General features: G+C 71.1%; 42 protein-coding genes and 2 pseudogenes. 25 read left to right on the forward strand and 19 right to left on the reverse strand.

The features are described 5' to 3' along the window. Both OO54_RS46870 and OO54_RS31890 read left to right on the forward strand, forming a co-directional pair. Positions 1-415: pseudogene (locus OO54_RS46870) on the forward strand (serine/threonine protein kinase); the annotation flags it as partial. Beyond that, on the forward strand, positions 412-1,023 hold the full coding sequence (locus OO54_RS31890) for a hypothetical protein (RefSeq protein WP_078905446.1): 612 nt from the start codon (positions 412-414) through the stop codon (positions 1,021-1,023). The pseudogene OO54_RS46870 and the gene OO54_RS31890, both read left to right, overlap by 4 nt. A 30-nt stretch (positions 1,024-1,053) precedes the next feature. Here OO54_RS31890 and OO54_RS31895 read toward each other — a convergent pair whose 3' ends face one another. After that, positions 1,054-1,581, reverse strand: a complete 528-nt coding sequence (locus tag OO54_RS31895; protein ID WP_033209358.1) for an NUDIX hydrolase family protein — start codon at positions 1,579-1,581, stop codon at positions 1,054-1,056. A gap of 177 nt (positions 1,582-1,758) precedes the next feature. On the opposite strand from OO54_RS31895, the gene OO54_RS31900 reads away from it, so the two are divergent. Beyond that, positions 1,759-2,199 carry a hypothetical protein gene (locus OO54_RS31900; protein WP_033209288.1) on the forward strand — a complete coding sequence of 147 codons (441 nt, stop codon included), beginning with the start codon at positions 1,759-1,761 and terminating at the stop codon, positions 2,197-2,199. Between the two features lie 70 nt (positions 2,200-2,269). Here the strand turns inward: OO54_RS31900 and OO54_RS31905 are convergent, their stop codons facing one another. Next, entirely contained in the window at positions 2,270-3,121 is an 852-nt protein-coding gene (locus tag OO54_RS31905) for a TioE family transcriptional regulator (protein ID WP_033209290.1), read from the reverse strand. A gap of 58 nt (positions 3,122-3,179) precedes the next feature. On the opposite strand from OO54_RS31905, the gene OO54_RS31910 reads away from it, so the two are divergent. After that, complete coding sequence (locus tag OO54_RS31910) at positions 3,180-4,382, forward strand: erythromycin esterase family protein (RefSeq protein WP_033209293.1); 1,203 nt, start codon at positions 3,180-3,182, stop codon at positions 4,380-4,382. A gap of 67 nt (positions 4,383-4,449) precedes the next feature. On the opposite strand, the gene OO54_RS31915 is transcribed toward OO54_RS31910, so the two are convergent. From OO54_RS31915 to OO54_RS31925, 3 genes are all read right to left on the reverse strand, one after another. Continuing rightward, complete coding sequence (locus OO54_RS31915; protein WP_033209296.1) at positions 4,450-4,833, reverse strand: hypothetical protein; 384 nt, start codon at positions 4,831-4,833, stop codon at positions 4,450-4,452. A gap of 194 nt (positions 4,834-5,027) precedes the next feature. After that, positions 5,028-6,086: a vWA domain-containing protein gene (locus tag OO54_RS31920; protein WP_033209299.1), complete on the reverse strand. Its 1,059-nt coding sequence runs from the start codon at positions 6,084-6,086 to the stop codon at positions 5,028-5,030. 145 nt (positions 6,087-6,231) lie between these two features. Further along, a complete protein-coding gene (locus OO54_RS31925) occupies positions 6,232-7,236 on the reverse strand; it encodes a GlxA family transcriptional regulator (RefSeq protein ID WP_051787357.1) in 1,005 nt (334 codons plus the stop codon). A gap of 73 nt (positions 7,237-7,309) precedes the next feature. On the opposite strand from OO54_RS31925, the gene OO54_RS31930 reads away from it, so the two are divergent. Further along, on the forward strand, positions 7,310-8,677 hold the full coding sequence (locus OO54_RS31930) for an MFS transporter (RefSeq protein WP_234439244.1): 1,368 nt from the start codon (positions 7,310-7,312) through the stop codon (positions 8,675-8,677). A gap of 97 nt (positions 8,678-8,774) precedes the next feature. On the opposite strand, the gene OO54_RS31935 is transcribed toward OO54_RS31930, so the two are convergent. Continuing rightward, positions 8,775-12,350 carry a hypothetical protein gene (locus OO54_RS31935; RefSeq protein ID WP_033209363.1) on the reverse strand — a complete coding sequence of 1,192 codons (3,576 nt, stop codon included), beginning with the start codon at positions 12,348-12,350 and terminating at the stop codon, positions 8,775-8,777. 392 nt (positions 12,351-12,742) lie between these two features. Here OO54_RS31935 and OO54_RS31940 point away from each other — a divergent pair, with 392 nt between their 5' ends. From OO54_RS31940 to OO54_RS44150, 3 genes and pseudogenes are all read left to right on the forward strand, one after another. Further along, entirely contained in the window at positions 12,743-13,675 is a 933-nt protein-coding gene (locus OO54_RS31940) for an aminoglycoside phosphotransferase family protein (protein ID WP_033209306.1), read from the forward strand. Between the two features lie 174 nt (positions 13,676-13,849). After that, entirely contained in the window at positions 13,850-14,503 is a 654-nt protein-coding gene (locus OO54_RS31945) for a DUF4232 domain-containing protein (protein ID WP_033209309.1), read from the forward strand. 139 nt (positions 14,504-14,642) lie between these two features. Further along, positions 14,643-15,185: pseudogene (locus OO54_RS44150) on the forward strand (maleylpyruvate isomerase N-terminal domain-containing protein); the annotation flags it as partial. A 48-nt stretch (positions 15,186-15,233) separates the two neighbouring features. On the opposite strand, the gene OO54_RS31950 reads toward OO54_RS44150, so the two are convergent. The 7 genes from OO54_RS31950 to OO54_RS31975 form a co-directional block, all read right to left on the reverse strand. Then, positions 15,234-16,958 (reverse strand): acyl-CoA dehydrogenase family protein, encoded by a 1,725-nt coding sequence (locus tag OO54_RS31950; RefSeq protein ID WP_033209312.1) that lies wholly within the window; start codon positions 16,956-16,958, stop codon positions 15,234-15,236. 172 nt (positions 16,959-17,130) lie between these two features. Then, entirely contained in the window at positions 17,131-17,688 is a 558-nt protein-coding gene (locus OO54_RS31955; RefSeq protein ID WP_033209315.1) for a PadR family transcriptional regulator, read from the reverse strand. A 426-nt stretch (positions 17,689-18,114) separates the two neighbouring features. Beyond that, the gene (locus OO54_RS46060) at positions 18,115-18,285 is read right to left on the reverse strand and encodes a hypothetical protein (RefSeq protein WP_157856544.1); all 171 of its coding nucleotides are present in this window, start codon (positions 18,283-18,285) and stop codon (positions 18,115-18,117) included. A 140-nt stretch (positions 18,286-18,425) separates the two neighbouring features. After that, positions 18,426-18,668, reverse strand: a complete 243-nt coding sequence (locus OO54_RS31960; RefSeq protein WP_078905453.1) for a metal-sensitive transcriptional regulator — start codon at positions 18,666-18,668, stop codon at positions 18,426-18,428. A 90-nt stretch (positions 18,669-18,758) separates the two neighbouring features. Next, positions 18,759-19,682 carry a sulfite exporter TauE/SafE family protein gene (locus OO54_RS31965; protein WP_051787361.1) on the reverse strand — a complete coding sequence of 308 codons (924 nt, stop codon included), beginning with the start codon at positions 19,680-19,682 and terminating at the stop codon, positions 18,759-18,761. Further along, a complete protein-coding gene (locus OO54_RS31970; RefSeq protein WP_051787363.1) occupies positions 19,679-20,260 on the reverse strand; it encodes a rhodanese-like domain-containing protein in 582 nt (193 codons plus the stop codon). The genes OO54_RS31965 and OO54_RS31970 overlap by 4 nt, the downstream gene beginning before the upstream one ends. Before the next feature lie 114 nt (positions 20,261-20,374). Next, positions 20,375-21,802 carry an MBL fold metallo-hydrolase gene (locus OO54_RS31975; RefSeq protein WP_051787365.1) on the reverse strand — a complete coding sequence of 476 codons (1,428 nt, stop codon included), beginning with the start codon at positions 21,800-21,802 and terminating at the stop codon, positions 20,375-20,377. A 446-nt stretch (positions 21,803-22,248) separates the two neighbouring features. Here OO54_RS31975 and OO54_RS31980 point away from each other — a divergent pair, with 446 nt between their 5' ends. The 8 genes from OO54_RS31980 (at position 22,249) to OO54_RS32015 (ending at position 29,226) form a co-directional block, all read left to right on the forward strand. Then, positions 22,249-23,628: an MFS transporter gene (locus OO54_RS31980; RefSeq protein WP_078905448.1), complete on the forward strand. Its 1,380-nt coding sequence runs from the start codon at positions 22,249-22,251 to the stop codon at positions 23,626-23,628. A 95-nt stretch (positions 23,629-23,723) separates the two neighbouring features. Further along, complete coding sequence (locus OO54_RS31985; RefSeq protein WP_033209377.1) at positions 23,724-24,137, forward strand: cytidine/deoxycytidylate deaminase family protein; 414 nt, start codon at positions 23,724-23,726, stop codon at positions 24,135-24,137. Between the two features lie 72 nt (positions 24,138-24,209). Next, positions 24,210-24,593: a VOC family protein gene (locus OO54_RS31990; protein WP_033209320.1), complete on the forward strand. Its 384-nt coding sequence runs from the start codon at positions 24,210-24,212 to the stop codon at positions 24,591-24,593. 124 nt (positions 24,594-24,717) lie between these two features. Then, positions 24,718-25,149, forward strand: coding sequence for a VOC family protein (locus OO54_RS31995; protein WP_033209323.1), 432 nt, complete (start codon positions 24,718-24,720; stop codon positions 25,147-25,149). 167 nt (positions 25,150-25,316) lie between these two features. Continuing rightward, entirely contained in the window at positions 25,317-26,018 is a 702-nt protein-coding gene (locus OO54_RS32000) for a 2-phosphosulfolactate phosphatase (RefSeq protein WP_033209380.1), read from the forward strand. Positions 26,019-26,069: 51 nt separating this feature from the next. Further along, positions 26,070-26,609, forward strand: coding sequence for a hypothetical protein (locus tag OO54_RS32005; RefSeq protein WP_033209326.1), 540 nt, complete (start codon positions 26,070-26,072; stop codon positions 26,607-26,609). A gap of 404 nt (positions 26,610-27,013) precedes the next feature. Beyond that, positions 27,014-27,610 carry a DUF485 domain-containing protein gene (locus OO54_RS46875; RefSeq protein ID WP_051787367.1) on the forward strand — a complete coding sequence of 199 codons (597 nt, stop codon included), beginning with the start codon at positions 27,014-27,016 and terminating at the stop codon, positions 27,608-27,610. Next, a complete protein-coding gene (locus tag OO54_RS32015) occupies positions 27,607-29,226 on the forward strand; it encodes a sodium/solute symporter (RefSeq protein ID WP_033209329.1) in 1,620 nt (539 codons plus the stop codon). The genes OO54_RS46875 and OO54_RS32015 overlap by 4 nt, the downstream gene beginning before the upstream one ends. 207 nt (positions 29,227-29,433) lie before the next feature. Here the strand turns inward: OO54_RS32015 and OO54_RS32020 are convergent, their stop codons facing one another. Next, the gene (locus OO54_RS32020) at positions 29,434-31,251 is read right to left on the reverse strand and encodes a glycoside hydrolase family 15 protein (protein ID WP_033209330.1); all 1,818 of its coding nucleotides are present in this window, start codon (positions 31,249-31,251) and stop codon (positions 29,434-29,436) included. A 264-nt stretch (positions 31,252-31,515) separates the two neighbouring features. On the opposite strand from OO54_RS32020, the gene OO54_RS32025 reads away from it, so the two are divergent. Further along, positions 31,516-32,661, forward strand: coding sequence for a hypothetical protein (locus tag OO54_RS32025; protein WP_033209334.1), 1,146 nt, complete (start codon positions 31,516-31,518; stop codon positions 32,659-32,661). A 95-nt stretch (positions 32,662-32,756) separates the two neighbouring features. Here the strand turns inward: OO54_RS32025 and OO54_RS32030 are convergent, their stop codons facing one another. Next, positions 32,757-33,878, reverse strand: coding sequence for an IPT/TIG domain-containing protein (locus OO54_RS32030; RefSeq protein WP_033209337.1), 1,122 nt, complete (start codon positions 33,876-33,878; stop codon positions 32,757-32,759). Between the two features lie 323 nt (positions 33,879-34,201). Further along, complete coding sequence (locus OO54_RS32035) at positions 34,202-34,675, reverse strand: AbfB domain-containing protein (protein ID WP_051787370.1); 474 nt, start codon at positions 34,673-34,675, stop codon at positions 34,202-34,204. A gap of 600 nt (positions 34,676-35,275) precedes the next feature. On the opposite strand from OO54_RS32035, the gene OO54_RS32040 reads away from it, so the two are divergent. The 3 genes from OO54_RS32040 (at position 35,276) to OO54_RS32050 (ending at position 39,900) form a co-directional block, all read left to right on the forward strand. Next, positions 35,276-36,607 (forward strand): MFS transporter, encoded by a 1,332-nt coding sequence (locus tag OO54_RS32040; RefSeq protein ID WP_234439245.1) that lies wholly within the window; start codon positions 35,276-35,278, stop codon positions 36,605-36,607. A gap of 161 nt (positions 36,608-36,768) precedes the next feature. Next, entirely contained in the window at positions 36,769-38,196 is a 1,428-nt protein-coding gene (locus OO54_RS32045) for a cytochrome P450 (protein ID WP_234439246.1), read from the forward strand. A 237-nt stretch (positions 38,197-38,433) separates the two neighbouring features. Further along, on the forward strand, positions 38,434-39,900 hold the full coding sequence (locus OO54_RS32050; RefSeq protein WP_033209340.1) for an extracellular catalytic domain type 2 short-chain-length polyhydroxyalkanoate depolymerase: 1,467 nt from the start codon (positions 38,434-38,436) through the stop codon (positions 39,898-39,900). Positions 39,901-40,125: 225 nt separating this feature from the next. On the opposite strand, the gene OO54_RS32055 is transcribed toward OO54_RS32050, so the two are convergent. Further along, positions 40,126-40,653 (reverse strand): PadR family transcriptional regulator, encoded by a 528-nt coding sequence (locus OO54_RS32055; protein ID WP_033209343.1) that lies wholly within the window; start codon positions 40,651-40,653, stop codon positions 40,126-40,128. Between the two features lie 101 nt (positions 40,654-40,754). Here OO54_RS32055 and OO54_RS32060 point away from each other — a divergent pair, with 101 nt between their 5' ends. The 5 genes from OO54_RS32060 (at position 40,755) to OO54_RS32080 (ending at position 45,874) form a co-directional block, all read left to right on the forward strand. Beyond that, positions 40,755-41,525 (forward strand): alpha/beta fold hydrolase, encoded by a 771-nt coding sequence (locus OO54_RS32060; protein WP_033209345.1) that lies wholly within the window; start codon positions 40,755-40,757, stop codon positions 41,523-41,525. Continuing rightward, a complete protein-coding gene (locus tag OO54_RS32065) occupies positions 41,522-42,559 on the forward strand; it encodes a phosphotransferase family protein (protein ID WP_106970132.1) in 1,038 nt (345 codons plus the stop codon). Before OO54_RS32060 ends, OO54_RS32065 begins: the two co-directional genes overlap by 4 nt. Before the next feature lie 147 nt (positions 42,560-42,706). Further along, positions 42,707-43,351, forward strand: a complete 645-nt coding sequence (locus tag OO54_RS32070) for a hypothetical protein (RefSeq protein ID WP_033209347.1) — start codon at positions 42,707-42,709, stop codon at positions 43,349-43,351. Positions 43,352-43,510: 159 nt separating this feature from the next. Further along, positions 43,511-45,025 carry a DHA2 family efflux MFS transporter permease subunit gene (locus OO54_RS32075; RefSeq protein ID WP_234439247.1) on the forward strand — a complete coding sequence of 505 codons (1,515 nt, stop codon included), beginning with the start codon at positions 43,511-43,513 and terminating at the stop codon, positions 45,023-45,025. Positions 45,026-45,190: 165 nt separating this feature from the next. Then, the gene (locus OO54_RS32080; RefSeq protein WP_234439248.1) at positions 45,191-45,874 is read left to right on the forward strand and encodes a hypothetical protein; all 684 of its coding nucleotides are present in this window, start codon (positions 45,191-45,193) and stop codon (positions 45,872-45,874) included. Positions 45,875-45,970: 96 nt separating this feature from the next. Here OO54_RS32080 and OO54_RS32085 read toward each other — a convergent pair whose 3' ends face one another. Together OO54_RS32085 and OO54_RS32090 are read right to left on the reverse strand one after the other, a co-directional pair. Beyond that, positions 45,971-47,098, reverse strand: a complete 1,128-nt coding sequence (locus tag OO54_RS32085; protein WP_033209350.1) for an AI-2E family transporter — start codon at positions 47,096-47,098, stop codon at positions 45,971-45,973. A gap of 48 nt (positions 47,099-47,146) precedes the next feature. Then, positions 47,147-48,898 carry a glycoside hydrolase family 35 protein gene (locus tag OO54_RS32090; protein WP_033209352.1) on the reverse strand — a complete coding sequence of 584 codons (1,752 nt, stop codon included), beginning with the start codon at positions 48,896-48,898 and terminating at the stop codon, positions 47,147-47,149. Positions 48,899-49,190: the final 292 nt, after the last annotated feature.

A 49,190-nucleotide genomic window follows, 5' to 3' on the forward strand; every position in this document is an offset into this window, starting at 1 on the left:
CCCGTCGACGCCGCCGCCCACCCCCACCACGACCCCGCCCACCACCCCGCCCACGACGCCGCCGACCACACCCCCGACCACGCGACCGCCCGTCTCCGTCACGGCGGTCTCGGTCACCGGCCTGCGCCAGATCGGGCCGACGACCGCCGAGGCCACCGTCGAGATCACGACGGACGGCACCGGACCGGTGACGCTCCTCGTCGAGTGGTTCACCGGCGACCAACAGGGCTCCCCGGGCGCCCCGGACGGCTCCGACACCCTCCGGCGCCAGGGTTCCACCCACTACACCCTCACGCTCTCCCACAGCGTCCGCGGCGCCGGCTGCTACTGGGGAGCGCGCGCGACCACCAACCCGGCCGCCGCGAGCGGCGGTTCCCTCCAGCAGGTCTTCATCCGACGGTGTGTGATCACATGAACGACGACGACTACAGCGCCACCGAACTCGGCAGCCACTGGTTCGAAGGCCCGCTGCCGGAACCCACCCCCGACCGCGTCGAAGGCGAGGTCCTGCGGTTCGGGCCGGGCGTGACCGCGATCGCCGCCCGCCGCGCCGAGAACACCCCGACCGCGGCCCAGATCTGGCAGGGCACCCTGCCCGGCGCCCCGCCGCCGCCCCCGCCCCGGCCCCGCTCGCGGTGGCCGTGGCGGTACGTGCCCGCCGCCCTGGTCCTCGTCGCCGTCCTCGCCTTCCTCGCCTGGCGCGAGTACGGCCCCCGGGCCGCCGTGCGGTCCGTCGCGGTCACCGCACCCGGCCCGTCGCTCGGCTGCGACGGCACGGCGAACGTCGTCGGCGTCGTCCGCACCGACGGTCGCCCCGGCACCCTCACCTACCACTGGGAACGCAGCGACGGGACCCGCTCCGCGCCGCTGCGCGAGACCCTGGCCCGCGGCCAGGAGGAGGCTCGACTCCACCTCCTCTGGACCTTCCACGGGCCGGGCTCCCACCAGGCCGTCGCCCGCCTCGTCATCACGTCCCCCACCCCTCACACCGCCGAGGGCGCCTTCACGTACCGCTGCGGCTGAGCCCGACCCGGTACGGGCGGGGGCGAGGACTCAGTACACGTGCCCCACATGGGCCAGCGCCTGCTTCAACAAGGCCCCCTGCCCGCCCGGCATCTCACCCTGCACGGCCGGCGACGCCGCCTCCTGCGGGCTGAACCACACCAGGTCCAGCGCGTCCTGCCGCGGGCGGCAGTCGCCGGTCACCGGCACCACGTACGCCAGCGACACCGCATGCTGCCGCGGGTCGTGATACTGCGTCACGCCCGCCGTCGGGAAGTACTCCGCCACGGTGAACGGCTGCAACGAAGCCGGCACCCGGGGCAGCGCCACGGGCCCCAGATCCTTCTCCAGATGGCGCAGCAGCGCGTCACGAACGCGCTCGTGGTGCATCACCCGCCCCGACACCAGGGTTCTGCTGATCGTTCCGTCCGCCCCGATTCTCAGCAACAACCCGATACTCGTGACTTCCCCGCTGTCGTCCACCCGCACGGGCACGGCTTCGACGTACAGGATCGGCATCCGGGCCCTGGCCAATTCCAGTTCATCCGTGGTCAGCCAGCCGGGCGTGGTCTCAGTCATGTCGGACATCGCCTGATCATACTTTCCGGCCCGCATCCCGGCCCAGGGCGCGTGTCTGCCAGCCGGGTGGGAATGCACGCCGCTCGAAGGGACGCCCGACACCGCCCGGCTCCCGCGAAGCGAGCCCGTCCCCTAATCGGCTTGCTTCTCATGCCCTCTCCACGGTCACATGCGGGCATGAGCAGAATGGCGCAGATCGTCGTACTGGCCCGCTACGAGGACGAGGTGATGGAGCCGCTGACCCGAGATGACGAAGCCCGCACGTGGCGCGGGCGCTTCGAGCAGATCCCCGGCTGGTTCGTCGGCGGCTGGCACATCGAGTTCTTCCGCTCGTACCAGCGGGCCGGCGTGCTGAAGGACCTGGAATCGCTCCCCTGGAACAACCCGGAGTGCGTACAGGTCCTGCTCCACGACGAGGACGACGACTGCTTCGGCCTCTGGATGTTCCACGACGGCGTCCTCACCGAAGTCCCCCTCGCCGGCACCCGCCGCATCCACGACGTCCGATCGGCACCGTCCGACAACCCGGACCCCGGCGTACTCTGCCGCACGGACCAGGGCCGGGAACTCCCCACGCATTCCCCCGAACACGCACAGGACCCCCGGCTCTCCTGGTAGCCGGACGGCGTTCGGGAGGCGCCGGCACGGCGTGCGAGCGCGGCGGCGGGTCCGCCCCGCCCCGTGAGGACTACGAGCTCGACCGCCGGTCCACCTGGCCGAGGTACGTGTCCAGCTCCGCGGCCCCGGTCAGCATCGCCCGTCCGCGGGCGGACAGTCGGCCGTGCCAGTCGCGCAGCGTCGCCTTCAGCGGCTCCAGGCCGCCGGCGGCCCGGACTTGGGCGATCAGGGGCGCGATCCTCTCCAGGGGATAGCCGCCGCGCCTGAGCTGGTGGGCCAGGCGGGCGTCGCGTACGGCGGCGTGGTCGTAGACGCGGTAGCCGGTCCGCGGGTCACGGTCGGGCCGCACCAGTCCGGCACCCTCCCACGCGCGCAGTGTCGCGGGCCGGATTCCCAGCTGCGCCGCGAGCGGACCGATGAACGTGTGGCCGGACTCGGACGCGGACCGGGACTCGTACCTGGACGCGGGCCCGGACTCGTACCCGGAGGCGGGCCCGGCAGAGGGCCCGGACGCTTCGACGGAGCCGCGCCGTCCGGAGGCCGAGGCTCGCCCGGACGCGGGCGCGGCAGGCGGCTCCAGGTCGCGCAGGGCGCTTTCCACGGCCTGGAGTGTGCGCCGGTCGTCGAGGAGTCGGGCGTGGCTGTCGTCGACGAGGTGCAACGCCTCCTCGATCGCGCCCTGGTTCACGGCCTGCATGATCGAGGTCGCCGTCTGGTGGCCGTGGCCGGGGAGGAGGGCGAGAAACGTACGAAGGGCCTGCGCGTGCAGCGAGGTGTAGGTGCGGTAGCCGTGGGGTGTGCGAGGTGCGGCGGGGAGGATGCCGGACTCCTCGTAGTTCCGGATCGCCTGCGTGGACAGGCCGTGCTCACGCGCCAGATCCACCGGCCTGAGCCGCTCGCCGCTTTGAAGGTTTCGACCCATGAAGGCCAGGATATCGCGGCAAAGTCTCAATCGAGGCTTCAACGATACCGTTGAAGGCATGGCGACTGACATCAAGGACATCACCGATGCGGTAGAGGCTGCCGCTGTCATGAAGCTGCTCCCGACGCGGCCCAGGCTGCTCGCCCTGGGCGAGCCCACGCACGGCGAGGAGAGCCTGCTGGAGACGCGCAACGAGTTGTTCCGCGGACTCGTCGAGCAGGAGGGCTACCGGACGATCGCGATCGAGAGCGACTGCCTGAGGGGACTGGCCGTGGACGCCTACGTGACCGCCGGCACGGGCACCCTCGACGAGGTCATGGAGCACGGGTTCAGCCACGGTTGGGGCAGCTCGGCGGCGAACCGCGAGCTCGTACGGTGGATGCGCGCCCACAACGAGGAACGGCCCGCGTCCGAGCGGCTCGGCTTCGCCGGCATCGACGGCCCGCTGGAGATCGCCGCCGCCGAGAGCCCCCGGCAGGCGCTCACCGCACTCCACGGATACCTCGCCGCCCACGTGGACCCGGACCTGCTCGCCTGCACCCCGGAGACGCTCGACGCCCTGCTCGGCACCGATGACCGGTGGACCGAACCCGCCGCGATGATGGACCCCTCCCGGTCCTTCGGGCAGTCCGCGGAGGCCGGTCGGCTCCGTCTCCTCGCGGACGATCTGGTGGCGCTGCTCGACGCCTACGAGCCCCGACTGCTCGCGGCGACCTCGCGCGACGACTTCGACCGGGCGAGCCTCTACGGCCGCACCGCCCTCGGCCTGCTGCGCTACCACCACTGGATGGCCGATGCCTCACCGGCGCGTCTGCCCCGTCTGGTGGGCCTGCGGGACCGGATGATGGCCGAGAACCTCCTCGCCGTCGCCGCCAGGGGCCCGGCCTTCGTCCACGCCCACAACTCGCACCTCCAGCGGCACGAGAGCTCGATGCGCATGGGCGGTACGGCGCTGCGATGGTGGAGCGCCGGCGCACTCGTCAGTGCCCGACTGGGCACGGAATACGCCTTCGTGGCCACCGCCCTCGGCACGATCCGGCACCAGGGAGTGGACACTCCGCGACCGGACACCGTCGAGGGACTCCTGTACGCCCTTCCGCGGGACCGCTGTCTCGTCGACGCCCCCCGCCTGGCCGCCGCCCTCCACGACGCGCCGCCCGCACCCCGGGTCTCGCCGTGGTTCGGGTACGCGCCCCTGGACCCCGCCCACCTCGCGGACAGCGACGGCATCGTCTTCCTCAAGGACCTCCCGCAGCGCTGACACCGCCCGGTGGCCCCCGCCCCGCCCTGCCCCGTACGGGCGCTCGGCGGCCTGAACGCCCTGCTCGTCAGGCGCCGATCACGCCGTAGAACAGGACGCCGGCCGCCACCGGAACACCCAGCGCGGCGATGACGCCGAGCGCGCCCGGCCGGGTGCGGGGGTCGACGAACGCGGCCGTCGTCAGGAGGACCGCCGCGGGGATGAAGAAGAACATCCCGATGAGCAGGCCCACCACCGCCCAGGCCAGCAGGCCTGTCCCGATGATGAGCGACGCCCAGGCGAAGGACTGTGGCTCGCGTCTGAGGAAGAGCGGGATGGCGACGGGCATCGCGGTCAGAAGGAACATCCCCCCGAGCATAGTGGGCAGCGCGAAGGCCAGGACCGGGATCACGGACAGGACGGCGGATACCGCGAGCACGGTCTGACCTGTGCGTACGAGCTGGTTCTCCATGGCCACCCCTGATGTTGAACGTGTTCAGTTTGAACGCGTTCAAGATAGCTTTCCGTGTCGGCCGTTGCCAAGTCCGCCTTTCGGGTGGCCGCGTGGACGGCACGGCGAGAGGCGGAACGCCCCGAAGCCCGGACGGCGGCGGGCCCCGGACGCCGAAGCGTCCGGGGCCCGCCGGGGGTGCGCGAGGCGTCGGTTCAGGAGGAGGCGTCAGTTCGGTTCATGAGGAGGAGCTGGGTGTGGGCGACGAGCTTGCGGTTCACACTGGTGCTCTGCACGAAGATGGTGAAGTCGTCGTTGTGGTCCGGCTTGACACGTACCTCCACATCGGGAAGGCCGAGCAGGGCACGGGCCTCGGGCCCCGAGTAGACCCGGTTCGTCTTCTTCTCCAGGACGGCGATCTTCTTCCGCGCCTGGACCTTCTCCGACTTGCTCAGCTGATAGAACGCGCACCCCGTGCTGTAGGTGTGCCCACTCTCGGTGACCCACTCCCTGATCGCCGCGTCACGAGCGACCGGGATCAGCTGGTACTTCGACGCATCGACCGGCGTGAGGCCGGCCGCCTTGATGGTGTCCTTGTTGACCGCCTCCGCACCCGTGGAGAACACCGCACGGGACCCCCGGATGCCCTTCGTGCGGCCCACCATGAACTTCTCGGTGGCCTCCTGGATAACCTGCCCCGCCTCTTCGAGACCCCGGGTGCTCGTCGCATCCCAAATGGCGACGTTCTCCTTCGGGAAACCACACTGCACGGCCTCGCGCTTGCCCATCTGGTCCGGTACGAGAACGGCCAGCGTCCAATTGTCCTGCTGGTTCTCGATCATCTCGGCGACGGCCCCGACCAATGCGCGCGCATTCCTCGCGGGAGAATCCGGGCAACGGTGGCTCGCGTTCTCCTGACCATCGGTCAGCACGAACGTGAGGAAGCTGTGGTCGCCGTACAGCTGCGCCGTCTGAGCCAGCTCACGCTGCGACTTCAGCGCCGCCGCCAGCAGCGCCGTCATCCCCCCGACCCGGTACAACTGCTTCAGGGACGGCATTCGCAGCACGTCCTTGTCGTAGATGACGCATTCCACCGTGTCCGCGAAGACGTACACCGTGACACGCGTTTCCTGGTCCAATTCCCTCGACCGGCGCGCCAGGTAGGCGATCTGCTCGTCGGCGACGTCGACGACCTTCCGGCTCAGGTGCGACATCGACGAACTCGCGTCCAGCACAAGAGCGACGTGATTGATGTAGTTCTGGTTTCCGGACATGGCGGATCCCCCTGCTCCCGTTCCCGACTTGATACTCCTACCGTCTCATCCACCACTGACAATCGACCTCGGCTCCCGGCCCGCGGACCGTGAGCGCCACGCACCGCGCGCGGCACGCCCCGGCCGCGACCGGGGGCGGCGGCCATCAGCCGCCGGGGGGCCGGCCCGCCGCGCCCGTGCGGAAGGTGCGCCGGTAGGCGGCGGGCGTGGTGCGGAGGGCCTCGTGGAAGCGGCGGCGGAGGTTGACGGCCGAGGAGAGGCCGACGCGGCGGGCGATGGTCTCCACGGGGAGGTCGGTCTCCTCGAGGAGCGCGCGGGTGGCGGCGAGGCGCCGGTCGAGGAGCCAGCGTCCCGGGCTGATGCCCAGTTGCTCGGTGAAGCGCCGGGTGAGCGTGCGGGGCGAGACCTGGGAACGGAGCGCCATGTCGGCGACGCTGACCGGCTGGTCGAGCCGCCCGGCCAGCCACTCCAGGAGAGGAGCCAGTGAGTCGGTGACCGGCCCGGACGTGGGCAGCTCGGCGTACTGCAGCTGGCAGCCCTCGCGATGTGGAGGCGTCACCATCTGCCGGGCGACGCGCATCGCGTACGCGGCACCGTGGTCGGTCCGCACCAGGTGAAGGCAGAGGTCCACGCCCGCCGCCGACCCCGCGCTGGTGGCCACGTCGCCGTGGTCGACGTAGAGCACCCCGGGGTCGACCCGGACCCGCGGGTACAAGGCGGCCAACTCGGCGGCCTGGGCCCAGTGCGTGGCGGCCCGCCGGCCGTCGAGGAGTCCGGCCGCGGCGAGCACGAACGCGCCCGACGAGATGCCGACGATCCGCGCGCCGCGCCGGTGCGCCCGTCGCACCGCCGCGACCACCGCAGGCGGCACGGCGGCGCCGGCCGGATGCCGACGCCCGGGAACCACCACCGTGTCCGCACGCTCCAGCGCGTCCAGGCCCGCCGTGACCAGCATGTCGTAACCGGCCTGAGTGCGCACCGGGCCGGGATGCTCGGCGCAGACCTCGAACGCGTAGCGCGCCGGGATCGCCGGGCTGTGGTCACCGAACACCTCTGCCGCGCAGGCCAGCGGAAAGGCCGACTGCGGGGACTGCAGCAGGGCCACCACCCGGTGCCGGCCCGGGGACTTCGGCAGCGGACGAGGCGTCATGGCGCGAAAGTACCCCATCGTGTCGTTCAGGACACTGGGGACGGCCGATTGGTGCAGACCAGTATGGCGAGCTGTGACCACCACGCACGATCAGACCCCACCGCCCCCGCCCCACGGCGACCCGCCCCGCGACCGACCCGCCGGCCCCGAGGCCCTCGCCCCTCCGCACGCTGACGGCCCACCCGCCAGGCCCCCGTTGTGGGACCGGCGCTTCACCCTCTACTTCACCGCCCGCACGGTCTCGCTCGTGGGCGACGCGATGATGCCGGTGGCCGCCGCCCTCGCCGTCGGCGCCCTCTACGGGATCTCCGGCGTCGGCTTGGTCCTCGGCGTCTGGACGGGGACGTTCGTCCTCCTGGTCCTGTTCGGCGGAGTGTTCGCCGACCGGTTCGGCGCGCGCCGGATGATGGTGGGCGCGGACCTCGTACGGGTGCTCACCCAGGGCGTGCTGGCCGCGGCGTTCTTCACCGGCCCACCGCCGTTCTGGCTGCTCGTGACCACGGCGGCCGTGGCCGGTGCGGCCGTCGCGATGTTCCTGCCGGGGGTCAACGGGATGGTCCCGCTGGTCGCCCGCGACCCGCAGCGGGCCAACGCCACGCTCAAGGTGGCCGACGCCCTCGCCCACCTCCTCGGCCCGGCCTCGGCCGGACTCCTGATCGCGCTGACCAGCGCCGGAACCGTGTACGCCATCGACGCCGGCACCTTCCTGCTCAGCGCCCTGTGCCTGGCGCTCATCCGCCTCGCCCCCGGAGGGGCGTCCGCCGACGGCACGACCGGAGCCGACACGACGGTTCCCAGGTCGAGTTCACTCCGCCGCGACCTGCGCCAGGGCTGGCACGAGTTCCGCTCCCGCACCTGGATGTGGGCGGTCATCCTCATCTGGGTGGTCTACGGCGTGCTGATCTTCGGACCTCTCGTCCCCCTGAGCTCGGCGCTGATCGGCGACCGTCTCGGGCCGGACGCCTACGGCCTGGCCGTCTCCTTCCTCGGCGTCGGCACGGTGCTCGGCGGGCTCCTCGCCCTGCGGGCACGCCCGGCCAGGCCGCTGGCCGCCGGCGCAGTGGCGATGGCGCTGTACACCGCGCTGCCGCTCTGCGTGGCCCTGGACGCCGGACTGCCCGGACTGCTCGCGGGCCACGCGCTCGGCGGCGGAGCCTTGGCGTTCTGGTCGGTCATGTGGGCCACCAGCGTGCAGACCCACACCCCGCCCGCGGTGCTCAACCGCGTCACCGCTTACGAGTTGGCCGGCTCTGTCTCCGGAATCGCCCTCGGCCAGATACTCGCGGGACCGGCCACCACCCTGTTCCCGCCGGGCGGGCTCCTCCTCGTCTCCGCGGGCACCTGCCTGGCCGGCAGCGTGGCGCTGCTCGCGACCCCGGCCATCCGCGGACTGCGCCGTGCGGGTCCCCCGCACGATGCCGCGCCCCCGGTGGGCGACTGAGCCGGGCTTCACCGACGCCGACGCCGACGGGGTCCTGGGGAACGGGAGAAGGGGGAGGCGCAGAGGACCGCGCGCGCCGGATCGGGGCGCGGCGGGCTCACCGTCCGCCCAGGTCCGTGACGTACGCCGCCTCCCTGACCTCCAGTTCCGGATGGCGGCGCAGTTCGACGACGGCCGCACGGCAGGAGTCCGGCCAGTCCTTCCGGACCCCGAGCGCGGTGACGAGGCCGACGGCGAGAAGGCCCTCGACGAGACGGCCCTCGGAGGCCAGGACGCGGACCGCCGCGAGGGCGGGGGAGAGGTCGTGGAGCGGATCGCCGTACTGGTGCGCCTCTTCCAGGTCCTCGGCCACCCGCACGGCGAGGACGGGACGGCCTTCGGTCGCCGCCGCCAACTCCCGCAGCGAGAAGATCAGTTCGGCCTCGGTGGAGGTCAGGTCGACGGCCCGGACGAGGAGGGCGGTGCGGGCGGCGGTGACCGCCGGCTCGGTCGCGAGCCGACGCGCCAGGACGGCGCACATGCGGGGGTCCCGGATCGACGAGCCGAGGAGCGAGTCCAGACGACGACGTGCGGGCAGGTCCCCGCCCCGCCCGCCGCCCTCCGGCTCGCCGGCCGCGACGACCGCCAGGAGCCGGTCCACGACGTCGCCGAGGAGGCTGCCGGGTGCCACGCCACCGATGGGGTGGGGAAGTCCGGACTGCGCCAGTTCCACCAGCCCGTGGCACGCCCGCCACCCGGCCAGAGGGGAGGCCGGGTCGGTGTAGACGTCGGCCAGCGCCGCGCCTGCCCCCGGCGCGTACCGCGCCCAGTCGCGGAGGCCGTAGAGGGCTTGCTCCGCCGTCTGCTCCTCGGCCACGAAGGGCAACCGGGCGACGAGCTCCCCGTAGCGCGACCGGTGGGCCGGGAGCAGATCCGCAGGCCCCACTTCGAGGAGCATGCGGCGGGACGCGTCCGGCCCGTCGGCGACGGCGGATTCGAGCAGTGCCCACATCTCCTCGGCGGGCAGCAGCGTCGAGGCCAGACCGACGACGGTGGCGTGCACGTCGGGGTGGACACCAGGAGCGCGGCCCACCGCGTACAGGAGCTCGATCGCGGCTCCCGGAGGCAGGTGCCGGGCGGCGAGCCGGGCGGCCGCCTTCCTGACGGTCACCTTCACGCCGTTCTCGCGGGTCAGGACGTCACGGAGCAGGGCCGCGACCCTGCTGGGCCGGGCGTGGGCGGCGGCACGGGCGGCGGCGGACCATGCGGCCGCGGCCCGGTCGTCACCGAGGTGGCCGAGCAGGGCGGGGAGAGCCGAGGCCGGGTCGTCCGTGTCGGCGGCCGCGTCGAGAGCCGCTGCCGCCAGGGCCGCCGCCGTCAGGTCCGCCTCGGCACGGCCGACGGGGGAACCCACCGTGCCCTCGGTGCCCACCGCGCCACTCTCGCCCGCCGCACCCGTCACGTCGTCGGCCTCCGCCGCGGCCGGTACGAAGTCGGCGTACCGGCCGAGCAGGGCGCGCCCGTGCTCCGGCACCGAAGCCACCGAACGGAGCAGCCCGGCACGTTCGTCGAGGCCCCGACCGGGATCGGCGACGACGGCCGAGGCCAGCCGGACCGCCGCCTCCTGCTGCCGGGGCAGCCACCGGTCGGCGTACCGGAAAGGAGGCAGCGGCCGGACAGTCCCCGCCACCGGGAACCGGCCGTCCGAAGGCGGGAGTCCGACCAGCGCGCGATCCAGCAGGTCGGAGCGCTCCGAGGCCACGACAGCGAGCACCTCGGGCAGGAAGACGGCGGAAGGTTCCCACGCGAGCAGCTCCGCCACGCGACCGCCTCGGGTCGCCGGGTCGCCCAGCCAGGCCGCGGCGACCTTGCCGAAGACAGCGTCGGGGCAGGTGCGCAAGGCCTGTTCGAGGCGGTCCTGGAGTTCGGGAATCCGGTAGGCGTGGCGTCCGCACGACGTGACCAGCGAGAGCAGGGGAGAGACGTCGCCGCGCGAGGCGGCCCGGTCCAGCCACGGGCCCAGGGCGTCGAGCACGGCCCGCGTCCCGCCGTCGCGCAGCACGCCGCCGATACGGCCGAGATCCACCCTTCCGGTGTGCGCGGTCAGCGCCTCCAGGACGCGTACGGCCGTCCGGAGGGCGGCGCCACCAGAGGCGCCCGCGGGTGCGTCCGGGCCGGCGGCGGCGACGCTGCCGACCGCGGCCGCTTCCCCGGCGGCGGCGAGCAAGTTCACGGCCAGGGTCCCGATGGTCCTCCGCGTCGCCGACGAGCTGTCCCGTGCCCTCAGGGCATCCAGGCACAGCTTCTCCAGGGACACGGCCCCGATGACGCCCCCGGTGGGCGTGCCGGACTCGGTGGCCGCCACGAGCAGCGGTGCCGGGAGGTCGGCGACGGCGGACAGCGCCTCCTCGCGCACGGGGTCACGGTCGTTGGCCACTCGGCCCGCGGCCAGCGCGAGGACCTCCGCCACCTGTTCCGGATCACGCGTGAGGTCCGCGTTGACCATCAGCCGGTCCCAGAGCGTCCCGCGCTCCTCGGCGTCACCGGTGCCGAGGGCGCGCAGCAGCTCGGGACGCGCCTCGGCGGGCGGCAGCAGGGCGAGCAGGCCCCACAGGTCCCAGCCCGAGTGGGGTTCCGCGCGCATCTCCTCGACCGCCGCACGGACACGGACGTGCCGCTCGGCGGCCGGCAGCGGGACGAGCACCCGTTCATGCGCGTGGCGAGCGAGGCGCGGACCACCCGCGGCGATGACGGCGTCCACGAACCCCGCCCGACGCGCCGGCGGCACCGACCGCACCAGCACGGCGAAGGCCTCCCGGTGGAACCACCGGGCCCCCACCGCGGGCAGGGACGGCGGATCCGCCGCCACCAGCTTCCGTATCACGGCACGGCCGGGCGTCCGCTCCCACCGAGCGGCCGCCCGACGCGGGTCGGCGAGCCAGCGCGCGACCCGCTCGGCGTCCACCGACACGAGGGCGCCGAGACAGTCGTTCACCGGCCCCGGCAGGTTGTCGGGGCCGTACCGCTCCAGCAGCTCCAGCACGCGCGCCGGCGCGGCGGGCACAGCGGCCGCGATCGCGGAGGCGTGGCGTGCCCACCAGCGTTCGCGCGACCGCAGCGGCAGGTCGCGCAGTTCCCGCTCCACGTGGTCGAGAACGACGACGGGATGCCGGACGGCCAGCGTGCTCCAGTCCTCGAACGCCAGCGCCCCGGCCAGTTCGGGCAGCAGCCGCGCGGCGAACTCGGTCGAGCACCCCGGCAGCAGGCGTGCCGCGTCCCGGTCGCCGTACGCCGTACGCACCCGCAGCGCCAGCCGCTCGGCGAGTCCAGGCCGCCGACCGTCGCGCAGCAGACGAGCGAGGTCGGCGCGGACCACGGCGGGTGCGTCGTCGTACGCGGCCTCGATCGCGGCCTCCGGGACGGGCAGTCGCCTGGCGCCGCGGAGCGCGTACCGGCGCACCACCGGGTCGGGGTCCCCGAGCCGCGCCGCCAGATGATGCGACTCCCCGGCGGTCAGGGCCGCGAGCGCGGCGAGCCGGCGTTCGTACGAACCGCGCCCGTCCAAGGCCGCGAGCAGCGGCCGCAGTTCACCTCGGGCGGCGAGCCGATGCGCCGTGACGGCGGTGTACCGGAGCCGGCCGGTGTGGGACAGGGAGTCGAGGGCGGCGAGAAACTCGTCTGCGCAAGAGATCATCGCGGGCATTGTGCCTCACCGCCCCGAAACCGCCCCACCGAATATCGACGACCTCCCAGACCATGACGGCGGCCCTCCAGCGGCCCCGTCCGCCGCCTGCGCCGCGCGCCCGAAGTCCGCGGTGCCGGCGACGCCCAGCCAGTGGTCCCGTACGTACGCGCGCAGCAGTGCCTCCATCGCCGGGCCGCCCAGGGCGCGCTCCAGATCGTGCAGGGCGCGGGCGCCGCGCAGCGCTCCCGTGCTGCGCCATGTGCTCCCCCTGTGACGGTCACGCGAGTACGGCGGCCGCGGCCTGGCGGCTGCCGAAACTCCCGGATCGTACCCGCCGGATCAGAGGCGGGCGGCGGCTCGGGCTCGCCGGGCGATGCGGGCCGGTGCGTAGGGTTGCCGGAATGATCGCCATGCCAGAGGAGTTCGCCCGGTGCACCGTCGACCGGGAGGGGGAGCCGGGGGCGGCCTGGCTCGCCGGGCTGCCCGGGATCGTGGAGGAGCTGCTGGAACGGTGGGAGTGCGAGCCGGACGGCGAGGTGATGCACGGAGGCGTCGGCGTCGTCGTCCCGGTACGGCGGCGGGCACGGGAGAGCGCCGTCCTGAAGGTGTCGTTCCCGCATCCCGGCAACATCCACGAGCCGGACGCGTTCGAGGCCTGGGGCGGCCGCGGCGCCGTCCGGCTGCACGAGCGTGACGACGCGCGTTTCGCGATGCTCCTCGAGCGGGTCCGGTCGTCGACCCTCGCGGACGTCGAGGACGGCGACGAGGTGGTGACGGTCGCCGGACGTCTCAACCGCCGCCTGGCCGTCCCCGCACCGCCCGGCCTGCCCCGGCTGCGCGAACGGGCCGACGCCTGGGAGGAGGAGCTGCGCAGGGACGCCGAGGAGCTGCCCCACGCGCTGCCGCGCGAGGTACTGGACGCCGCCCTGGCGACCGTACGCGAGTTGGGCCGCGGCCGGCCCGACACCCTCGTCCACGGCGACCTCCACGCCCGGAACATCCTGCGCGCCGACCGGGAACCGTGGCTGGCCGTCGACCCCAAGGGGTACGCGGGAGACCCCGCCTACGACGGCGGCACCCTGCTGAAGTCCCGGGCCCTGACGCTCCTCGACGCGCATGACCTGACCAAGGCCGTCCACCGCGTCCTGGACGTGTTCGCCGAGGCCGCGGAGCTCGACCGTGAACGCGTCCGGCGGTGGGCCCAGTTCCACGCCGTCCAAGCCGCGTTCTGGGGCCGCCGCCACGGCTTCCGCATCGCCCGCGACGGATCAAGCCTGCACCGGCTGACACGGTTCGCCGACCGCCTGGCGGAGCTGCTCGCCGCACACTCCTGACCACAGCGGCGGAAGCCGCCCCGAGCGCCGCCGCCCGGACGGGATTCCTTTGGGATTCCCGGGGCGAACCGTGGTGAATTCGGTAAGGCGCCGTCACAGAACCGTGAAGCACGCGCGCGAACCTGGAGTCCACCACAGCGCGGATCGCGCGCTGACATCGGGGGGAGCACCGCCATGAGCACCGTTCGCAGAGCAGCCGTCGTCCTCGTCGCCGCCTCCGCACTGGCCCTGACCGCCTGCGGGCCCTCCGAGGACGGCGCCGCCGGCGGCACCGAAGTGCCGACCGCGGCACCCACCGCCTCGGGCGCCCCGTCCACGCCGGCGGAGCCGACGCCGTCCTCGCCCGCCAAGACGTCGAAGCCCGCCAAGCCGACGACGCCCTCCGAGCCGGGCACGCCGTCGACCGACCCGGACTACGACGTCTTCCCCTGCAGCACCTACGACGTGACGTTCACCGCGAGCCTGGCCGAGCCCACGACCAGCAGCTACCTGCTGAAGATCACCAACAAGTCCGGAAAGCCGTGCCGGGTCCTCGGCCACCCCGTCGTCACCTTCGGCGACCTCGACGGACAGGCCACGGAGCGCGGCGCCGCCCCCGGCATCGAGGACGCGATCCGCCTCGCACCGGGCCAGTCCGCCTACGCCGGCCTCATGGGCGGCCTGAAGACCTCCAAGAGCAAGACGGTCTCCTCGATCGCGATGACCATGAACACCGAATCCGACCTGACGCAGGTGCCGCTCAAGGCCTCGACGCCCGGTCTGAACGTCTCCGACGACAACTCCGTCACCCCGTGGGTGGACAACGCCGAGGACGCGCTCAGCCTGTAGGCGGGACTTCCACTTCGTCGGTGCTGCCTCTGTGCAGCGGGTGTCGGCGCGCGCCCACACCCGCCGGCACCCGCCGACACACATGTGGGCATGCCTAAATCGCTGCCACCGTACCGGTGTTGAGCGGTAGACAGCCGAAGTGGAAAAGACTCTCGCATTCACGGATCTGCTGCGGCTGATCGACGGACGGTCGACCGCCTTCCGCGCCGCGGTGGCCGCCGCGCCCAGCCTCGACGTACCAGTGCCGACCTGCCCCGAGTGGACGCTGCTCGACCGGTTGGCCGCGTCCACGCGGGAGCTGCTGGACGCACTGGAGGAGGCCGGGCCGGATCGCGGCTGCTGGACGTGGTGGGAGACGCCGCAGTCGCCCCGGACCTGTGGCGCCGTCGCCCGGCACCAGCTCCAGGAGACAGCGGTGCACACCTACGACGCCCAGATCACCGTGGGTGCCCGGCAGCCGCTGCCGGAGGACGTGGCACTCGACGGTGTCGACGAGTTCCTGTCCACCTGCTGCGCGACCACGACCCCCTGGCCTCACAAGCCCGGTCCCATCGACTTCCACGCCACCGAGGGACACTCATGGCGCCTGTCGCTCGACGCCGACGGCGCCCCACCTGGTACGGCCCCGGGCCGGACTCCCCGTCCGGACCGCCCCCGGGGGAAGGGGGCGACCCGTGTCAGCGGAGAAGGAGGCCCTCAGGAGCCCTGGGCGAGACGAACCCGGACGGACTCAGGGCGCCATCTCGTACGTACCCGACAGCGCCTCGACGCGCTGCCACACGCGCTCCGACCGTGCCTCGTCGACGACGGGGCGCCGGACGGCGCCGAGCGCCCAGAGCTGCTGCTGCTCGGTCGCGGAGTCCTTGCCGTGGAGTTCGACCGCGTGCGCGGAGAAGTCGCGGACGAGGACGGCGAACAGCTCGTCGAGCACGTCCTCGTCCAGGCCGGTCAGGGCGGCCTGCTCCAGGACCAGCTGTCCGTGGACGACGAGCGCGAAGAGCTGGCCGACGGCGAGGAGGAGGTCGAGGTCGCGGCTCTGCTTCTCGTCGGGTGCCGCCTTGAGGACGAACTCGCAGAGCGCGTCGGCCTGTTCGCGGAAGCGGGCGACGTTGGGCAGGTGGGCGTACGCGTCGTAGGCCGCGCGCCAGTCGTGGAAGCGCACCGAGCCGAGCCCGCGGGCCGGACCTTGGCGGAAGAGGAACGTGTCGTCGGCCGCGTCCAGACGCGTCGGAACGGGCTCGTACGCGACCGGGTCGAGAAGGTGGTTGCGCATGAACTTCAGGATCAGCGCCAGGTTGACGTGGACCGTGCCCTCCAGCTTGGGCAGACCGCGGATCTCCACGGCGGCCTGGGCGAAGTAGTTGTCCTTCTCGAAGCCCTTGGCGGCGATGACGTCCCACATCAGGTCGATGACCTTCTCGCCCTCGGTCGTCACCTTCATCTTCGTCATCGGGTTGAAGAGGAGGTAACGGCGGTCCTCGGGGCCCGCGGTCCGGAAGTAGTCGACGGCACGGTCGCTGAACAGCTTCATGCCGACGAGCCGCACGTACGCGTCCGTCAACTCGCGCCGCACGTGCGGGAAGGCGGTGACCGGCCGGCCGTACAGGATGCGGTTCTGCGCGTGGGTGACGGCCTCGTACATCGCGTGCTCGCAGATGCCGATCGAGGCGGTGCACAGGTTGAACTTGCCCACGTTGACCGTGTTGAGGGCGGCGTCGAACGCCGCGCGGCCGGTGTGCAGGACGTCCTCGGCGGCGACCGGGTACTCCTCCAGGCGGAACTCGCTGACGTACTTCGAGGAGTCCACCACGTTCTTCACGAGGTGGTACGCCGGGTGGCGGCTGTCGGCGGCGAAGAAGACGTATCCCTCCGGCCCCTCGACGTCCGTCCGGCGGCCGAACACGGACACGAGCCCGGCCGCGTTGCCGTTGCCGATGTAGTACTTGGAGCCGGTCGCGCGGAAACCGCCCTCGCCGTCGGGCTCCAGGAGCATGTCCGTCGAGTAGATGTCGGCGCCGTGGGACTTCTCGGAGAGGCCGAACGCGAACACCTCGCCCTGGCCGAGGAGTTCGGCGGCACGAGCGCGCGCTTCGGCGTTGTCGCTCTGCCACACCGGCCCGAGACCCAGGATGGTGACCTGCCACGCGTACCAGTAGTCGAGCCCGTAGAACCCGAGGATCTCGTTCAGCGCCGCGATGCGCGCCGTGTCCCACCGCTTGTCGCCCTCGCCCTCGCCCGCGTCGGACGACGGGGTCAGGAACGTCGCGAACAACCCCTCCTCCGCCGCGAACGCGAGGAAGTCCCCGAGCCACGCCCGGGTCCGGTAGTCCTCGATGATCCGGCGCTTCCCCCGCGCCTCGAACCAGTCGACGGTCGCACGCAGCAGCCGACGGGTCTCCGGGTCGAAGTGCGCGGGGTCGTAGGTGTGCGGGTTGAACAGCAGCTGGTCGGCCATCGGGTCCGCCTTTCCGGCTAGGGATGAGGGATGAGGGTGGTGGTGCTGTGCTGGATCGGGTCGTACGGAGGAGTCCGTACGGAGTCGGCTGCGAGAGCGGTGGTCGTACGGAGGGCGTCGGGCTCGGCAGCCGTACGCGCGCGGTCGTCCCGGGACGCACGTACGGCTCGGTTCACGGCCCCGCGCGGAACCGGTCGAGCGTGGCGAGGACGTCGTCGAGCCAGGCGATCATCATCCGCTCGTACGCGATGCCACCGCGCAACACGACGTGCTGGAGCTCCCGCTCGGCGTCGAGCGTGCCGTCCTCCGGTGGCTCGCCGAAGTCCCGGGCCTCGCCGGCGAGGTAGTGGCCGAGACGCCCCGTGTGCGCCTCCCTGTGCCGTTCGACCTCGCTGATCAGGCCGGCCGGATCGTCGAAGGCGGCCCCCCGGATCTTCACGGCCAGGTCGTGCCGCACGCTCTCGGGCTCGATCGGCTCCCGCAGCCACGCGGACAGCGCGTCCCTTCCGCGCTCGGCGACGGAGTACTCCTTCTTGTCCGGCCGGCCCTGCTGCGGCACCTCCCGGACGTCGATCCAGCCGTCCTGCTCCATGCGCTTGAGCACGCGGTAGATCTGCTGGTGGGTAGCGGTCCAGAAGTATCCGATGGACCGCTCGAAGCGCCGAGCCAGCTCGTAGCCGGACCCGGGCTTCTCGAGAAGGGACACGAGGATCGCGTGGTCGAGCGCCATACGCCGGATCTTGCTATGCAACGAGGTGCATAGCAAGCGCGGTCACCCCGGTGAGACACGGCTCACCCCGAGGGTCCATCGGCCATCCTGAACCGCGCCCGATCCCGTTCCCCACCGCTCACCGGAGAGGCCCGCACGAACCGCCTACCGAGGCTGAGGGGGCCTGACGCACTGAGGCTCATGACGGCATCGCGCGTCCATACCCTCCCCACATGACACCCCAGCCCCCGGGTCTTCGCCTCCAGGCCCACCGCCCGCCAGGAGGTCCTGTACGCCCTCCGGGAGGCAGCCCGACTCCTGAGCGCCGGCTGACGCGACGCCGACAGCCGCGCCGTAACGCACAGCCGGACCTCGCGGCGCTGTGCGGACTCCTGGCCCGCCCCGGTGACGAGGGCCGCGGCCCCGCGGACCCCTCCCGGCCGCGTGTCAGCCGGAGCAGGACTTGATGATCACGTAGACGATCACAGCCAGAACGATCAGGCCGCAGCAGCCGCCTCCGTCATCGTCGCCGTCAGCCGCGCGCCGCATTCGGCGCCGCTCGTCCCGGCGGCCCTGGTCGTATGCCTCCTGCTTTTCCCAATCGCCGTAGTAGCTCATGACTTCCCCCAAGTCACCGCAAGAGTGTGCGAGTTAGATTCCCTCGGTGAGAGGGGTCATGCGCACGGTGAGGCGTCGGATCCAGCGGATCGCGGCGAGCGCGCGGCGCGGGGCAGAGGCAGGGCCGGGGGCGGGGAGCGTCAGGCGAGGGTGAGGAAGAGTTTCTCGAGCTCTTCCTGGGTCATGGGAGGGGTGTCGGAGTCGTCGGCAAGGCATTGGCGCATGCCGCTGGCCACGATCTTGAAGCCGGCTCGGTCCAGGGCTTTGGACACGGCGGCGAGCTGGGTGACGACGTCTTTGCAGTCGCGGCCGGACTCGACCATCGCGATCACGGCGGCCAGCTGTCCTTGTGCCCGCCTGAGGCGGTTCAGGACCGGTTTCATCGACTCTTCTTCCACCTGCACGGAATTCCTCCTCCTCAACCCCCTTCGCTTCCTCCCGATTATACCCCTAGGGGTATAATCGGGAGTGGATCACTCGGATGCTCTGCTCTCCCGGCGCCCGCCCTCGGGAAGCGGGCGCGCCCGGACGACGCTTTCCGAGGCCCGGTTCGGCGACTTCGAGTGCTGCCGTGACCGGAAGACGACCACGGCCGTCGCCGCGGCTCCGAGTGCCGTCCAAGTGGCGGGATGGGTCCACACGGCTGTGTCGAGCTGTTGCGCGAGGACGAAGACGCCCATGGCGACGACGAACCAGCCGAAGGCCTTGCGGAGTGCGTCCTGGGGGATGCGTCCCGCGACCCGTGCGCCGATCAGACTGCCGATCACGGCGGCCGCGGTGACGGTCAGGGCCAGGCCCCAGTCGATGGAGACGCCGGAGAGGTGGCCCGCGAGTCCGGCGAAGGACTTCATCGCGATGACCAGGAGCGAGGTGCCGACGGCGATGCCCATCGGGAGTCCGCCGAGGAGGGCCAGGGCCGGTACGACGAGGAACCCGCCGCCCGATCCGACGAGACCGGTCACCGCGCCGACGGCGAGGCCCTCGACGGCGATGTGCTTCAGGGGGAGGTCCGTGTGCGCGGGCCGGGCGCGCTCGCGGCCGGGCCGGGGCCTGCGCAGCATGGCCGCGGCGGTGGCGAGCATCATCAGGGCGAACGCGAGGAGCAGGACCGTGCCGGGGACGTACTCGGCAACGCGCCCGCCGCCATAGGCGCCGGCCATGCTGAAGGCGCCGAAGAGCAGGCCGGTCCGCCAGCGGACCCGGTGGGCGCGGGCGTGCGGGACCAACGCGGCGATGCTGGTGACGCCGACCACGAACAGCGAGGTGGCGATGGCTTCCTTGGTCTCCTGCCCGGCCAGGTACACCAGGATGGGGACGGTCAGGATCGAGCCGCCGCCGCCGAGGATGCCGAGGCTGACCCCGATCAGCAGCGAGACCGCGACGACGAGCGCGGTCACCGCCCGCTCCGCAGCTCCGCGATCACCGAGCCGATGTCGACGCGGGGTCCGCGGTTGTACGGGAGCTTGGACAGCAGGACCCCCATCATGCAGGAGTTGCTGAGTGCCGCGTAGGTGAGCCCCGCGCCCACCGCCGTACCGACGAGGTGGACGCCCGGCACCAGGACGCCGACGAGCCCGGTTGCCAGCACGATCGATCCGGCGACAAGCCGGACCTGGCGCTCCATGTCCCAGCGCTCGGGCCCCCGCATCACGGGCGCGTCGGCTGCCTCCCAGGCGTTCATGCCCCCCTCCAGCACACGAAGGTTCGGCAGGCCGACCTCCGCGAGTGCCTGCTCGGCCTGCGATGCGCGCGCCCCCGAACGACACACGAGCACGACCTCCTCGTCGAGGTGGGAGCGCAGCTCCGCACGGTGCTCGCGCAGGGTGTGCAGCGGCACGTTGTACGAGCCCGGGATGTGGGCCGTGCGGAACTCGGCGGGGGTGCGCACGTCGAGCAGGCGCGGCGCGCGCCCCTCGTCGGTGAGTCTGCGCAGTACGGCGGGGGTGATGGCCTGGACGGTGCGCTTGACGCTCATGTTCGTCTCCGTGGAGCTAAATACCGGTGGGGGTATGTGTGAGAGTGTGCGTTGGGGTGTGTGTGCTGGGCTGTGCGAGGCCCTGAGACGGGCGATTGCGGGGGAGGAGGGGGGTCAGGTGGGGGTCGTGGGCGGCAGGCCTGCGGGCGGTCGGACGGTGGCGGCGGATTCCGTGGAGAGAGCCCAGGCCGCGTAGCCGCCGAGGACGTCGGAGACGTCCTCGATGCCGCGGTGGCGCAGCAGGCTGGCCGCGATGGAGGAGCGGTGGCCGCCGGCGCAGTGCAGGACGAGCGGCCGGTCCGTGGGGAGTTCGCCCGCTCGCGTGGGGAGCTCGCTCAGAGGGACGTGCAGGGCTTCCGGAACGAAGCCGTTGGCCTCGCGCTCGCCGCAGGTGCGGACGTCCACGACCAGCGGCGGGTTGTCGCCGGCGAGGGAGGCCTTCAGCTGCGCCGCGGTGAGGCGGCTGGCGGGGGTGACGTCGTCGTCCATGACCCTGAGGGCGTCCTCGGGGTTGCGCAGGTAGCCCACGACCCGGTCGAAGCCGATGCGGGCGAGACGGGTGACGACCTCCTCCTCGCGGTTCTGCGGCGCCATGACGACCAGCTCGTCGGCCGGGTCGAGGACGGTGCCGGCCTGTTCGGCGAACCTGCCGTCGGCGGGCACGTTGACCGCCCCGCGCAGGTGTCCGGCGGCGAACTCCTGCGGGTCGCGGGTGTCGACGACGACCGCCCCGCCGACGCGCAGCCCGGCGAACTCGCCCAGCGTCAGCGGCCGGGCCGCGGCCGTCGCGTCGTAGCGGACACGGTCCTTGCGGTTGAGCTCCGCGTCGTACGCGAAGTAGCCCGGCGCGGCGGACTGGCCGGCGGTGACCAGCGCGACGAACCGCTCGGTGCTCATCGGGGCGCACGCGTAGTTGGTGGCGCGCTGCTCGCCGATGGTGGACTGCCTCTCGGTCGACAGGTTCTTCCCGCAGGCCGATCCGGCGCCGTGCGCGGGAAAGACGCGGACCGCGTCCGGCAGGCCCATCAACTTGTTCTGCACGCTGTCGTGGAGCATCGCGCCGAGCTCCTCGGCGGTCACGCCCACGGAGGCGAGCAGGTCGGGGCGACCGACATCGCCGATGAACAGGGCGTCGCCGGTGAGTACACCGTACGGAACCTCGTCACCGGCCCGCTCGTACACCAGCACGCTGATCGACTCGGGCGTGTGCCCCGGGGTCTCCAACACCTCCAGGACGACATCGCCGAGCGCGATGCGCTCGCCTTCCGCGAGCTTGCGGATCGGGTACTCGGTCTCGGCCCGTGAGCCGTAACCGATCCAGGCGCCGGTCTCGTCCGCCATCTCCAGGTGCCCGGCGACGAAGTCCGCGTGGAAGTGCGTGTTGATCACGCCGACCACCGTGAATCCGCGCGCCCGGGCATCGGCGAGGTACTCGGAGACGTCCCGACGGGGGTCGACGACCACGGCCTGGCCGGTCGTCTCGTCGGCGATCATGTACGACGCCTGGGAGAGGCAGTCGAGGTAGTACTGGCTGAAGAACACGGCGGATCCCTTCCGAAGAAGCGCGCACTCGCGTCGGGTGCGACGGCTGAGTGCCGGGGTGGTGGCGCACCCGGCGGGGCGGGAGCGTCGGGGGCGGGGCGAGAGCCCGGCGCGGCAAGAGGCGCAGTCCGTGGGAGACCGTGGAGTGGTCCCAGGTACCCCCGGGGGTATTGATGTGCTCGACCGTAAGTGCACTCCGTGCGAGAAGTCAAATACCCCCCTAGGTATTCACGTGGATCGAGTGCCGGACGTCGCGACGTCGACGAAAAATACGGGTGGGGGTATGCTCACCTGTGTGTATGCGGGCCGTACCTGCTTCGGGTAGTCCGCCGCACAGGCCGCCACAGCCTTCCCCGCCCGTGCGGGCCGACCGCGTCGTGCGCGGCGTGACCGCTGTGCCGCCCAGCGGCCGCGTACCCCGCTTCGAGGTCCAAGGACACCCGCCGATGAGCACGCCTACACCTACGCCTACGCCCGCGACCGCGCCCGCGACCGCGCCCGCGACCTCGGCCGCGCCCACGACCGCGACCTCGGCCGCGCCCACGACCGAGTCCTCGGCCACGGCCACGGCGCCCGGTCGCCGTTCCGACCGCCCCGTACGACTGGGCCTGCGGGAGAACCGGCTCCAGTTCTCCCTGCTGGTCGTGGTCAACGTGGCCGTGGGCGGGCTGGTGGGTCTGGAGCGCACCACCGTGCCGCTCATCGGCTCCGAGGCCTTCGGCCTCACCAGCGACCTGGCAGTCTTCTCCTTCATCGTCGCCTTCGGCCTCACGAAGGCCGTGACCAATCTCGCCGCCGGAGCGCTCACCGCCTGCTTCCGCCGCAAGCGGCTGCTCGTCGCGGGCTGGCTGATCGGCGTCCCGGTCCCCTTCGCCCTCGCGTACGCACCCTCATGGGGCTGGATCGTCGCCGCGAACGTCCTGCTCGGCCTCAACCAGGGCCTGACGTGGTCGATGACGGTCAACATGAAGATCGACCTCGTCGGTCCGGCCCGACGGGGCCTCGCCATCGGTCTCAACGAGGCGGCCGGCTACACAGCCGTCGGCGCGACCGCCCTGCTCACCGGCTACCTCGCCACCGCCTACGGCCTGCGCCCGGTCCCGGAACTCATCGGCGCCGTCTTCGTCGTCGCCGGTCTTGGCCTCGCCCTCGTCGTCCGCGACACCGCCGCCCACGTCGCCCTCGAACTGGCAGAGCACCCCAAGCCCCTGCCCGAACACGAGGCGACGGGCCTCCGGACCGCCTTCGCCCGCACCTCCTGGCACGACCGCTCGCTGCGCGGCGCCAGCCAGGCAGGCCTGGTCAACAACCTCAACGACGGCCTGACCTGGGGGGTCTTCCCCCTCCTCTTCACCGACCACGGTCTCGGCCTGGCCGCTGTCGGCCTCATCAAGGGCCTCTACCCGATCCTCTGGGGCATCGGCCAGATCCCCACAGGCCACCTCGCCGACCGCCTCGGCCGCAAACCCCTCATCGTCACCGGCATGCTCGTCCAGTCCGCAGGCCTCGTCCTCGCCCTCGCACTCCTCGATCACCCGCTCCTTGCGGGACTCCTCTCCGCCGTAGCACTCGGCCTCGGCACCGCCCTCGTCTACCCCGCCCTCATCGCCGCCGTCTCCGACCGCGCCCACCCCGCCTGGCGCACCCACGCCCTCGGCACCTACCGCTTCTGGCGCGACATCGGCTACGCCGCCGGAGCCCTGATGGCCGGTGCCCTCGCCGACGCCTTCGGCTTCCACGCCACGGTCCTCGCCGCCGCGACCCTCACAGCCGCCTCCGGCCTCCTCGCCGCCCGCTGGATCACGGACGTACGGCATCCCGCATGACCACGGCGGACGTCGCCAAGGCCGCCGATAATCGCTTGCGCGTCCCCGCCGCACAGGTGAACGTCACCCTCGACACACGACGAAGGCAGAAGGACATGACCACGCAGACCCACCCCGTCGACCACGAACTCATCCAGGCCGCAGCGGACATCGCCCGGACCCGCTGCCGGGGCGACAACCACACCATGGCAGCCGCCGGCCGCGCTCAGGACGGCCGGATCATCACCGCCGTGAACGCCTACCACTTCACCGGTGGCCCCTGCGCCGAACTCGTCCTCATCGGCACGGCCGCCGCCCAGGGCGCGTACGAGCTGAAGACGATCGTCGCGGTGGGCGACAACGACCGAGGCGTGGTTCCCCCGTGCGGCCGGTGCCGTCAGGCCCTCCTCGACTACTTCCCGTCCCTCGACGTCATCGTGGGCGCGGGCGACCGCCTCCGAGCCGTCCCCATCCGCGACCTGCTGCCGGAGAGCTACGTCTGGGCCGATCATCAGCTCGACACCGAGTGACGTTCTCGCCGTGCGGCAAGCTCAGGAGCATCCCAGCGGCGTCTGGGGCGGAAACGAGAAAGGCTCACGCTCATGTTTTCGGTAGTGCAGAACGTGGCGATCGACTGTGCGGACCCCTACGAACTGGCCCGGTTCTGGAGTGAAGTGACCGGCCGTCCACTGCACCCGGAGGACAAACCCGGTGATCGGGAGACTCAGGTGCTGCCGGCGGAGGGTCCGGTGCTCCACTTCAACCAGGTGCCCGAGCCCAAGAAGATCAAAAACAGGATCCACCTGTGCCTGCGCCCCGAGACATCGCGTGAGCAGGAAGTGGAACGGCTCCTCGGCCTCGGCGCCACCTTCGTCACCGACCACCGGAATCCTGACGGCTCCGGCTGGGCAGTCCTCGCCGACCCCGAAGGCAACGAGTTCTGCGTCCTTCGCAGCGAGTCCGACCGAGCCGTGACGGATTCCTGACACCGCGCGCCCCACCCTTGCCCCGCCCGGCACCTGGGCCAGGCCTACAGGCACCCTCAACCCGCAAGTTCCCTCCTGGAAAACCCGGATGAGAGTCCCCGACGCCCGCTGCTACGGTGGCCCGATGACAACGATCAAGGAAGTCCAAGTCACCTTCGACTGCGCCGAACCCGACCGCGTCGCCCGCTTCTGGAGCGAGGTACTGGGTTACGTCTCACGGCCGCCGGAGGGTTTCGCCACTTGGGAGGAATTCGATCGCACGCGCCCGGACGGGCACGAGGTGTCCTGGTCCGCATGTTCCGACCCCTCAGGCGCGGGCCCGCGGCTGTACTTCCAGCGGGTTCCCGAAGGCAAGGTCGTCAAGAACCGCGTTCACCTCGACGTACGCGTCGGCACCGGCCTCGTGGGGGAGGAACGACTCGCCACGCTCGAGGCCGAATGCGCCCGGCTGGTCGCACTCGGCGCCGTACGCGTGGAACTGCTGCCCGCCGACGGCATCAACGAGTCGATCATCGTGATGCAGGACGTCGAGGGCAACGAGTTCTGCCTCGACTGAGGATTCTCTCGAACGGCGCGCGGTCGATTCGCCTCCGTGGCGAGCTGTCGGACAGGATTCGCGGCGCGGAGGGCAGCCGTAACAGTCGAATGCGGATCGCCAACGGCGATGCGTGCCGTTTTCGCGGAGGTGGGGCGCTGATGTCGGGTATGCGTGATCAGAAGCGGATGGAAGCGAGCTTCCTCGGCATCCCTGAGCTGGTCGAAACCCCGTCCGTGGCAGTCGTGGTCGACGTCATGCGTGCCTTCACCGTGGCGGCGTGGGCCTTCGCCCAAGGGGCGGAAAAGATCGTTCTCGCCGAGTCTCTCGACGATGCCCTGGCGCTCAAGGCCCGCCACCCGGATTGGGTGGCACTGAAAGACGGGCCACCGGCGCCCGGGTTCGACGCTGTGAACTCCCCAGGAATGCTACGGTCCGTCGACCTCGCTGACCGGACCGTCGTCCAGAAGACCACAGCGGGAACCGTCGGCGCCCTCGCGGTCAAAGAAGCGTCACTGGTCCTGTGCGCCGGCTTCGTCGTGGCCGAGGCCACGGCTCGACTCCTTCGGACCCGGGCATGCGACAACGTCACCTTCGTGGTCACCGGCGAGGACGGCCGTGCCGACGAGGACCTGGCCTGCGCTCAATACATCGCCCACAGGGCCACCGAACGGGACGCCGACGCCTCCGCGTTCCTCCGTCGCGCCGCCCAGTCCCGCGCCGCCGCCGAACTGAGCAACGGCGTACGCCGAGGAGTCCACCCCGACGACGTCGCCCTCTGCCTCGAACTCGACCGGTTCCCCTTTGCCATGGTGGCCGCTGCGGAAGACTCGCTCATGGTGCTCCGCCCATGCGCCGTCTCATCGTCGGCCGACGCCCCGTCCGTCTGACACGCGGCTGCGCCGCCTCACCGACGCCGCCGATGCCGAGCGGAGGAAATCGTGAAGCGACCACTCCTGTTTCTCGATGTGGACGGACCTCTCAATCCGTACGCGGCCCAGCCCGAGAGGCGTCCCGACGGCTACACCACAATCAGGGTGCCCAGGGACGGCGGGACCGACGTGGAACGCGTAGGGCTTTCGGTGCGGCGGCCTCTACGGGTCTGGCTCAACCCTGAGCACGGGCGAGCCCTGCAACGGCTCGACTACGAACTGTGCTGGGCCACCACGTGGATGGACGACGCCAACCGATGGATCGCCCCGGTGCTGGGACTTCCCGAACTCCCCTACGTCGACTTCGGCGATGCCTTGCTCCGGGATCGCCCTGACGGGGTGCACTGGAAGACCGCGCCGCTGTTGGAGTACGCCGACGGGCGCCCCTTCGCCTGGGTGGACGACGAGCAGAGCGAGCTCGACGAGGTGTACGTGACCGCGCATCATCGGGCTCCAGGGCTTCTCCACCACGTCAACCCGCGCGTCGGCCTGCGCGAGGGCGACTTCCAAGCCCTCGCTGACTTCCGACGGTCACCGCACACGGCGTAGATCTGGCGTCACTCCTGTTCGAGTAGCGTCAGCCACTCCTGGAGCTCGTCCAGGTCTCCCTCCGGGCCATCGGGCAGGCGACTCGCATCCGGTCTCCCGTCAAGGCGCAGGCGGACGGAGACCTGGGTGGAGGCGTTCCCGCCATCGGCGGCAGGCCAGGCCGATCCGGGGGCGGCCGAGGGCATCCACCCGACCACATCGTCGGCCCGAGACTCACCCGTGACCTGCGGAAAGATCCACGACGGGGGTTACCGCCGGTTTCGTCGCCACGCGCACAGGATCGTCACCGAACCGACATACCGAGCGGTCGGGAACCCCCTTACGCAAGGGCTATACCCATGAGTAACGTACGCGGACCACCAGCGCCACCCGCCCGTTCCCCGGGGCGGCAAGGAGCAAGATCGATGTCGTACCACCAGCCTTTTCCCGGCCCACCGCCCGTACCCCAGCCCCGGAACGCCGGGCGGCACCGCCAAGAGGCGGCGTCGCAGTCCTGGGAGGGCGGATCGCCGTCCTGGGGCGCCGATCCACAGGCAGCCCGGGACTCGTCCCCGCGAGCGTGGGACTCCTCGCCGCAGGGGTGGGAATCCGCGCAGCAGCCCTGGGGCACGTCCCCGCAACCGCCCGCCGCCACCGACGATCGTGATGACCTGCACCGGCTCGGGTCGGCTTACCGCAGGCTCCGCCGCGTCGCCACCTTCACCGCGCTCGGCTACTTCGTCGTCTTCCTTTTCCTGTCCGGCTACGCCCCCTCGATGATGACCGGCAACATCACCGGTGGTCTCACCATCGGTCTGGTCCTGGGGCTCCTCCAGCTGCCCGTGGCGCTGGCTGCGATCGCGCTGTACGAGCGGATCGCGCGCAACCGCGTCGACCCGCTCGCCGCGGCGATCCGCGAGCGCGCCGAGCAGGCGGCCGCGGCAGCCGCGCCCCGGCCAGAACGCCAGGGCCGCTCCGGACGTCCCGTGTGGCAGCAGCCCACCGGAGGTGCGCGCGGATGACCAGCTTCAGCTCCGAGGCCCAGACCATGTCGCTGATGGCGTTCATCGCGGTCATCACCGTCACGCTGCTGCTGTGCGTGATGACCGGCCCCGATCGTGACGACCTGGGCGATTTCTACACCGGCTACCGTTCGCTCTCCCCCGTGCAGAGCGGCCTCGCGATCGCCGGCGACTACATCTCCGCCGGCACCGTGCTCGGCACCATCGGCATCATCGCGCTCGTCGGCTACGACGGCATCACGCTCGCCCTGAGCACCGTGCTCTCGCTGGTCCTGATGATGTTCCTGCTCGCCGAACCGCTGCGTAACGCCGGCCGGTTCACGATCGGCGACGTCTTCACCCGGCGTCTCCCCGGCCCCGCCGTGCGGATCACCACGGCCGCGGTCACCCTGACCGCACTGCTGCCGCTGGTGGTCTTCCAGCTCGCGGGCGCCGGCGATCTCCTCTCCGTCGTCCTCGGCTTCCACTCCGACGGCTTCAAGACCGGCGCGATCGTGTTCCTGGGCCTGCTGATGATCGCGTACGCGGCGATCGGCGGCATGAAGGGCACCGCCTTCATCCAGATCGTCAAGACCGTCGCCCTGCTCGGCGCGTCCCTCGCGATCGCCGCGCTCATCCTCAACCGCTTCGACTTCAGCCTGCCCTCCCTGCTGGACGCCGCCAAGCGCGGCAGCGGGGCGGGAGACGCCTATCTCGCCTCCGGTCTGCAGTTCGACGGAAACGAACTCGACATGATCAGCACTCAGTTGACGGTCGTGCTCGGCGCCGCGGTGCTGCCGCAGATCACCATGCGCATGTTCACCGCGCGCAGCGCGGCAGCCGTGCGGCGCTCGATGTCCTGGGCCGTGTCGACCGTCGTCGTGACCTGCCTGCTGATTGCCGTCATCGGCTTCGGCGCGGCGGCGATCGTCGGCCGCCAGGGGATCGTCGCCGGCGACCCGCAGGGCAAGACAGCGTTCCTCATGGTCAGCCAGGCCGTCATGGGCACGGACCAGACGACCGTCGAGACACTGGTGTTCACGGCCGTGTCGACAGCCATCTTCCTCACCCTGCTGGCCTCGGTCGCCGGGATCACCCTCGCCTGCGCCAACACCCTGGCACACGACCTCATCACGCACGGGTTGCGCCGCAAGGCGCAACTGAAGGGCTCCGTAGAGATGGCCATCGCCCGGACCGCCGCGGCGGGCGTCGGGTTCGTGGCGATCGCGATCGCCGCCGGTGCACGGCATCTGAACCTTCAGGCACTGCTCACCCTGTCGTTCTGCATCGGCGCGTCCGCGGTCGCACCGGCCCTCATCTACAGCCTCTTCTGGCGCCGCTACTCCCGTACGGGACTGCTCTGCACCCTCATCGTGGGAAGCGCCTCCGCGTTCATCCTCATGACCGGCAGCAACCTGGTGTCCGGATCGCCCCAGGCGATCTTCCCGGACCAGGACTTCAACTGGTTCCCGTTCACCACGTCGGGCATCCTCTCGGCCCCGCTGGGCTTCCTCGCGGGCTGGCTCGGCACGGTGCTCTACGAACGCGACCCGGCCGACCAGCGCATGCGGTACGAAGCGGTGGAGGAGACGATCCTGGCCGGCACACCCGGGGCGAACAACGCCTCCGCGTCCTGACGCGCACGCACCCACACAAGGGCGCCCGGCCTGAAGTTCCAGGCCGGGCGCCCTTGCGGCTGTCCCGAGGTGCCCAGGGGCTCCGTGGCGGGACGAGGCGAATGGGGGCGTTGTCCCAGACGAGCACGATCGGTCCACCGAGCCGGATACGTGCCGCGGCTCGTGGCGACCCCGTTCGAGGTTTCGCGCCCCGCTCCTCACCACCTCTCAGCTGTCCAGCGCCGCGTCCAGCGAAAGGGCCGCCGTGATCAGGGCGAGGTGGGTGAAGGCCTGGGGGAAGTTGCCGAGTTGTTCGCCGGTGGGGCCGATTTCCTCGGCGAAGAGGCCGACGTGGTTGGCGTAGGTGAGCATTTTGTCGAAGGCGTAGCGGGCTTGGTCGAGGCGGCCGGCGCGGGCGAGGGCGTCGACGTAGAGGAAGCTGCAGAGGGAGAAGGTGCCTTCGGAGCCGCGGAGGCCGTCGGGGGAGGCGGCGGGGTCGTAGCGGTAGACGAGGCTGTCTGAGACGAGTTCGCTGTCCATCGCGTCCAGGGTCGAGAGCCAGCGCGGGTCGTGCGGGGAGACGAATCCGGTGATCGGCATCAGGAGGAGGGAGGCGTCGAGGACCTCGCTGCCGTAGTGCTGGACGAAGGCCTGGCGTTCGTCGGACCAGCCGCGTTCCATCACCTGGTGCAGTACGGCGTCGCGGGCGGCGGTCCAGCGCGGGATGTCGGCCGGGCGGCCGAGCCCGTTGGCCATGCGGACGGCACGGTCGAAGGCGACCCAGCACATGACCCGGCTGTACGTGAAGTCCTGGCGGCCGCCACGGGTCTCCCAGATCCCCTCGTCGGGGCGGTCCCAGTGTTCACACAGCCAGTCCACGGTGGCGGCGAAACGCCGCCATCCGTCGTAGCCGGCCAGTTGGGCCAGGTCACGGGCCTGGGCGAAGGCGTAGACGGCTTCGCCGTAGATGTCGAGCTGGAGCTGGTCTGCTGCGCCGTTGCCGGCGCGGACCGGTGCCGACCGGCGCCAGCCCTCCAGATGGTCCAGGACCTCTTCGTGCAGATGAGGGTCGCCGTCCACCCGGTACATGATCTGCAGCGGCTCGCCGCTGACCGTACGCCCGCCCCGCAGCCTGGCGCCCAGCCAGCGGCGGAAGGCGTCCGCCTCCTCGGTGAAGCCCAGGTCGACCATGGCGCGCACCGACAGTGAGGCGTCACGGACCCACGTATAGCGGTAGTCCCAGTTGCGCTCGCCACCGACCTGTTCGGGCAGCCCCATGGTGGCGGCGGCCACCGGCGCCCCGGAGGGCGCGTACGTCAGCAGCTTCAGCGTGATCGCCGAACGGTTGACCTGCTGCTGCCAGCGGCCGCGGTACCGGCAGCGGCCGATCCATTCGTGCCAGAAGGAGCGGACGTGGTCGAAGGAGTCCTGCAGACTCGCTTCGTCGGCCGGCACGGGCGGGTCGACGCCGGGCACGTCCACGGTGAACACGGCCGCCGCCCGCTGCCCGGCCGACAACTCCACCGTGGCACGGACGTCCTCGCCGTCGCGCTCCAGCGGGATGGCACCGAGCACCTGGAGGTGCGCGGCGGCCGACGTGCCCGTGAACCGGGCCACGGCACCATCGAGCACCATCTCGTGCGGCTCCCGGCCGTAGTCGAACCGCGGCCGGCACTCCAGCGCGAAGCGAACCGTGCCACGGACCACCCGCAGCACCCGTACCAGGGTGTGCCGGTCGGCGGGCACCGTCGGGTCCGCCGCGAGCGGCATGAAGTCGGCCACCTCGCCGACCCCGTCGGGCGTGAGGAACCGAGTGAGCAGCACCGCGCTGTCCGCCAGATACAACTGACGCACCGTCGCACCCGGCGTCTCCACGGTGATCGAGAAGTGCCCCCCACGCTCGTGGTCCAGCAGCCGCCCGAAGACGCTGGGCGAATCGAACCGAGGCGAGCAGAACCAGTCCACCACCCCCTCGGCCGACACCAACGCGCACGTCTGCAGGTCTCCGACGAGACCGTGATCGGCGATCGGTGGGTAGCGGTGCATCGGCGGCGTCCTCGTCGGCTCGGGCTCGGGCTACAGGCGGTCCTCAGGACCACCCTCCGTCGTCGGGTACCCCTGGGCCACTGGTACTGCTCCGAACAGGAACGCAGCCCCACGACCGGCCGACGAAGGGCTCCGGCGTCTGATGGTGTCGCCTCCTCAGCCTGCGAGGAACAGGCGGGGCAGTGAGTGGAAACCGCAGGCCGCGCCACCGCCGGTCAAGCGATCATGTATCGACGCCACACCCGTACGAAAGGTTGCCCCGCCATGCTGATCTACGCCTTCCGTGACGCCGACGACGGCACTTGGTACGGAGACCCCGACGCCGCCATCCACGCCCTCCAGCCGCGACGTGGCACCCTCACGCTCCCCCTCACCGCCCCGGGCCGGGACCCTGGCGTGTTCGACGGCCGGCAGGTCGAGGTCCTCTACGCCGCATGCGAGGCCGAGCCCAGCCAGACCACCTACCGGCTCGACAACGGCGACACCGTCCTGGCGACCTGGCAGGTCCACGAATTACTGGCACCCGCTTACCGCCCTGGGTTCCCGAAGCCGACGGCATCGCCGGAGGCGGCGGCGACCGCAGCAGCGCCTGAGGCATCGCCGGCTTCGGCTTCGGCGCGGGCCTCGGACACATCGACCGTCCGGCTCGAGATCGGCAGCCCGCATCGCCGCTACAACCTGCACGCCGACCTCCTGCCCGAAGGACGTACGGCGATCAGCGTCGTGGTCTGCACCCCCGACGGGGTCATCCTCGGCGAGCTCGCCGGAGAGGTGGACGCGTCCGACCTGGGCGAGATCAGCCGCTTGCTCGCCGCGGCCCCTGTCGCTCCTGCCCCTGCCCCTGCCCCCTTCCACCCCGCCCTTGCCGGCGCGGCCCACTCGGCTCCGGCCGGCTCCGCCTCCGCCTCCGCGCCTAGGGTTCCCGGAGTATCCGCCGAGAAGGCCGCCCCGCCCGTCGACGGCCCCCAGACCGATGCCAAAGCCACCCGACACGGCCAGGCCTGGACCACGGAAGCCGTCGCGCAACTCAAGGACCGGTACCAAGCGGGCAAGACCCCAGGTCGACTGGCCCAGGAGCTCGGGCGCAGCGAGAAGTCCATTCGCTGGAAGCTGTACGCCCTCGAACTCGCGCCGCACCCGGCAGACGCGGTCCAGGCTCCTCGCCCTCCGGCCGAGCCCGAGGTGGTCAAGGCGTACACCGTGGACGAGAAGCGGCGACTCCACCCCAACGCGTACAAGCCCTGGGAGCCCGGCGACGAGCTGCGGCTCGCCGAGCGCTGCGCCCAAGGGGCCTCGCTGTCCGAGCTGTCGCGGGAGTTCGGCCGTAACGAAGGTGCCATCGCCTCACGGCTGCTGAAGATCGAGGCCAAGGGGCCTGCCGTCGAGGAGGCGTACGAGTACGGCGGGTAGCTGCATCGGGGGTATGTGTCGCCCTTGTCCGCCTGACCGGCGGCGCTGGGCGGCTCGTCCTCGTCCTTGTCCTCGTCCTCGTCCTCGTCCTTCAGTCAGTACGTGAACGTCGCTTGCGGCCCGGGCGGGGACTGCTCACCGAACGCGTTCGTGACGACGACCGGGACGGTGGTGCCCAGGAGACCCAGGACGGGCGGGATGACCACGAGACTGTGGGGTGATGCGGGGACGACGCTGAGGGCGCCGACGCCGTTGAAGGTGACGGTGGTCGACGCGTCGAAGCCGCGGCCTGTGATCGTGGCCTTCCCGCCGTTCCCCAGAACTCCCAGCGCCGTGTTCGGGTTGATGCCGGTGATGACGGGCGGGTTCACGCCGATCTCGACGGAGAGCTCGTTGAGGACCGGGGCGATCGGCAGCGCCAGACCGATGGCGGCGGTCGGATTGGTACTGGTGGTGCTGGGCTGCATCGCGTCTCCCTGCACGATCAGCCCGATGACCTCGTCATCGGCGTTGACGAGTACGGACCCGGAGTCGCCGTGCCACAGGAACAGCCCGCCGAAGGGGAAGGTGTCCACGCGGAGGCGTTCGATCCCGACCTGCCCGGGACTCATATGGGCGACGACGACGCCGCTGGTGAGTCCGGTCGCGCGACCGCGCTTCCGCACGGCCTTCCACACGTGGTCACCGGGTGGAGCGGTCGACGACCCCGGCAGAGCGCCTATGTCGAGCACGCTGCAGTCAGGGGTCCCGCGGCCCGGGTCCGGTGCGAGGATGGCGCAGTCCCAGTCCGTCCCTTGCGCTTCGACGGTCCCCAGGAGCTTGGACTGGGCGGCCCCCGGCTGAGGCTGGAACATGTCGGATCCGAGAGCAGGGGTCACGTGGTCGGCGGTCAGCAGTCGCCTCGCTCCGTCACTGCGACGCTGCGCCACACACCCCAACGTTCCGATGTGCACCTGGAAGGGGTCCTCCCAGCCGATGGAGACACCGCCGCGTGGCGCGTTGAAGAAAGCCGAGTCGTTGACGAGCGCGACCGGCTCGGGGTTGCTCTCGACGACATCCGTCGCATACCCCTCCCACGTCCGCGGGATCGCCACTTCCGGAGCCAGCTGCGCCTCCGGCCTCTTCTCCGGGACGTAGATGATCAGCGCCACCTCTTCGACGTACGTTCGGCCGATCTGCTTCAGCCCCACACCGAACGTCACTTCGGTCGGCTGCACACGCGCGTACGCGTCTCTCAGCCCCTCCAAGGCCTCATACGCGTCAGTCGGAATGACCAGGGGCTCTCCGGGCCGCAGCATCACAATCCCTCCGCTCGTACCGAAAGGATCACCGCTTCTTCCCGTGTGTGCCGAGGCCTTTCGGCCGGGGGACCGGACCTTCCCGGTTCCTCGTCGGTTCCCGTCCCGCCGGGTCCCACCCGGCGGGACGCGCGGCTCACGCCGATGTCTTGCACGGTGGCCGTGTGATCGTCGGGGTGCCGTGCCGACAGTCCCTCCGATGGGCGGTGGCCGGCATCCCGTAGACCGCTCCAGGCGGAGGCTCAGGGCTGGAGAGCGCTGTTCCTCAGTCTGAATGTGGCGTCCTTGCGGTAGGCGTCGTTGTCCTGGAACTCCTCCACCCACATCTCGAAGTTGCGGTGGCGTAGGTAGAGGTTGGGGAAGTTGTACGAACGAAGCGACAGGCCACCTGTCTCCAGCTCACCCGTTGCGAGCGGGGGTGTGATCTCGAACGTCGCGTCCTTCGCGAACTGGGTGTCTCCCGGGATGAATTCCTGGAGCTTGACCCGACGGTTCTGGTGGCGGAGATAGAACTTGTCCGAGGGCACGACACCCCGCAGGGAGTAGTGCCGCTTGTCGAAGAGCCCCGGCACCAGCCAGAAGTTGCTGTCCTTCCAGTCGGGCTTTCTTGAAAGGTCGGGGTCGAGGAATGCTTCGAACAGGCGATGGCGAACGAATCTTGCGTCCGGGGTGTTGACGGCGAGGAGTCTCGCCGGCCAGCTGAAGTAGGCGGACACGACTGGTGCCTCCTCTCGGGGCTGGTTCGAAGGGGGCAGGGAGCGGAGCTCGACCTGGCACGCCGCATACGGGTCTTTCGCGTATGGACACATCGGCCCTTCACCTCGATTTTCTCGCCCATGCCACGTGATCGCGAGTCGGATCGCGGTGAACTCGGGTCCGAGAAGGGCTTACTGGATGGTCCCTCCGGTCTCTGTGACGGAGAGTGGCTCTGCCTCTCTCCGTACGAGGCGCGTCGGCCCAGGCAGTGCAGGCGAAGCAGGTGAGGAGGCGCGGTGCGCGGACGTACTCGTGCGCCGGATCGGGACTGACAGTGAATTGTCGGTCGGCCGGAGGGCCGGGGTCGGCCGCCGCCTGCGCCTTGTGGTCGGTGTGGGCGGCGCGTGGCGACAGGGTGGATGGGGAGGCGGTGGGGGTGGGGGTGGCGCCCTGCCCCGCCGCCTGTGGCGCGTCATCCAGTCTTTGCCCCGATGAGTACGCCCCCGCCGCCGCGAGTCACGGACATCACCGTCGAGACCTGACATTCATTTCATGCCGGGTCCCCCCGCTACGGGATGCGCCGCACCACACCCCGAACCCGTAAAACGACCACTGTTAACATGCTCGACATGATCATGACGGGGTCGAAGAAACGCGTGCCCAACGGGCCTGAGGCCGGCCCGCAGAGAGCTCTGATCATTGCGTGCTTTGTGAGCAGGGTCGGTAATGGCCTGTTCAATACCGCCGCGATTCTGTATTTCACGTTTGTGGTGCATCTGCCGGCCGCGCAGGTCGGGCTGGGGCTGACGATCGCGGGGCTCAGTGGGTTGGCGGCGGGGATTCCGGCGGGGAATCTGGCTGACCGGTATGGGCCGCGGACGGTGTGGCTGACGAGTCTGGCCTTGCAGGCCGTGACCATGGCGGCTTTCGTCTTCATCGACAGTTGGCCGGCGTTCGTGCTGGTCGCCACCCTGGACCGGCTGGCGGCCACGTCGGGTGGTGCCGCGGGCGGGGCGCTTGTCGCGCGGGTGGGTGGGGAGCATCCTGCGGCGTTTCGGGCGCGGCTGAGGACCTACGTCAATCTGGGGGTCGTCGTCGGGACCCTGGGGGCGGCGGTGGCCATTCAGATCGACACGCGCCCGGCCTACACCGGGCTGATCCTCGCCAACGCGGCCAGTTTTGCCGTCGCCGGGCTGATCGCGTTCTTCGGTGTCCCGAATTACCGGCCGCTGCCGCGGCCCAAGGAACATCGGCAGTGGTCCGTGCTGACCGACAGGCCGTACATGTCTTTCGTCGCGCTCTACAGCGCCATGGGCCTGCAGTATCAGACCGTCTCGTTGCTGCTGCCGATCTGGTTGAGCGCGCATACCGACGCGCCGCGGTGGACTGTGGCGGCGGTCTACGCGGTCAACAGCGGTGTCTGTGTACTGCTGCAGAGCCGGCTCGGGTCCAAGGTGGAAACGACGAGGCAGGGTGGGCGGGCGTTCCGTCTCGCGGGACTTCTGTTCCTCGTCAGCTGCCCGTTGATGGCGTTGACGGCCGACGTGCCCATGTGGGTCGCGCCGGCACTCGCGATCCTCGCGGTGTGCATTCACAGCGTCGGGGAGGTCTACGAGTCCTCCGGCGGTTACGCGCTCGGCTTCGGGCTTGCGCCCGACCATGCCCAGGGCCAGTACCAGGGTCTTTTCGGCATCGGTTTCGATGCGGGGCAAGCGCTCGCTCCCGTCGTCCTGACCGGGGTGGTCCTCGCGCTCGGGCATCCGGGCTGGCTGCTCCTGGGCGTGTTCTTCGCGGCCGTGGGTGCGGCGGGACCGCCGGTGACGGCCTGGGCCGAACGGACCCGGACCGCGCAGGTGAAAGCGGACGGGGACGCGGACGCGGAAGCCTCCGCGCAGACGCAGACGCAGACGCAGACGCAGCGAGGCGGGTCTCCGCTCGTCGACGCGGACTGACCCGGAGGCGAACCGTCCGTAGGTGGCCTTCGTAGATGTCCGACCACGCGCGCCGGCGTCCGTTGTCGTGATCCGCCACCACTTCTCCGCCGACGGCGGAATCCGCGTGACGCCGCGCACACGGCGGCGGTGCCACGCGTCGTGCGTGTTAGCTTCCGGCGGTGATTCCTCCGACGGCGGATGCCCGCGAAATTGTCGCAGTAAAGCCTGGTCAGGGGCCGGGGGCCGGTCCGGCGGCTGTCGACGGTGCCGACCCGCTGGGGTTGCTCGACCTGTTCGGCGCACCCTTCGTCCGTGACCCGTACCCGTGGCTGGACCGGCTGCGGGAAGAGGCGCCCGTGCACCACGACCCGGCTACCGGGTTGTGGTTGGTCAGCCGGCACGAGGACATCAGCCGCGTCCTGCTGGACACGGACGTGTTCCTGCCGGACAACGCGCAGAACGCGGTCACGCCGCTGCCGATCGCGGTGATGCGGATCCTCGTGCGCGCCGGATTCACGCTGCCGCCGGCGCTCGCCAACAACGGGAGTCCGAGTCACGCGGGGCTGCGCCGGGTGGTCGCGCGGTTCTTCGACGCGCGACGTGTCGCGGCGGCCACTCAGATGGTCGATCGCATCGCCGACGAGGTGCTGGACGAGATGGACGGGACGGCGCTCGACGAGGTGGTCGGGACGCCGCTCGACGCGATGGTCGACGAGGTGGTCGGCGAGGCGGGGAGGAGCGGCGCGCGTTGCGAAGGTCGTGATCTGTTCGGGTCGTACGCGCAGGTTCTTCCCTGCCGGGTGTTGATGGAGCTCCTGGGGATCCGTGGTGTCGAGCCGGCGACGCTGATCAAGTGGAGCGACGCGTCGCTGGAGCTGTTCTGGGGCAGGCCTTCGCTCGATCGGCAGTTGGAGCTGGCGGAGCTCGTCGCGGAGTTCCACCAGTGGCTCGTGGCGACCGTGGGGAGTGGCACCGCGCCGGCCGACTCGTTCATCGGGGCGCTGGCGGCGCATCGGCTGCCGGACGGGACGCTGCTGGACGTCGAGACGGCGGTCGCCGCGTGCTTCTTCGTGTTCATCGCGGGGCAGTCCACGACGGGGCAGCTCATCGCGACGGTGCTGCGCAGGGCATTGGGCGAGCCGGGGATCTGGGCACGTGCCGCCGAGGAGGAGGGGACGGCGGAGGCGTGGGTGGAGGAGGTCCTGCGGCGTGAGCCGCCGGTGACGACGTGGCGGAGGGTGACGGCGCGGGCGACACGGTTGGGTGGGGTGGAGCTGCCGGCGGGTGCGCAGGTGCTCCTGATGCTGATGGGGAGCGGGTCGGATCCCGCGGTCTTTCCGGAGCCGGAGCGGATGTGCCCGGGGCGGGCGAACGTCCGTCGGCATCTGGCGTTCGGGGCCGGTCGGCATCTCTGTCCCGGGGCTTCGCTGGCCCGGATGGAGGCGGCGGTGGCTTTGCGGGCGGCGGCACGACGTCTGCCCGGCGTCCGCTCGGCGGAAGGGGCGTCGGAGCCTCCGATGCTCGGTCTGCTGTCGTTCAGAGCGCCCCTCCAGGTGGTCGTGGAGAGCGTCGGCGACGCGGGGCGTTGTCCGGAAACCGGTCGCTGAGGAGTGGTGTAGCGGAGGGGTGAACCGGGGCATACGGCGAGGAGTGGGCAGGTCGACGGCGTCTTGACGACGTCGCCTGGCGGTCGTGTGTCCGTCACAGGTTGCAGGCCGGATGTTTTCGTCCCTATGGGAACGCGCGCCACACTTCGACGCCCGGAAGTGGTGGGACGACATGTGGGCGGGAGGGACCTGTCCTCTCCAGGATGGCGGCATCCCCACCCCCATCTGGAGATGCGAATGAAGATCGGACAGCTCCTCGTGGCCACTCTGGCGGCCGTCGGTATGGCCGCGACGACGGTCGGCGGCGCGAGCGCCGCGGTTCCCGCGCCGACGCAGGGCCCGCTGCAGCAGTACAACATCAGCTCGACGTACGTGAGCGGACTCTCGTCCGGCGGGTTCATGGCCAACCAGATGCACGTCGCCTACTCGGACGTCTTCAAGGGCGCGGGCATCTTCTCGGCGGGCGCCTACGAGTGCGCCCAGAACAACCTCAACACGGCTTTGTACGCGTGCATGGACACCCTCCTCGCCCGCAAGACGCCTGCGCAGCTGGAGCAGTTGACCCGGGAGCGGGCCGCGGCCGGGAAGGTCGATCCGGTCGGCAACCTGTCGGGGGACAAGGTCTGGCTGTTCCACGGCACCAACGACGGCACCGTCGACGCTCCGGTGAACGACGACCTCGCCACCTACTACCGCGACTTCGGCGCGGACGTCGTCTACGACAACACGTCCGCCGCGGGCCACGCGTGGGTCAGCCCTATCGGCCCCAACTCCTGTTCCTCCACGGACTCGCCGTACGTCAACAACTGCGGCGGAGACCCGGTGAAGGGCATGCTGACCCATCTGTTCGGCAGCGTGGCACCGGCGAGTTCCTCGGCTCTGACGGGCAGGCTGGTCCAGTTCGACCAGAGCGCGTACACGCCCGGTGGCAGCCCCGGCGCGATCAGCATGGGCAACGAGGGCTTCGCGTACGTCCCGCAGTCCTGTCAGAGCGGCGCGTCCTGCAAGCTGATGGTCACCCTCCACGGCTGCTACCAGTACTTCGGGCTGGTCGGCAACGCCCTGATGGACAAGGCCTACTTGAACGAGTACGCCGACACGAACAACATGATCGTCCTGTACCCCCAGGCCACCACGATGACCGGCAACCCGCGCGGCTGCTGGGACTGGTGGGGCTACAAGTCGGCCGACTACGCGCAGAAGAGCGGCCCGCAGATGACGGCCGTGATGAACATGGCCAGGGCGCTCGGCGCCGGCACCACGGGAGTCCCTGCCCTGCCCGCGCCGACCGGCCTCGCCGTCACCGCCACGACGGACAACAGCGCCGCCCTCTCCTGGAGCACCGTCCCGGGTGCGGCTTCGTACAACGTCTACCGTGACGGCACCAAGGTCAACAGCAGTCCGGTGACCGCCACCACGTACACCGACAGTGGCCTGACCGCCGGTACCACGTACGGCTACGCGGTCGCCGCCGTCGACGCCTCCGGCACCGCCGGCGCCAGGACCACGCCCGTCAACGCCACCACCGCGGCGGCCGCGATGTGCGTGACGGCCAGCAACTACGCCCACACGCAGGCCGGCCGGGCCCACCAGACCGGCGGCTACGCCTACGCCAACGGCTCGAACCAGAACCTCGGCCTGTGGACGCTCCTCGCCACCAGCACCATCAAGGAGACCTCCCCCGGCTACTGGGTGAAGTGCTGACCCTCACGGAGACGACAAGGCCTTGCCCGTGACCTCACGGGCAAGGCCTTTCCCCTGTGACGGGGAACCCGGGGCAGCCGCAGCCGCAGCGCCGCCTGGCCCGTCGTCGACTTGCCGCAGCCCGAAGGGCCGACCCGCCCCCTGCGGTGGCGCGCATCGGTCGAGATGCTCGGGGGCCGGGCGGCGGAGAGGTTGCCGAACCGGCACGCCCCCCCGCCTGTGGGGTCAGGTGGTCTCGAGGAGGGCGAGGGTGTCGTGCAGCCAGGTGATCTCGGCCTGCGATGTCGCGCGGGCGACGAGCAGGACGCCGCTGCGGAACGGGTCGGTGATGTCCTCCGCGCGCAGCGGGCGGGTGCCCTCGTAGAAGAAGCTGGCGGGCTCGCTGAGGAAGGCGAGTCGCCGTCGGAGTACGGCCGCCTGGTCGGCGGGGGCGTCGAGGTGGCGCAGGAACGCGAGCACGGTGAACCAGCGGTTCTCGTCGCTGATGTCCAGGTCCTCGGGTGCGCGGAGCCAGTCGAACAGTGCGGCGCGCCCGGCCGGTGTCAGGTGCAGGGTGTGCCGGGGTGCGGCGACCGTGCCCGGCTCGGTCTCGCGCGTGAGCAGGCCGTCGGCTTCCAGGCGCTTGATCGCCGGATAGAGCGTGCCGTCGCTGATCGGGCGGATGTGGCCGGTGAGCGCGACCAGGTGGCGGCGCAGTTCGTAGCCGTGGAGCGGCCGGTCGTACAGGAACCCGAGGATCGCGAGCTTGAGCATGGGGACATGCTTTCAGATTCCCGCTGCTATGTCTCGCTTCCGATATACCTCGGGGTCGAGGTATTGTCGGGGTGTCCTGATGCCAGAGTGAGGAGTTGGCCATGCGTCATGCCCCCGTGACCCCTGACGGCGACCTGATCCGCTGGGTGGAGATACCCGGCGAGGGACCGGCCCGGGTCTACCTCCACGGCCTCGGAGCCAGTTCGCCGGTGTACTGGTCCGCCGCCGCCGCGCACCCCCTGCTGACCGGCCGCCGCTCCCTGCTGCTCGACCTCCTCGGCTTCGGCATCAGTGACCGCCCGACCGACTTCGCCTACACCCTCGAAGACCACGCCGACGCGGTGGCCGCCGCCCTGACGGCCGCCTCGGTGACGGGCGCCGAAGTCATCGGGCACAGCATGGGCGGCACCGTGGCGATCCACCTCGCCGCCCGCCACCCGCACCTCGTCTCACAACTCGTCCTGGTGGACGCCACCTTGGACCCCGCCCCACCGCTCCCCGTCCCGGGCAGCAGCGCCATCCACACCTTCACCGAGGAGGAGTTCCTCACCCACGCCTGGCAGCGCACCCGCGAGCGCGTCGGCCCCTTCTGGTGGTCGACCATGCGCCTCGCCGGCCGCGAGGCCCTGTACCGCAGCGCAAAGAACCAGGCCCGGAGCAGCACCCCCACCCCCCGAGAGCTCCTCCTCGAACTGCCCGTACCCCGCACCTACCTCCACCCGGTGGCCGACGCGCCGACCGACAGCAAGCAGCTCTCCGACGCCGGCGTGACCCTCACCGCCATCCCCGACAGCGGCCACAACATCATGTTCGACAACCCCGAGGCCTTCGCCCGCGTGACCGCCGCCGCCCTGACGGGAGCCCCGGCATGACCGGCATGACCGGCAGCACCGGAGAGCAGCACGTACCGGTGGACCCCCGGCTGGCGGCGGCGATCGGGCCGGAGGCCGTCGTCAAGGCCACAGTCATGCCCGGTGGCTTCTACAACGACACCCGGCTGCTCGAACTCACCGACGGACGCCGACTCGCATGGAAGCGCGCCCCTGCCATGGACGCCCCCGCCCTCACCCACGAGCGCGGCCTCCTCGGCACCGAGCGTCTCTTCAACGGACTCGCGGCGGCAGCCGGCGTCCGGGTCCCCAAGGTCGTCCACCACCACACCCCCGCGCACCACGGGGCCGCCCGGGAGGGGGAGTGGCTGCTCCTGGAGTTCCTGGAGGGCACCACCTGGGACTCCGAACGGGACCGCATCGATCCCGCGCGGCGGTCCGCTCTGCGCCGCCGCCTCGGTGAGACCGCCGCCCGGATCGCGACGGCCACCGGCCCCGAGTTCGGCTACCCGCAGACCACCGACCCGGTGCTGCGCGGCCCCGACTGGCCCACGGCCTTCGGCCGGATGCTCGCCGCCGTCCTCGCCGACGCCGTGCGCTACGGCGTACCCCTGCCCGTCCCCGAGCCGGAACTCGCCGCCCTCCCGGACAGGTTCGCCACCGAACTGGCCGAAGTGCGGCGGCCGGCTCTGGTGCACTTCGACGCCTGGGAAGGCAACGTCATCCTGGCTCCGGCCGCCCACGGACACCTCGACCTCGTCGGCGTCATCGACGGCGAACGCTCCTTCTTCGGCGACCCCCTCGCCGAACTCGTCGGCCTCGACCCCCTCGGCACCGCCGAACACGACGCCGACCTCCTCGCCGGCTACCGCAGCGTCACCCCGGACCTCCCCCTGCACGCCGCCGCCCAGGCCCGCCTCGCCCTCTACCGCGTCTACCTCGCCCTCATCATGCGCATCGAGGCCGTCCCCCGCCGATACGACCCCGACCGCACCCACTGGCTCACCACCTGGTCCGCCACACGCATCACCGAACAACTCGCCCTGCTGGAGCGGCTCTCGACGGGCCGCGCCTGAGCGACGCCGGGTGGGCGCTTCGGCCCGGTGAGCGACCGTGGTGCCCCGCTGTGACCGGCCGACGCCCCGCGGGCATCGGCCGGTCAGGCCGGACCCCCGGCGGCGGCACTCCGTGCGATGTCAGTGGTGGAAGGTAGCGTCGCCGGCATGGGATTCATGAGCGCGTGGGCGATCAGCAGTCATGCCGATGAGACCGTCGGCGGCCTTGCCCCACGCCTGCTGCCCGCCATGGAGGCGGACCGCGCCCACCCGGATGCGGCACGTCGATGGCGGGCGTGGCAGCGGGAGCCGCTCCCCGACCACCGGACCTGGTATGCGCCCGACCGCGAGAACGTACCGGTGCGAGTGGACATCGCCTCGATCGAGTCGTTCCGTGCGCTCACCGCACCCGGCCGCCGTCTCGACGAGGTGTGCGGTGGGACCGCGGATCCCTCGTTCTACGCCCTGGACGATGTGTGGGAGGGACAGAGCGACGACAGCATGTTCATCTCGGTCCACAGCAAGGAGTACGCCGTCTCGTCCCTGTTCCATGCCATCGGCCCGAAGCGCGCGGCCCAACTGCCGGGCTGGTGCGGCACCTTCCTGTTCACCTCCGAGGAGGTACGCGACAGCCTGCCGCTCGTCGAGCGTGCGCTGACCTTCACCCCGGCCGAACGCGCTGCCGCGGAGGCTCAGGACTGGTTGGACTACGACGAGCGCGAGGAGTCGGTTCTCGACGGCCCGCTGCGCGTCTGGCGAGCAGCGGCCGATCAGGGGTTGGGCTTGTGCGGAGTGGCCATGCATGTCTGTTGACGCGGTCCGGTCGGCCGGTTGTTCGAGTCGGCCTGTCGCGGTTCGGCAAAATCGTTTGAGCGTGGGGGGGCGGTGGCGACAGGATCGGAGATAAACCGATGAGTTCTGCCCGGCGCCGCAGTCTGTCAGGGGGACCTGCCACGTGCGGAGGACAGTCAGATGACGGAAGGCACCATGCTCGCACCAACCGCAACACCCACAGTCTCACCTGCCCGCGTCACCGCCGTGCTGCGGATTCTCGTGCTGTCGACGTTCGTCGTGCTGCTCAACGAGACGATCATGGTCAACGCGATTCCGCGGCTCATGCGGGAGTTCGAGGTCACGGCGGCGGCCGCGGGGTGGCTGTCGACCTCCTTCATGCTGACGATGGCGGTGGTCATCCCGGTGACGGGGTGGTTCCTCCAGCGCGTGACGACGCGGACCGCCTTCAACCTGGCGATGGCGCTGTTCCTGGTCGGTACGGCCCTGGCCGCCGCCGCGCCCGCGTTTCCCGTGCTGCTGGCCGCTCGGGTCATCCAGGCCAGCGGCACCGCCGTCATGATGCCGTTGCTCATGACGACGCTGATGACCCTCGTGCCTCCGCATGACCGCGGTCGTGTCATGGGCAACATCACGCTCGTCATCTCCGTGGCTCCCGCCCTCGGCCCCGCGGTCTCCGGTGTGCTGCTGCAGCTGGGGCCGTGGCGGCTGCTGTTCCTCGCCGTGCTGCCCATCGCGGGAGCCATGGCCGTGTTCGGTCACCGCAAGCTGGTGAACATCGGCGAGCCGCAGGCGGGCCCGATCGACTGGCTGTCCGTCCCGCTGGCGGCGGCGGGGTTCGGCGCCCTGGTGTACGGCCTGAGCGAGCTCGGCGCCGGGGACGCGGCGAAGGGCCCGGTGCCCCCGTCGGTCACGACCATCGTCGGCGCCGTGTTCGTGGGACTGTTCGTGTGGCGACAGCTGGCGCTGCAGCGCTCGTCGACGCCGCTCCTCGACCTGCGCGCGCTGACGTTCCGTCACTTCGCCGTGGCGCTCGGCCTGATGTGCCTGTCCTTCATGGGCCTCATGGGCGCGTTCATCCTGCTGCCGATCTACCTCCAGGAGGTGTGCGACCTCACCTCGCTGCAGACCGGACTGCTGCTCATCCCCGGCGGCCTGACCATGGGCCTGCTCGGTCCGCAGGTCGGCAAGCTCTACGACCGCTTCGGCGCACCCCGCCTGGTCGTACCCGGCGCCGCCCTCACGGCGCTGTGCCTCGCGCTGTTCGCCTTCACCGGCGAACAGACCTCGCCGTGGGTGATCCTCGCCCTGCACGTGGCCCTGAGCGCCGGCATGGCGTTCGTCTTCACCCCCGTCTTCACCTCCGGCCTGTCCGTGCTGCCGCCGCACCTCTACCCGCACGGCTCCGCGATCCTCGGCTCGCTCCAGCAGGTGGCGGCCGCCGCGGGCACCGCCCTGGTGATCAGCGTCATGACGGGACACACGGCCACCGCGTTGGCCGAGGGCGACGACCCCGTCGGCGCCCTGTCGACGGGCATCCAGTGGGGCTTCGGCGTCGGTGCCGTACTCGGCGGCCTGACCGTGCTGGTCGCACTGCTGGTCCGTACGCCGCCCACTCCGCCCGTGCCCGGCGCGCCCGAGGCCCAGGACGAGGACGGCACCACGACCAGCAAGACCGCGAACGCGCCCAGCTGACGTCCTGGAGGACGGCCGACCGAGGCCTGCTGTCACGGGCCCCGCGGCGGTGTAGTCACCCCTCGGGGTGAGCACGGCTCGGGGTCGGAGTGAGCACGCGTGCTCACTCCGACCCCGGTCACCGCACCCATCCGCCACGCCTCCCGGGCCGCATAGCCTCTTCGTATGCCCGACGAGATCATGCCAAGCGCCGCCCTTCCCGACCCGACCGAGTCACGGACCTCGTCCTTCGTTCGTGCCACCCTGGGATGTGGCGGCGCCGCGCTTGTCGGCGTACTCGCGCTGGTCATCGCCCTGGCGTGGGGCGCGTCGGGCTCGACGGACTACCCTCGCGTCGCGCCCGAGGAGATGGCGAACCGCGCCCTCCAGCGGTCCCAGGAGGCGTACGACGTCATGGGGTTCAAGCGCACCATGGAACCCGGAGTCGAGGACATCGGCGTCAGCACGGAGAACACGCTCGGCTCCGGCTTCTGCTACGACGGCGGCCTGTTCGGGCTCGAGGACAAGACCGTCGACGGCGCCTACTCGATGAGCCACCGCTGGGCCCTCGACCATGTGCCGGCCGGCCAGGCGGTGCCCGGACTCCGCCGACTGCACCAGCACTTCAAGGACAACGACTGGAAGATCACGTCCTACCACGAAGGCGAGCAGGGCAAGGACTGGGAGTTGTTCGTCCAGCGCGACGGCGGCGACGAGCGGATGTCCTTCGCCTGGTACGCCGACCGGGAGTACTTCACCGGCGGCGCCAGCGTTCCCTGCGCCTACGACCCGGAGTGGAAGAACGGCGACGTCGGCCCTGCCGGCGACGACGAGAGGCCCCCCGCCTTCGGGCCGACGCGGCACGGCTAAGGGGTGTCCTGCCGATCAGGCCGGGCTCGCGGCGTGATCGACAGGACACCCCTTGGGCCCTGTCCGGAAAGTGCCGCCTGAGCGGCGCGGCGTCCGTCAGGACGTGACGGGGGCGGTGGCGAGCGCGGGGGCCGGGGGCTCCTCGGGCTCCGGCTCAGGGGCCTCGTCGCTGAGCTGGTCGCGCAGGTAGTTCCAGAAGACGGCGATGATGGCGGCCAAGGGCACGGCGAGCAGGCTGCCCACGATGCCGGCGAGGCTGCCGCCGAGCGTCACCGCCAGGAGGACGACGGCCGCGTGCAGGCCGAGACCGCGGCTCTGGATCATGGGCTGGAAGACGTTTCCCTCCAGCTGCTGCACGACGATGATGATCGCCAGGACGATCAGCGCGTCGGTGGGGCCGTTCGACACGAGCGCGATGAGGACCGCGACGAAGCCGGCGAACAGGGCGCCGATGATCGGCACGAACGCGGAGACGAAGGTCAGCACCGCAAGCGGCAGGACCAGCGGGATGTCGAGGATCCACAGACCCACGCCGATGCACACGGCGTCGAGGAGTCCGACGAACGCCTGGCTGCGCACGAACGCACCCAGGGTGTCCCAGCTCCGCTCCGCCACGACCGGTACGTCGACGGCGAGCCGGCCGGGGAGCTGGCGGGTGAGCCACGGCAGGAACCGGGGGCCGTCCTTCAGGAAGAAGAACATCAGGAAGAGGGCCAGGAAGGCCGTGACGACCCCGTTGAACACCGTGCCCACGCCGGTCGCGACCGCGGTGACCATGCTGCCGATGCTGTCCTGGACGCGGGCCATGGCCGTGTCGAGAGCGCCGGAGATCTCGTCGTCGCCGATGTTCAGCGGCGGCCCGGCGGCCCACTCGCGCAGTCGCCCGATTCCCTCGACCACGCCCTTGGACAGCTCCCCGGACTGAGACGCGACGGGCACCGCGATGAGCGCGATGACACCGGCGACGACCAGCATGAAGGAGATGGTGACGACGGCTGCCGCCAAGGCCGGCGGCCAGCTGTGCCGTCGCAGGAAGCGCGTCAACGGCCAGGTCAGGGTGGTGAGGAAGAGCGCGACGACGAGGGGCCAGACCACCGACCACATGCGGCCCACGATCCACAGTGTCACCCCGGCCATCAGCAGGACGACCAACGACTCGGCGGACACCCGAGCCGCTGTTCGCAGGGCGGCGGTGGCTTTCGCGGAACGCAATGTGGCAGACATGGGCCCCACCCTATGGACCCCCGGCGGGCACGGTGCGGTCGGGTGTTCCTACTCCTCCGTGGGGCCGAGGTCGGGCGTGTCGAGGAAGTCGACGGTACGGGTACGGGGGCCGGCGTGGAGCTCCAGGACGACGATCTCGTTCGTACCGGCGCGCAGGACGGGAGCAGGAACGTACAGCGAGCGCTGCGGGCCGCGGGACCAGTAGCGGCCGAGCGGGAAGCCGTTGACCCAGGCGTTTCCCTTGGTCCAGCCGTCGAGGTGGAGGTAGGTGTCGGCGGGCTTGGCGACCTCGAAGGTGCCCCGGTGGAAGGTGGGGCCCACGGGAGTCGTCGTGGTGGCGGCGAACGGGATGTCCTCCAGCGTGGTGAGCGGGAGGGGGCGGTTCGTCCACGCCGTCGGCTCGACGCCGTCGAGGAGGACCGCGCCGAGCAGCCCCTTGCGGTCGTGGATGCCCTGGCCGTAGTTCACCCGGCCCTGGTTCTCGACCAGGATCGAGAGCCGGCTGCCCGCCCGGGGCGCGGTGAACGCCAGGGAGTGCTCGTGGCTCTCGCGCTCCAGGACGCCCACCGGCTGCCCGTCGACGAAGACCTGTGCCCGGTCGCGGACGTGCTCGACCTCCAGCAGCGTCGGCCCGCGCAGGGGCAGCGTGGTCTCGTAGAGGACGAAGCCGAAGTCCTGTTCCAGTTCCTCCATGGTGAGGGGCCGCCGGGAGTCGATCCGCGCCGTCAGCGCGTCCGCGGTCGACAGGAGGTCGGCGCTGTCCGTCAACGCGACCGTGGGGGCGGACAGTTTGGGGCCTGCGGCGGGTACGGGTTCGCTCGGCACGGGGGCGTACTTGGCGATGACGTCGCGGAAGGCGGTGTACTTCGCGGTCGGGTCCCCGGCCTCGTCGAGCGGGGCGTCGTAGTCGTACGACGTGACGGTGGGGCGGTAGGTGTGCTTGTCGTTGGCGCCGTTGGTGAAACCGAAGTTGGTGCCGCCGTGGAACATGTAGAAGTTCACCGATGCGCCGGTGGCGAGGACCTCGTCGAGTTCCTGCGCGGCGTGGTCGGGGTCGCGTACGACGTGGTGGGCGCCCCAGCGGTCGAACCAGCCGATCCAGAACTCCGTCGTCATCAGCGGCCCCTCGGGGCGCTGTGAGCGCAGCGAGGTCAGATGGTGGGCCCCGCGGCTACCGAAGTTGGCGGTCGCGAGGACGCCGGGCAGGGCGCCAGGCTCCAGGTCGACCGGCTGGTCGCAGGTGAACAGCGGGACGTCGACCCCGCAGGCGCGCAGTGAGCCGGCGATGTGTTCCAGATAGGCGGTGTCGTCGCCGTAGGCTCCGTACTCGTTCTCCACCTGCACGGCCAGGATCGGCCCGCCCTGCGAGGCGAGGTAGGGGCGGAGGGGGGTGAGCAGGCGGTCGAAGAAGTCGTCGACCGCCGCGAGGAACCGGGGGTCGCGGGATCGCAGCTGGATGTCAGGCTCGGCGAGCAGCCACGACGGCAGACCGCCGCCCTCCCACTCCGCGCAGATGTACGGGCCGGGCCGCAGCAGGACGTGCAGGCCCTCGGCGGCGGCGAGATCGAGGAAGCGGGGGAGGTCCAGCCCGCCGTCCAGCACGAATCGGTCGGGTCGGGGCTGGTGCAGGTTCCAAGGGACGTACGTCTCCACGGTGTTGAGGCCCATGAGGCGGGCCTTGCGGAGTCGGTCCTGCCACTGCTCGGGGTGGACCCGGAAGTAGTGCAGCCCGCCGGACAGGAAGCGGAAGGGCTGGCCGTCGAGCAGGAAGCCGGCCTTGTCCATCTGGAGATCGGGCATGCGCTGTTTGCTCCTGTACGTGAAGGGTCGTGCGAGGGCCGGGACTTCTACCCTCTATGTTTACGCAAACATAGAGGGCGTGGCAACCCCTTTCCATGAAGACGGGGTGAAGAGCGCGGGTGAGGCGGGGCGGAGTCGGATGCGGCTCCGCCCCCGTCTCGTCGTGGGGGTCTACTTGTTGACGGTGAAGCCTTGGTCGTTGCCGTACTTGACGCTGGCGTCCTGCCAGGCCTTGAGGCCGTCGGTGAGCTTGGTGGGGGTGACGTAGGCCTTGCCGACGGTGTCGTTGAAG

The sequence above is a fragment of the Streptomyces wedmorensis genome (assembly GCF_000716445.1).
Taxonomy (GTDB): domain Bacteria; phylum Actinomycetota; class Actinomycetes; order Streptomycetales; family Streptomycetaceae; genus Streptomyces; species Streptomyces wedmorensis.

Excerpts from the sequence above, each read along its gene's own strand:
- OO54_RS31890 (WP_078905446.1), top strand. The coding sequence starts at position 412 with ATGAACGACGACGACTACAGCGCCACCGAACTCGGCAGCCACTGGTTC.
- OO54_RS31895 (WP_033209358.1), bottom strand. The coding sequence starts at position 1,581 with ATGACTGAGACCACGCCCGGCTGGCTGACCACGGATGAACTGGAATTG.
- OO54_RS31900 (WP_033209288.1), top strand. The coding sequence starts at position 1,759 with ATGAGCAGAATGGCGCAGATCGTCGTACTGGCCCGCTACGAGGACGAG.
- OO54_RS31905 (WP_033209290.1), bottom strand. The coding sequence starts at position 3,121 with ATGGGTCGAAACCTTCAAAGCGGCGAGCGGCTCAGGCCGGTGGATCTG.
- OO54_RS31910 (WP_033209293.1), top strand. The coding sequence starts at position 3,180 with ATGGCGACTGACATCAAGGACATCACCGATGCGGTAGAGGCTGCCGCT.
- OO54_RS31915 (WP_033209296.1), bottom strand. The coding sequence starts at position 4,833 with ATGGAGAACCAGCTCGTACGCACAGGTCAGACCGTGCTCGCGGTATCC.
- OO54_RS31920 (WP_033209299.1), bottom strand. The coding sequence starts at position 6,086 with ATGTCCGGAAACCAGAACTACATCAATCACGTCGCTCTTGTGCTGGAC.
- OO54_RS31925 (WP_051787357.1), bottom strand. The coding sequence starts at position 7,236 with ATGACGCCTCGTCCGCTGCCGAAGTCCCCGGGCCGGCACCGGGTGGTG.
- OO54_RS31935 (WP_033209363.1), bottom strand. The coding sequence starts at position 12,350 with ATGATCTCTTGCGCAGACGAGTTTCTCGCCGCCCTCGACTCCCTGTCC.
- OO54_RS31940 (WP_033209306.1), top strand. The coding sequence starts at position 12,743 with ATGATCGCCATGCCAGAGGAGTTCGCCCGGTGCACCGTCGACCGGGAG.
- OO54_RS31945 (WP_033209309.1), top strand. The coding sequence starts at position 13,850 with ATGAGCACCGTTCGCAGAGCAGCCGTCGTCCTCGTCGCCGCCTCCGCA.
- OO54_RS31950 (WP_033209312.1), bottom strand. The coding sequence starts at position 16,958 with ATGGCCGACCAGCTGCTGTTCAACCCGCACACCTACGACCCCGCGCAC.
- OO54_RS31955 (WP_033209315.1), bottom strand. The coding sequence starts at position 17,688 with ATGGCGCTCGACCACGCGATCCTCGTGTCCCTTCTCGAGAAGCCCGGG.
- OO54_RS46060 (WP_157856544.1), bottom strand. The coding sequence starts at position 18,285 with ATGAGCTACTACGGCGATTGGGAAAAGCAGGAGGCATACGACCAGGGC.
- OO54_RS31960 (WP_078905453.1), bottom strand. The coding sequence starts at position 18,668 with ATGAAACCGGTCCTGAACCGCCTCAGGCGGGCACAAGGACAGCTGGCC.
- OO54_RS31970 (WP_051787363.1), bottom strand. The coding sequence starts at position 20,260 with ATGAGCGTCAAGCGCACCGTCCAGGCCATCACCCCCGCCGTACTGCGC.
- OO54_RS31980 (WP_078905448.1), top strand. The coding sequence starts at position 22,249 with ATGAGCACGCCTACACCTACGCCTACGCCCGCGACCGCGCCCGCGACC.
- OO54_RS31985 (WP_033209377.1), top strand. The coding sequence starts at position 23,724 with ATGACCACGCAGACCCACCCCGTCGACCACGAACTCATCCAGGCCGCA.
- OO54_RS31990 (WP_033209320.1), top strand. The coding sequence starts at position 24,210 with ATGTTTTCGGTAGTGCAGAACGTGGCGATCGACTGTGCGGACCCCTAC.
- OO54_RS31995 (WP_033209323.1), top strand. The coding sequence starts at position 24,718 with ATGACAACGATCAAGGAAGTCCAAGTCACCTTCGACTGCGCCGAACCC.
- OO54_RS32000 (WP_033209380.1), top strand. The coding sequence starts at position 25,317 with ATGGAAGCGAGCTTCCTCGGCATCCCTGAGCTGGTCGAAACCCCGTCC.
- OO54_RS46875 (WP_051787367.1), top strand. The coding sequence starts at position 27,014 with ATGTCGTACCACCAGCCTTTTCCCGGCCCACCGCCCGTACCCCAGCCC.
- OO54_RS32015 (WP_033209329.1), top strand. The coding sequence starts at position 27,607 with ATGACCAGCTTCAGCTCCGAGGCCCAGACCATGTCGCTGATGGCGTTC.
- OO54_RS32020 (WP_033209330.1), bottom strand. The coding sequence starts at position 31,251 with ATGCACCGCTACCCACCGATCGCCGATCACGGTCTCGTCGGAGACCTG.
- OO54_RS32025 (WP_033209334.1), top strand. The coding sequence starts at position 31,516 with ATGCTGATCTACGCCTTCCGTGACGCCGACGACGGCACTTGGTACGGA.
- OO54_RS32040 (WP_234439245.1), top strand. The coding sequence starts at position 35,276 with ATGCTCGACATGATCATGACGGGGTCGAAGAAACGCGTGCCCAACGGG.
- OO54_RS32050 (WP_033209340.1), top strand. The coding sequence starts at position 38,434 with ATGAAGATCGGACAGCTCCTCGTGGCCACTCTGGCGGCCGTCGGTATG.
- OO54_RS32055 (WP_033209343.1), bottom strand. The coding sequence starts at position 40,653 with ATGCTCAAGCTCGCGATCCTCGGGTTCCTGTACGACCGGCCGCTCCAC.
- OO54_RS32060 (WP_033209345.1), top strand. The coding sequence starts at position 40,755 with ATGCGTCATGCCCCCGTGACCCCTGACGGCGACCTGATCCGCTGGGTG.
- OO54_RS32065 (WP_106970132.1), top strand. The coding sequence starts at position 41,522 with ATGACCGGCATGACCGGCAGCACCGGAGAGCAGCACGTACCGGTGGAC.
- OO54_RS32070 (WP_033209347.1), top strand. The coding sequence starts at position 42,707 with ATGGGATTCATGAGCGCGTGGGCGATCAGCAGTCATGCCGATGAGACC.
- OO54_RS32075 (WP_234439247.1), top strand. The coding sequence starts at position 43,511 with ATGACGGAAGGCACCATGCTCGCACCAACCGCAACACCCACAGTCTCA.
- OO54_RS32080 (WP_234439248.1), top strand. The coding sequence starts at position 45,191 with ATGCCCGACGAGATCATGCCAAGCGCCGCCCTTCCCGACCCGACCGAG.
- OO54_RS32085 (WP_033209350.1), bottom strand. The coding sequence starts at position 47,098 with ATGTCTGCCACATTGCGTTCCGCGAAAGCCACCGCCGCCCTGCGAACA.
- OO54_RS32090 (WP_033209352.1), bottom strand. The coding sequence starts at position 48,898 with ATGCCCGATCTCCAGATGGACAAGGCCGGCTTCCTGCTCGACGGCCAG.